Origin of the sequence: Reyranella aquatilis, from assembly GCF_020880995.1 — a bacterium.
Classification (GTDB): Bacteria; Pseudomonadota; Alphaproteobacteria; order Reyranellales; family Reyranellaceae; genus Reyranella; species Reyranella aquatilis.
In genome coordinates this window covers 108,090-164,887 of record NZ_JAJISD010000012.1, presented here as the reverse complement: position 1 = coordinate 164,887, position 56,798 = coordinate 108,090, and the positions used below count along the sequence as shown (strand labels likewise).

Sequence of the window (56,798 nt, the reverse complement as noted above, 5' to 3'; positions counted from 1 at the left end):
GAACTACTCGACGCGAATGTTGCCGGCCCGCGCGATGGCACCGAAGTCGGTGCGCTCCCGCGTGATGAAGGCCAGCGTCTCGGCCGGCGTGGTGATGCGCGGTGAGGCGCCCAGCTCTCGGATGCGCGTGGCAATGGCCTCTTCCTGCAGTGCCTGGTTGATGACCGTGTTCAGCTTCTGGATGACCTCGTCGGGCGTGCCCTTGGGCGCCATGAAGGCATACCAGGCCACCCATTCGCGCGGATCGAGGCCGAGTTCCATCATGGTCGGCACGTCGGGCAGCTTCTCCGAGCGTTCGCGCGAGGTGACGGCCAGGGCGCGCAGCTTGCCGCCGGCGATGTGGCCCGCACTGGCGCCGAGACTGTCCACGGTGATCGGCACCTCGCCGCTGATCACCGCCATCAGCGATTGCGGTGTGCTGCGGTAGGGCACGGCCGGCATGTCGAGCTTGTGGCGGATCTTGGTGTCCTCCGCGACCAGATGCGGGATGCTGCCGGACGCGGGCAGCCCGTAGCGCCACTGGCCGGGCTCGGCCTTCGCCTTGGCGATGAACTCCGGCATCGTCTTGAACGGCAGCGTCGGCGTCACCACCCAGACCAGCGGCGAGGTGACGGCCACCGAAATGGACGCGAGATCGTCCACCGGATCGAGCGGCATGTTGGGATAGATGCTGCTGCCGATCGAGATCGCGCCGACATGGGCGAACATGAAGGTATAGCCGTCGGGCGCACTGCGCTGGACTTCCTGCATGCCGATGATGCCGTTGGCGCCGGGCTTGTTATCGACGACCACGGGCTGGCCCAGCAGTTCGGCCAGCCGCGGCGCCAGGATGCGGGCATAGACCTCGTAGCCGCCGGCGGCGCTGGGCACGAGGAGCCGAAGCCGGCGATTCGGCCAGTCGCGCCCTTGCGCCCATACCGCGGGTGCCGCCAATCCCGGCGACGTTGCCAACAGACCGAGTGTGGCGCGACGTGTCAGGCGCATGTTCGTTTCCCCCGTCCCCCGGCGGATCACTGCACCCGACCACGAGACTCTTGATATCCGACGCAGGTCGTTCGCCTGCTTTGCGCCAGCCTATACGCTGCAAACGACTTCGCAATGCCAAGAACGACACGACCGCTCTGCGACGCAAGCTCGTGCTTGGCGTTCCAGTGGCCCGCCCGCTACTGTCGGCGCCATGACATCCAGCCCGATCACGATCTTCCGCGCCCGCCGCATCCTCACCATGAACCCCGCCCGTCCCGAGGCCACGCATGTGGCCGTGCGCGAGGGCCGCATCCTGGGCGTCGGCCCGCTGGAAGAACTCGCGGGCTGGGGCGCCTACACGCTGGACGACAGCTTCGCCGACAAGGTGCTGATGCCCGGTCTCGTCGAGGGCCACAGCCATGCCGCCGAGGGCACGTTCTGGCGCTACACCTATCTCGGCCGCTTCGACCGCATGGATCCGGAAGGCAAGGTATGGCCGGGCGCCGAGTCCATCGAAGACGTCGTGACGCGCCTGCAGCAGGTCGAGCGCAAGCTCGCCTCACCGACCGAAGTGCTGGCCGGCTGGGGCCTCGACCCCATCTACTACGGCGACCGTCGTGTCGTGCGCGCAGATTTCGACCGCGTATCGACGACACGCGCGATCGGCGTGATGCATGCGAGCGGCCACATCTTCAACGTGAACACGCGGGCGCTGGAACTGGCTGGCCTGATGCGGCCGGGCGTCAACCATCCCGGCATCCCGCTCGGGTCCGACGGCCTGCCGACCGGCGAGCTGAAAGGCCCCGAGGCGATGACGATCGTCGGCGCCCATGTCGGCTTCGATCGCGAGGCGCTGGCCAACGACGAGGACGGTCTGCGCCGCTTCGCCAAGCTCTGCGTGCGCCAGGGCGTGACCACCGCGACCGATCTCGCGAACCTGTTGCCCGACGATGCGGTCTCGATGATGGCACGGGTGACCGGCGAGGCCGGGTATCCGGTGCGCATCGTGTCATTCCGCCGCTTCCAGGCGCTGACTCCCGAGCAGGTCGTGGACATGGCCGTGAAGCTCAAGGCCCGCTCGACCGACCGGCTGCGGCTCGGTGCCATCAAGCTGTTCGTCGATGGCTCGATCCAGGGCTTCTCGGCCCGCCTGCGCTGGCCCGGCTACTACAACGGCGCGCCCAACGGCCTGTGGTACACGCCGCCCGAGGCGATCAGCGGCCTCTACAGGCTGGCGCTGCAGAAGGGCGTGCTGGTGCACAGCCACACCAACGGCGACCAGGCGACCGAGATGGCGCTGGATTGCCTGGAAGGCGCCCTGCTCGACCAGCCGGCGCGCGACCATCGCTTCACCCTGCAGCATTGCCAGCTCGCGGACGCGGCGCAGTTCCGGCGCATGGCCCGGCTCGGCATGTGCGCCAACCTGTTCCCCAACCATCATTTCTATTGGGGCGACCAGCATTACGAGACGACGGTCGGACCGGAGCGGGCGATGCGCATGAACGCCTGCGCCACCGCGCTGGCCAGCGGCGTGCCGCTCGCCATCCATTCGGATGCGCCGGTGACTCCGCTCGGGCCGCTCTTCACCGCCTGGTGCGCCGTCAACCGCCGCACCGCCAGCGGCCGCACGCTCGGCACCAGCGAGGCCATCTCGGTGGCCGACGCGTTGCGCACCATCACGCTGGGCGCCGCCTGGACGCTGAAGCTCGACGGCGAGGTCGGCTCGATCGAATGCGGCAAGCGCGCCGATTTCGCCGTGCTGGAGGACGATCCGCTGGAGATCGCGCCGGACAAGCTCAAGGACGTGCGCATCTGGGGCACGGTCCAGGGTGGCCGACTCTTCCCCGCCAACGGAGTGTGAGGGGGACGGCGTGAGCGAGACGCGACCGGGCGGGCGGCTGCCGGTCACGGTGATCGGCGGCTATCTCGGCACCGGCAAGACCACCCTGGTCAATCGGCTGCTGCGCGCCGCCGACGGACAGCGGCTCGCCGTCCTGGTCAACGATTTCGGCGCGACGCCGGTCGACCGCGACCTGATCGTGTCGTCGGACGGCGACACGCTGGAGATTTCCGGCGGCTGCATCTGCTGCAGCTACGGTTCGGACCTGATGGACACGCTGATGGCGCTGCCCGAGCAGCGGCCCGACATCGAGCGCGTCGTGCTGGAAACCAGCGGTGTCGCGCTGCCCGGCATGGTCGCCAGCGCCGTAACGCTTCTGCCGGCCTATCGCGTCGACGGGATCGTCGTGATGGTCGATGCCGAGACGGTACGGACGATGGCGGACGACGCCTATCTCGGCGACACGATCACGCGCCAGCTCGGCGCGGCCGATCTCGTCGTCGCCAATCGCTGCGATCTCGTGGACGAAGCCTCGCTCCGGCAGACTCTCGCCTGGCTTGCCACGCAAAGCCCGGCCGCGCGCATTCTCCCGGCAACGCGCGCCGACATCGCGCCCGACCTGCTGCTGGGTTTGCGCGATGCCGCCCTGCCCCGCCTGTCGGCAACGCTCACGACACCCGGAGCCCCCGACGCGGCATCGCTCTACGACTCGCTGGAGCTGGACGTGCCTGCCAATGTCGACATCACCGAACTTGGCCAGCGGCTGAGCGCACCCGGCACGGGCGTCCTGCGCGCAAAGGGCATCCTGAACCGGCTCGCGCTGCATGTCGTCGGCCAGCGCTTCGAGATCGACTCGGCGCCGGCCGGCGCGAGATCCGGTCGGCTGGTGGTGATCGGCCTCCGGGCACGGCTCGACCGCCGCGCCGTGGAGCAGGCGGTTCAGGCGAGCTTGTCGACGTCGTTGCGCAGCGGCTGACCGGCGCGGAAACGCGCAAGGTTCTCCAGGAAGATGCCGAAGATCGCCTCGTTCTGGCCCAGCGAATGGCTGGCGGTGTGCGGCGAGACCAGCACGTTGGGAAGATCCCACAGCGGCGACGCCGGATCGAGCGGCTCGCGCTCGAAAACGTCGAGATAGGCGCCGCCGAGCTTGCCGCTCTGCAAGGCGGCGATGACGTCCTTCTCCACCGCGACTTCGCCGCGCGCGACGTTCACGAAGTGCGCGCCGTCCGGCATCGCCGCGAAGGCCGCAGCATTGGCGATGCCGCGCGTCACCGGCGAGGCCGGACAGCAGAGGATCAGCCAGTCGGCCTGCGGCAGGACTTCGTGCAGGCCTTCGTAGGCAACGACTCTTTCGCACGGCTCGACCGGCTGGGCGGTGCGACGCACGCCGATCGAGCGCATGCCCAGCATCGCGAGCAGCCGGGCGATGTTCTGTCCGATCGGCCCCATGCCGACGATCACGGCACACTGGCCCGCGAGGTCGCGTGGCGAGCGCTCGCCCAGACGCGGCTCCCAGGCGTGGCGGCGCTGCGCATCCGCGAGCAGCGGGAAGCGGCGGTTGATCGCGATCACGGCGCCCAGGGTGCTGTGGGCCACGGTGACGGCGGTGGCGCCCGAGGCGGTCGTCACCTTGACGCCGCGCGCCCGCAACTCGCGATAGATCGGACGCTCCGCGCCGGCCGGGTGGATCTGCAGCCATTTGAGGTTGGGCGACTTGCGCACCACCGCGTCGAAGCCCTGCAGCTCGGGTGTCGGATGGGTGGGACTGGATCTTCCCGTGACCTCGCGGGTCATGAAGGCGATGTCGGCGGCGCTCGGGCCGTCGGCCGCCAGCGCCTCCTCGGCGGTCAGGAAAGACAGCGTGCCCGGGGGCACGGTAGCCGCGATGCGCTCGCCCCAGATACGCTGCGCGTGGGACGACAGCAGAAGCGTGATCATGACGACAGGATAACCCACGCTCGACCGCAACGACAGGCGTGGTACGGTCGGGCATGCTCAAGCTCTACTACTCGCCCGGCTCCAGCTCGATGGCAGCCCATATCGCCCTCCACGAGGTCGGCGCCCCGTTCGAGAAACACGCCGTCTCGGTGCCACGCAAGGAAACCCGCAACGCGGACTTCCTGTCCGTGAATCCTGTCGGCAAAGTCCCCGTGCTGATGATCGACGGCCGGCCGCTCACCGAGGTGGCGGGTATCCTCTATTATCTCGCCCGCACCTATCCGGCGGCGAACCTCCTGCCGGCCGGCGACATCGAAGCCGAGGCGCAGGTGATTTCCTGGATGTCCTATGTCGCGTCGACGATCCACCCGGCGATCCGGCAGGGCGTCGCGGAGGCGCGCGAACTCTACGCGGTCGCGGACAAGCGTCTGGCCGGCCGCACATGGATCCTGGGCGATCGCTACTCGATTGCCGACATCCATCTGTTCCGCGTCTACTGGCGTTTCCGCGACCAGCTCGAACGCCAGCCTGGCGATTTCCCGGCGCTCGAAGCGCACCGCGCCCGCATGCTGGAGCGGCCGGCGGTCAAGAAGACGATCGAGGTCGAGGCGAAGGGCTAACCTGCGTTCAGCGCCCGCCAGACCTTTTCCGGTGTGGCCGGCATGTCGATGTGCTTGCCGCCCAGCGCATCGACGATCGCGTTCATGATCGACGGCAGCGCACCGGCGCAGCCCGCCTCGCCGCAGCCCTTCACGCCCAGCGTGTTGGTCTTCGCCGGTACGGGATGGCTCTGGATGGTGAAGCTCGGCGCGTCCTGCGCGCGCGGCAGGGCGTAGTCGGTGTAACTGCCCGTCAGCAACTGGCCCTGCTCGTCATAGACCGTGCGCTCCATGATCGCCTGGCCCAGCCCCTGCACGACGCCGCCATGCGCCTGGCCCTCGACCAGCAGCGGATTGATGAGGGTGCCGAAGTCGTTGACCATGAAGTAGCGCACCAGCTCGATCGTGCCGGTATCGGGATCGATCTCGACCTCGCAGACATGGCAGCCGTTGGGGAACGACGAGGGCGGCGTGTCGGAGACATGCGCGACGTCGAGCGTCTGCGGCACGTCTGCGGGCAGCGCGAGACCGTCGTGCAGCTTCTTCGCCAGTTCGAGGATACCGATGCCGCGGTCGGTGCCGGCGATCCTGAAGCGCCCCTTGTCGAACTCCATGTCGACGACCGACGCCTCGAGCACGTGCGCGGCGATCTGCTTGCCCTGGTCGATCACCTTGCGGCTGGCTTCGAGGAAAGCCTCTGCACCGACGAGGCCGGAACGCGAACCGCCGGTGCCGCCGCCCGCCTTGAGCTGGTCGCTGTCGCCCTGCAGCAGCTTGAAGCGCTCGAACGGGATGCCCAGCAGGCCTGTCAGCACCTGCGCGAACGGCGACGCATGACCCTGGCCGTAGTCCAGCGTGCCGCTCAGCATGGTGACGGAGCCGTCGGGCTCGAAGCGGATGCCGCCATGTTCCTTGCCGGCGGGCGCCGTCACTTCGAGATAGCTGCCGACGCCGCGACCACGCAGCTTGCCGCGCTTGGCGCTCTCCCGCTTGCGGGCCTCGAAGCCGTCCCAGTCGGAGATCTGCAGGGTCTCGTCGAGGATGGCGCGGAATTCGCCGGAATCGTAGACGTTGTTGGCCGGCGACTTGTACGGCATCTGCTCCGGCGCGATGTGATTGCGCCGCCGCAGCTCGATGCCGTCGATGCCCATCTCGCGCGCCGCCGTATCGATCAGGCGCTCCATGAAATAGTTGCCTTCGGGACGGCCGGCGCCGCGATAGGCGGCGACCGGCGTGCAGTTGGTGAAGGCGATCTTCGAATTCACCTCCATCGCCGGCGTGCGGTAGACGTCGATCAGGTTCTTCACCGCATTGGTCGTCGCCGGCATCGGCGGATAGATGTAGGCGCCGGCATTGCCGTAGCCCGTAAGACGGACCGCGAGGAACTTGCCGTCCTTGTCGAGCGCCAGTTCGGCGACGCGCTTGTGGTCGCGGCCGTGATGATCCGACAGGAAGCTCTCGGAGCGCTCGTCCGTCCACTTCACGGGACGGCCGAGCTTCTTCGCCGCCAGCAGCAAAGGGCCGTATTCCGGATAGGGCGGCGCCTTCATGCCGAACGAACCGCCGACATTGCCTGTCAGCACCTGCAACCTGTCGGGCGTGACCTTCAGCACGTCCTTGGCGAGGCCGCCGCGCAGTCCGAACACGCCCTGGCAGCCGACGTTGAGGATCCAGCGATCCTTCGCGGCGTCGTAGGAACCGATGGCCGAGCGCGGTTCCATGGCGCTGACCACGATGCGCTGCGAATCGATGTCGAGCCTGGTGACATGCGCGGCCTCGGCGAAGGCCCTGGCGACGGACTCGGCATTGCCGAAATAGAAATCGAGCGCGAGGTTGCCCGGCGCTTCGGCATGAAGCTGCGGCGCGCCCTCGGCGAGCGCCGCCTCCGGGTCGGTCACGGCCGGCAGTTCCTCGATATCGAGCATCACGGCTTCAGCGGCGTCCTTCGCCTGCAGCGCCGTCTCCGCGACGACCATCGCCACGACCTCGCCGACGAAACGCACCTTGTCCTTCGCCAGCGACCAGCGCGGCGGCGTCTTCATCGGCGTGCCGTCCCGCTGGGGGATGTTGAGCGGGCACATCAACGGGCCGAACCCCGCCTCGTCAAGATCGGCGGCCGTCAGGATCGCGAGCACGCCCGGCATGGACTTGGCTTCGGACAGGTCGATGCCCTTCAGCAGCCCGTGCGCGTTGCGGCTGCGCACCATCACCGCATGCGCCTGGCCTGGAAGGTTGATGTCGTCGGTGTAGCGGCCCTCGCCGCGCAGGAGAGTCGGATCCTCCTTGCGCAGCACCGGCTGGCCCACGCCGAACTTCACGAAGGCAAGACTGTCATCGAACGTGTCCATACGCGGATCCTCGCAATTTCCAAGCCACCTCACCCCGGGAATCGCTCCCCGGGGTGAGGTCGTGTCCGTTCCGTCGTCTCTACTTGAGCGGCGAGTAGTTGGTCGGCAGCAGCAGAGTGGAGTGCATCTCCTGCAGCTTGGCCGGACCCTTGGCGAGATAGGCCTGCCACGCCGGATCCTTCATGGCCGCGGCACGGGCCTCGAAGCGCTCCTGCAGGTTCTTGTAGCGCCAGAGATGGATCCACTCGTTGGGCTGCGGGAACTCGCCGGTCCAGGCGCCCCAGATCGGTGAGTACTTCTCGCGCGCCGCCTGGACTTCCTTGAAGTCCTTGCCGTATTGCACCGCGCCGCCCAGGCCGCAGCGGTAGATGCGCAGCTCGTAGACGTTTCCGGTCGTGCCGTCGTCGGGTCTGATGTCGACCACGGCATTCATCAGCCGCAGGTCCTGGCGCACCACGCAGGTCTTCACGATCGGAATGTACTTCTCGGTCCAGTCCTTGTTCTTCTGCAGCTCGGCGCGCAGGCGCGTGCGCTCCTCGTAGCTGTCGTACTTCCACAGATGCCAGATCTGGTTCAGCGCGCCGAACTCCGACGTCCAGTAGCCGTGGTTGACGCCGTAGTTGTTGCCGCGCGCCGGGCGGCCGATCGTCTCGGCGGCCTTGAGGTATTCCGGCATCTTGCCCGGCGCCAGCGTGTAGGTGCGAAACTCGTAGACCATGGGATTGTCTCTTCCTCTCAGGGATGCGGGTTCTTCGGCGGATGCGCCCTGACCGCTTCCTCGTTGATGTCGGCACCCCAGCCGGGCCGGGTGGGCACGATCAGCTCGCCATTCTGGATCACCGGCGGGTGAGTCACCAGATCGTCCTTCCATGGCACGTCGTCGATATCGATTTCCATGATGCGGAAGTTCGGCATGGCGGCGCAGAGATGGGCGCTCATCAGGGTCGACATATGGCCGTAGAAGTTGTGCGGCGCGCAGTTGATCTCGTAGGCCTCGGCCATGGAGGCGATCTTCAGCGACTCGGCGAGCCCGTTCCACGGCACGTCGATGATCGACACATCGATCGAGCGGTTCTCGAAGTAGGGCCGGAACTGGCGGCGGCCGAACAGCGATTCGCAGGAGGCGATGGGCATCGAGGCGCGGTCGCGGATCAGGCGAAGCCCCTCGGGATCGTAGGAGTCGATCTCCAGCCAGAAGAGGTTGTAGGGCTCGCAGGCCCGCGCGACCTTGATGTATCCCTCGGTCTTGAAGTTGAAGTTGGTGTCGAGAAGGATGCCCATGTCAGGACCGGCGCCCTGGCGGAAGGCGGCCAGCCCGTCGGAGATCGCAGCCAGCACCGCGCCGTCGGCGTTCAGTTCCGGCCCGCCCGGGCTGCGGCCGAAGCCGGGCTGGTACATGTTCGGCGGATCGAGATCGAAGCGGAAGATGTTGGTCTTGAGCGCCTTGAAGCCGCGCTCCTTCACGTGGCGGCCCAGCTTCACAAGGTCGTCGAGCGAGCGCACCGGCTCGACGCCCATCACCTCGGCATTGCGGAACCGGTAGCTGCCGCAATGCGACCAGTAGAGCGGCAGGCGGTCGCGCACCGGCCCGCCGAACAGTTCGCAGACGGGGATGCCCAAGGCCTTCGCCTTGATGTCGATCAGCGCATTCTCGATGGCGGCCATCGCCTGCTGGTTCATGCCGCCCGGCGCCTGGCGGGTGATGGCGTAGATCGTCGACATGATGCGCTCGACGGGGCGCGGATCCTGGCCGATCAGTCCCTGCGCCATGCGCCGGATCACGGCGGTGAGGCCCGCGCTGCCATAGCCTTCGTTGTATTCCGACCAGCCGACCAGTCCGTCGTCGGTCGTGATCTTTAGGAAGGAGAAGTCGCGCCAACCGGCGTCGCAATGCAGATCCTCGATTTTCGCGATTTTCATGGTGTTTCCTCCCGCGGAGCCGGGAGCATAGACCAGCCGGCAGAGACAGCGGGATGAAACAATACTTCTTGTCAGAGCCAGTCTTCAGACGGTCCGAACGGTGCCGCCATCGATGACGAACTCGGCGCCGTGGATCGCGGCGGCTCGATCGGAGGCCAGGTAGGCGATGAGGTCGGCGACCTCATAGGGCTCGGCCGCGCGCCCGATCGGGATGCCGCCCAGACTGTCGAGGACGACTTGCCGCGCCTCCTCGATCGTGCCGCCATTGGCCGCCTGCAGGCGCCTCAACAGGTCGACGGACGACTCGGTCATGATCCAGCCGGGGGAAACGGTGTTGACCCGCACACCCTTCGGCCCGAGCTCGTTGGAGAGCGACTTGCTGTAGGTTCTGAGGGCGGCCTTGGCGCTGGCGTAGGCGGTCGTCGCCTCGGGAAGAGGCAGGACCGACTGGATCGAGGTGACGTGCACCACCGTACCGGTGCCCCGCTCGATCATTTGCGGGATGAGAAGCCGATCGAGGCGGACCGTCGCGAGTAGGTTCAGGTTGAGCTCGGCGAGCCAGTGATCGTCGGTCAGGGCAACAAAGCCGCCGCCCGGCGAGGACGACCCGCCGATCACATGGGCCAGGATGTCGACGCCACCCAGATGCTCCAGCGCGGCATTGGCCAGGAGTTCCCCTCCTTCCGGCGTCGTCAGGTCCGCTTGCACGAACTCGACGCCGTCGATGGGCTCGGCGTGTCCCCGGGCGGCGGTGATCACCCGGGCGCCACCGGCCAGGAAGCGGGCGACGGTGGCGCAGCCCAGCCCCTTGGTGCCGCCGCTGACGAGCACGCGCTTTCCCTCGAACTCTGTCGGATCGGCCTTGATGGTCATATCGCGATCTCCAGGGCCTTGATCGCGTCGTGTTCGAGCGTGAAGCGGTAGGTGAAGCGGATCGGGCTGCCCTTGAAGTCGCCATGGGCAGGGCCTTCGACCACGACCTGGCCGTTCTCGTGGTGTGCGGCATCCGGCGTGAAGATGGCCTTGACCGCAATCACCTCGTCTTCGAACAGGGTCCGAAGCTCGGCGTGGCCCTTGTTGCGCCTTCCGATGTCCAGGATGACCGCATCGGCGGCGAAAGGCTTCAGCATCCCATCCACATCGAGCCGCGCGTTGGCCTCGACATAGTCGGCTATGGGTTTGGGTAGTTCGATCGGCATCGCTCGGCTCCATGACGTGACGAGATTGATTTAGAGGCGGCGATAGATCACGATAATCGGGTCAAACTGCCATGTAGTGTTGCGAAAATCGGGACAATGGCGAATCACGGTCTGATCGAATTTGATGCCGTTCTCGGCATTGCCCGGCGCGGATCGTTCCGGGCGGCGGCGCAGGAACTTGGCCTGTCGACCACCGCCCTCAGCAACCTCATCGGCAAGCTCGAACGCCGACTCGGGGTCCGGCTGTTCAATCGCACCACGCGCAGTGTTTCCCTGACGGATGCCGGACGAAACTTCGTCGATCAGGTCGGTCCTGCCGTACGCACCCTGCACGATGCGATGAGCGCCGCCCGCTCGCAGCAGGAAACCCCCTCGGGGACCCTCCGGATCAATGCCTTCGCGACCGGGGCACGAGAGGTGCTCGGTCCACTCCTCCTGAAATTCCTGCAGCGCTATCCCCAGGTTCACATCGATCTCGTCACCGAGGGCCGGATCGTGGACATCGTCGCCGAAGGGTTCGATCTCGGCCTGAGGAGCGCCGACCTGGTGCCGAGCGACATGATTGCCATTCCCGTCGGTCCTCCCCGTCGCTTTGCCGTGGTCGCATCGCCCGACTATTTCAAAGACAATGGCAAGCCCCGCGTGCCTCCCGACCTGCTGCGCCACGCATGCCTCCGCATCCGACTGCCGAATGGCGCGCTGCATCGCTGGCAGTTCGAAAAGGATGGGCAATCCATCCAGATCGACGTTCAAGGACCCATCACGCTGGACGAGGCCAGCCTCTCGCGCATCGCGGTGCTCGACCATGTCGGCATCGGCTACTTCATGGAGTCCGACGTGCGCGAAGACATCGAGGCGGGGCGTCTCGTCCGGATCCTTGAGGACTGGACACCACTGCTGGCACCCCTCTGTCTCTACTATCCCGGCAGGCGCAACCACTCGGCCGCGTTCAAGGCATTGATCGACATGGCGCAGGGCCGTGCCAACTGACGCCGATTCGCAAAGCGCACGCGTTCTCGATCGCGGCCAACGCCCGCCCGATCACGGACAGGCCTGCGACGAGTGATGTGGATATCGCGTTGAACGGTGTCGACGGTGGTCTTGTCGATCTGACATAGGATGAGGCAGCCCCCACGAAGCCGAATGCAGCGGGCGCTGCAAATCGAAGCCATCGCGAGCAGCCAAGGAGTGGTTCATGTCTACGCCTTCCGTTCCGGACAACCGTGCACGTGCCCTCTGCGCCGCTCTCGCGGAAGAGACGCCCGGGATGTCTGCCGGCTCGTGGCGGATGCTCGATACCGTTGCGTCACGCATGAGACTCGGCTTCTTCGAAGTCGAGGCGATCGCGAAGGATTGCGCGCGGCGCGGATGGACTCAGCTCGCCGCCGATACGGTTCGGTTGAAGGATGAAGGCCTGGCGATCGTGCTGCAGGGCCGACGCGCCTAGAGAGCGCACGCCCGCCCGAAGAGTCCGGGGCCTCGAACCTGCACCAGGCTGACGCGGGCTCGCCTCCGATTTGTCACGGCAATTCACCGCCCGGCGGCGATTTGCCGATTGTTAAACGGGTGCGGGAAGGGCACGGGCTTGGCATGCGCTCCAACCAGCCGGTGAACATGGACATCGATCAGCTTCGGGGATGGGCGTCGATCATGGACAAGGCCATGATCGCGAGCCTGGTCGCCACCCTCCTGGCCGTGACGGCGCTGGGCATCACGACGTTCCTCTCGTTCCGCTACAGCGGTGCCATTCGCGCTCATGAGCAGGCGGCGATCGATCAGTACAAGGGCTTGGCGAGCCAGGCCGCACAGCGCGAGCGAGAAGCCTCGGCGGCGCGCGAACAGGCAGCCAACCTCGAACGGGCCATCGCCACCGAGCGGGATCGTACGGCAAAGCTCGAACGGGAAGTCTCCCTCGCGCGGGATCAGGCGACGGCGCTGGCTCAGGAAGCGGAAAAAGCGCGCGAGCGGGCCACGGCGCTCGAACAGGCCGCCCGCGAAGCGACGGAGAAAGCAGCCCGGGCACCGGCTGAAGGCAGCGCCGCCCCTGAGACTGCGCGACCTCCACTGTTCGATGCGGCAGAAATCCGGCGGCGCCTTGCCGACCTCGGGAAGTTGGTTAGGGACGCGACCACGCGTACGCCGGATCCGGCTCCCGAGAAAGCGGCAGAATCGACGCCACCGCCTGGAGCGGAACCGGCCGCACCGCAGTCGCCGTTCGTCACGAGCCTGCGGAAGTTTGCCGGGACACAGGCAGCGATCTTCCTGGTCGGTCAGATCTCGGACGCGCCCGCCGTCGGCGCGACGATTTCCGCCGATCTCGCCCAGGCCGGCTGGCTGCCGCAGACATGGACCTGGGGCGGCGTGGCCGGCATCTACGGCGTCGTCGTGCTGGTGCGCGACGGCAGCGACGCGACCGTGCACGAGGCCGCGGCGACCCTCGTGGCAGCGCTGGGCACAGCCGGCTTCAGCGCCACCAAGGGCGACTGGCCGGCGAACTGGGGCCGGTTCCGCGGCACGCTCAACGGACCGCAGACGCCCGGCCCGACCGAGGCCGCCATCCGCATCGTCATCGGCGAGAAGGCCCGCAAGACACCCTGATTCCGGCGATGGCAAACACACGGCTTTGAAGGCATTCTGTGCCTCAGGATCGGAGTTGTTGATGCCCCTCCTTGGCAAGGGAATGCTGATCACGCTGACCGAGGTGTCGGCGCGGGACGAGCGCGACTACAACGAGTGGTACAATCGCGAACATATCGACGAGCGCGTGAACCTGCCGGGGTTCCATCGCGCGCGCCGCTACGTCGCCGTCCGCGCCACGCCGAAGTACCTCGCGACCTACGAATGCGACACGGTCGACGACCTGGCCACGCCCGCCTACCTCGACAGGCTGGCCAACCAGACCCCGTGGAGCCAGTCGGTCATGGCGCGGTTCACGCATTTCACCCGCTTCACCCTGCGCATCCAGGCCGACCGGACGCACGGTGTCGGTGGCGTCCTGGCGACGGTGAGGTTCGTGCCCGACCCGCGCCGGCGCAAGGCGCTGGTGGAATGGCTGTCCGAACAGGCGCTGCCGAAACTGATCGCCCGGCCCGGCCTGCTGGGCGCCGCGGTCGGGGAGAACGACCTCGAAGTGGCCCATGCGCCCCTGCAGGACAAGAGCATGGACCATCCCAAGGCGGAAGAAGCCGAGTGGATCGCCCTGGTCGAAGGTACCGACGTGGCGGCCGTGGGTGCGGCCACGCGCACCCTCTTCACCCAGCGGCGACTCCGGCCGTTCGGCGTCGAGATCGCGCCGACGATCGGCACCTGGCGCTTCCTGTTCGGCAACCAGCGATGACGTTTCTTTGACCCATCGTTGATCGTTCCATCGACTAGGGTCCGTCCGTGTCCAATCAGCGTATCATCTCCTGGCTGAGGCTCGCGACGCTGGTCGCGCTCTGCCTGCCCGCGATCCACCTCGCCTGGCGCTGGTACACGGGCGATCTCGAGCCGCGCCCCGTGACCTTCGTCACCCATGCGACCGGGGACTGGGCGGTCGCGTTCCTGCTGGTCTCGCTGGCGCTGACGCCGGCGCGGGCGATCTTCGACTGGTCGCCGCTGATCCACATCAGGCGTCGCGTCGGGGTCGCGGCCGCGCTCTATGCCGTCGCGCACCTGCTGATCTATGTGCTCGACCAGAAATGGAACCTGGTCGTCGTCGCCACGGAGATCGTGAAGCGCTTCTACCTGACCATCGGCTTCGTGGCGCTGCTGGCGCTGGTGGCGCTCGCGGTCACCTCGACCAACGGCTGGCAGAAGCGGCTAAAACGTAACTGGAAACGCCTCCACTGGCTGGTCTATCCGGCGGTCGCGCTGGCGATCCTCCATTTCTTCATCCAGTCCAAGGTGAAGATCGGCGAGGCCGCCTTCGCCGCCGGACTTTTCGCGTGGCTGATGTTGTGGCGCATCCTGCCGCCCACCTTGCGCACACGCTTTATCGGCCTCTTGCTGCTCGCGGCCGGCGCGACGCTCACGACCGTCGTGTTCGAAGCAGCGTGGTACGGGCTGGTGAACAAGATCGACCCGATGCGCGTGCTGGCCGCCAATCTCGATCCGGACCTGGTGCCACGGCCCGCGCAGAAGGTGCTGGCGGTTTCGCTGCTGGCGGTCGTGCTCGTCGCGCTGCGGCGCGGCCTCGCGGCGGCGAGCCGGCTCTGGACGCAGCGCTATATCCGACCGACTATACCGACTTCCTGACCGGGAAGAGGATATGACCGCGGAAGAATGGACGGCCGTACGGCTGAGCCTCCTGATCGCCACGACTGCGACGCTGTTCAGCCTGCCGCTGGGCATCGCCATCGCCTGGCTGCTGGCGCGCGGGCGTTTCTGGGGCAAGAGCCTGCTCGACACGCTGGTTCACCTGCCGCTGATCCTGCCGCCGGTCGTGACCGGCTACCTGCTGCTCCTCTCGTTCGGCCGTCGCGGCCCGATCGGCGGCTTTCTCGCGGAGGAGTTCGGCATCGTCTTCTCCTTCCGCTGGACCGGTGCGGCACTCGCCTGCGCCATCATGGGTTTCCCGCTGATGGTCCGCGCCATCCGCCTCTCCATCGAGGCCGTGGACCAGCGGCTGGAGGCGGCGGCCGGCACGCTCGGCGCCAATCCGCTCTGGGTGTTCGCGACCGTCACCCTGCCTCTTTGCCTGCCGGGGATCATCGCTGGCGCAATCCTGGCCTTCGCCAAGTCGATGGGTGAATTCGGCGCCACCATCACCTTCGTGTCCAACATCCCCGGCGAGACCCAGACCCTGCCCTCGCTGATCTACACGCTGACGCAGGTCCCCGGGGGCGACGCCGCCGCGATGCGCCTCACGCTCGTGTCGATCGCCATATCCATGCTCGCGCTGCTCGGATCAGAACTCCTGGCCAAGCGCATCGCCACGCGGCGGCAGACGGCATGAGCCTCGACGTCGACGTCGACCACAGGCGCGGCAGCTTCCACCTCGAGGCGCGCTTCACCGCGGCGCCCGGGCTGACGGCATTGTTCGGCCGCTCGGGCTCGGGCAAGACCAGCCTGGTCAACATCGTCGGCGGCCTGATCCGGCCCGACCGGGGACGCATCGCCGTCGACGGGCAGGTCCTCGTCGATACCGAGCGCGGCCTCTTCGTCCCCGCGCATCGACGGCGCATTGGCTACGTCTTCCAGGACAGCCGGCTGTTTCCGCATCTCAGCGTACGCCGAAATCTTCTCTATGGGCGCTGGTTCGCGCGCGGCGGTGGCGGGGCAAAGGCCGATCTCGGCACCGTGGTCGACCTGCTGGGCATCGGTCATCTGCTCGAGCGCCATCCGGACTCCCTCTCGGGCGGCGAGAAGCAGCGCGTCGCCATCGGCCGCGCCCTGCTTGCGAAACCGAGGCTGCTCCTGATGGACGAGCCGCTCGCCTCGCTGGACGAAGCGCGGCGTGCCGAGATCCTTCCCTATATCGAGCGGCTGCGCGACGAGGCGGGCGTGCCGATCCTGTATGTCAGCCATTCGGTCGCCGAGGTGGCGCGGCTCGCCACGACCGTGGTTGTCCTGGCGGACGGCAAGGTGAGCGCAGTGGGGCCCGTCCAGGACATCCTGCCGCTCGCCGACGCGACCGACGGCGGCGCCGTGCTCGATGCGACGGTGAGCTGCCACGACGAGGCTTTCCAGCTCTCCATCCTGCAGAGCCTCGCGGGCGAACTGCAGGTCCCCCGCCTTCCCGTCCCGGTCGGCGCGCCGGTCCGCGCCTATATCCGGGCCCGCGACGTGATGCTCAGCCTGCAGCCGCCCACGGACATCAGCGCCCTCAACGTGCTGGCCGGCACGATTGCCGGGATCTCCCCGGCCGGAAGCGCGCAGGCCGATATCCGCCTCGACTGCAACGGCGCCACGCTGATGGCCCGCGTCACGGCCAAGTCGGTCGACCGGCTGGGGCTGGCCGCCGGCCGGCCGGTCTATGCCGTCGTCAAGAGCGTGTCATTCGAACGCGGTTAAGTGCGCTACAGTGCGGGCGGGCGCGTGACCCGCAATGAAGCCTCGAGGAAGCGAAATGAAATCGATGCCGCTGCCGCTGACGCCGCGATTCATCACTTGGACGCTGGCGACGTTCTTCGCCGTGCTGCTGGGCATGGCGTGGGCCATGGACCCCCGCTCCTGGTGGATCGGCGTCGGCTTCGCGATCGCCCTGTTCCTGACCCTCGTCGGCTTCTACGACTACTACCAGACCCGGCACGCAGTGCTGCGCAACTATCCGATCGCCGCCCACCTGCGCTTCATCTTCGAGGCGATCCGGCCCGAGATGCGCCAGTACTTCTTCGAAGGCGAAAAGGACGGCATGCCCTTCCCGCGCGACCGCCGCGCCATCGTCTACCAACGCGCAAAGTCGATGCTCGACGTCCGCCCCTTCGGCACCAACTACGACGTCTACGCCGAGGGCTACGAATGGATGACGCACTCGATCTCGCCGACGCCCGTCAGCAAGGAACCGTTCCGCATCACCATCGGCGGCCCCGAGTGCACGCAGCCCTACTCCGCCTCGATCTTCAACATCTCGGCCATGAGCTTCGGAGCGCTGAGCGCCAACGCCATCCGCGCCCTGAACGGCGGCGCCAAGCTCGGCGGCTTCGCGCACGACACCGGCGAGGGCGGCTACAGCCCCTATCACCGCGAGGGCGGCGGCGACATCATCTGGGAGATCGGTTCCGGCTATTTCGGCGCCCGCAACGCCGACGGCACCTTCTCGGCCGAGAAGTTCGCCGCGGGTGCCGCCAACCCGCAGGTCAAGATGGTCGAGCTGAAGCTCAGCCAGGGCGCCAAGCCCGGCCATGGCGGCGTGCTGCCGGCCCCCAAGGTCAGCGAGGAGATCGCGCTGACGCGCGGCGTGCCGGTCGGCGAGGATTGCATCTCGCCCTCGCATCACACCGCCTTCTCGACGCCGATCGAGATGATGAAGTTCATCGCCGAGATGCGCCGCCTGTCGGGCGGCAAGCCGGCCGGCTTCAAGCTCTGCGTCGGCCACGAATGGGAGTTCATGGCGATCTGCAAGGCGATGGTCGAGACCGGCATCTATCCCGACTTCATCGTCGTCGACGGCAAGGAGGGCGGCACCGGTGCGGCGCCGATGGAATTCCTCGACCATATCGGCAAGCCGATGCGGCAGGGCCTTCACATCGTGCACAACGCCATGGTCGGGATCGGCGCCCGGCACCGGGTCAAGATCGGCGTGGCCGGGAAGATCATCACGGCGTTCGACATCATCCGCGCGATGGCGCTGGGCGCGGACTGGTGCAACTCCGCGCGCGGCTTCATGTTCGCCGTGGGCTGCATCCAGTCGCAGTCCTGCCACACCGACCGCTGCCCCACGGGAGTCGCCACCCAGGATCCGACGCGCCAGCGCGCACTGGTCGTGCCCGACAAGATGGAGCGGGTGGCGAACTTCCACCGGGCCACGCTGCGCGAGCTGGCCGAGATGACGGCCGCCGCCGGCCTCGACCATCCGACCGACTTCAAGCCGACCCACATCTCCCGGCGCGTCTCGGCCAGCGAGGTCAAGACCTTCGCCGACCTGTTCCCGGCGCTCGCGGAGGGTGAGCTGATCTCGGGCACCAGCGACCCGCGCTGGCGCAAGGCCTGGGACATGGCGCACGCCAATTCGTTCCGCGCGACGGCCTGATCGGAGCAAATCTGTTGCGAATTCCCTTTGGTTGGCCCAGCAATTGGTCAACCAAGAGGAAACGACCATGACTGCTCCATTCGATTTCGCGCCCCTGCTGGCGCCCGGCACGCCCGCTCCCGCAGCCAAGTGGAACGGCTTCCCGAAGTACAATTTCATCGGCGGTCACAACGACGCCAAGAACGTGCCCGTCCAGGCGCTGATCGACGCCGCTACGGCGGTCCTGACGCGCGAGGGCGCGACGCTCGCGACCTATGGGCTGAACAGCGGCCCGCTGGGCTACAAGCCGCTGCGCGAATTCCTCGCGGCCAAGCTCAAGGATCATGCCGGCATCGAGTGTGCGTCGGACGAGATCCTGATCACCTCGGGCTCGATGCAGGGACTCGACCTGATCAACAGCCTGCTGGTGACCAAGGGCGATACCGTCATCATCGAGCAGGAGACCTACGGCGGCGCCCTCACCAAGCTGAACAAGATCGGCGCCAACGTGGTCGGCATCCCGCTCGACCAGGAAGGGCTGCGCCTCGACGTGCTGAAGCAGAAGCTCGAGGAGCTGAAGCAGAAGGGCATCAAGCCCAAGTACATCTACACGATCCCGACGGTGCAGAACCCGACCGGCGCCATCATGGGCGAGGCCCGCCGCGCCGAACTGCTGAAGATCGCCGCCGAGTACGGCGTCATGATCTTCGAGGACGAGTGCTACTCCGACCTGATCTGGAGCGGCAAGCGTCCGCCCTCGCTCTATGCCATGGCCAAGGGTGAAGGCGTCATCTTCATCGGCTCCTTCTCCAAGTCGATCGCGCCGGCGCTGCGGGTCGGCTACATCGTCGCCAAGTGGGAGATCCTCGGCCGCATCCTCGGCCTCAAGCAGGACGCGGGCTCCGGCGCGCTCGAGCAGATGGTGCTGGCCGAGTTCTGCACGCAGCACTTCGCGAGCCACGTCCCGAAGCTCAACAAAACCCTGTCGGCCAAGCTGCAGACCCTGCGGGAAGCGCTGGCCGAGCATTTCGGCACCGATGCCGAGTTCGGCGACCCCGAGGGCGGCATCTATCTCTGGATCAAGCTGCCCGACCAGGTCGACACGACGAAACTGGCGCAGGCAGCGCTGGCCGCCGGCGTGTCGCTCAATCCCGGCCAGGAATGGTCGACCAACAAGGAATACGCCCGCTCGCGCCTCAGGCTCTGCTTCGCCAATCCCGAGCCGGAGACGATTCGCAAGGGCGTCGAGGTGCTGGCCGACGTCTGCCGCCGCGAGTTCGGCGTCCCTCTGCGCTCGGCCAACGTCGAGAAGAAGTAGGTCGCCACCCGCGTTCTTTCTCCTCCCCCGTCATACGGGGGAGGCCGGGAGGGGGTAAGCAACCAGCGCGTTTGTCGCCGGAAGAGTTCAGGCCGCAGCCCCCCGCCCTTCGTGCACCTCCCCCGAGTGACGGGAGAGGCACGCTACGGCGCACCTACATCTCCTGTGGCACCATCACCATCCAGGAGACGCCGAACTTGTCGGCGACGCAGCCGAAGCGCGGCGAGAAGAACGTCTTGCCGATCGGCATCTGGATCTGGCCGTCCCTCGCCAGTGCCTCGAAGACCCGGTCGGCCTCCGCTTCGGTCGCGACATCGAGCGCAAGCGAAAAGCCCTGGAAGTTGGTCTTGCCATCGCTGCCCATGCCATCGGAGCACATGATCATCGCATCACCGATCCGCAGGCTGGCATGCATGACGGATTCGGGATTGATCTTCATGTGCTCCATCACGCCGGCGTCGGGATTCTCCCTGAAGCGCATCATCATCTCGATCGTGGCGCCAAGGCGTTCCTTGTAGAACGCCAGCGCCTCCTCGCAACGGCCGTTGAAAAACAGATACGGCTGGACCGCCATGTCATCCTCCCGGTTACTGGTTCCTCTCGAACTCGGTATCGATCTGGATCTGGATGGGATCCGTGAAGAGCGCCGGCAGCCCGTAGTCCTGCGGGCTGATCGTGGCCACCGCATGCACGCCGATCCGCGGTTTGCCCCCGAAGCCCTTGCCCGCACCGCCCAGCTCGACGTCGAAGGTGACCGGCCGGGTCTTGCCCATGAGCGTGAACTGCCCCTCGACCCGGCCGCGCGTCCTGTCGACCGGCTTGAACGACGTCGAGACGAAGGTGGCTTCGGGGAAGGTCTTGGACTTCAGGAAGTTCTCGCCGGCCAGTTCCTCGGCGAAGCCCTTCACGTTGGTCGTGATCGAGGCCGCCTCGACCGAGGCCGAGAGCTTCGACGTCTCGATTGCAGCGGGATCCCAGGTGAGCGAGCCCCTGGCCCGGTCGAAGCGGAACACGCTCTGCGAATAGCCGATATGGGAGACCCGGACGATCACGGCGGTATGCTGTTCGTCGAGCGTATAGGCGCCGGCGCTTGCCAGGGCGACGTCGCGCTCAGCAGCGAAGACTCCCGGCGGCAGGGCTGCCGGCGTCTGGGACTGCGCGGCCACCGGACCCAAAGCGAGAACAACGGCAAGCGCGCGGATGGTGCGGATCATGGGATCCTCCTCGACAAGTGTGTGTTCACTTCTCGACGACGGTCTTCAGCTTCGCGAGGCCTGCGGCAAAATCCCGGCCGATCATGTCGTCCATGTCCATGAAGGTGCCGATCAGCTTGGTCATGAAGGTGCTGGGACCGTACATCGCCCAGGTGACAATCGTCTGACCGCCCTTCGGTTCCACGATGAGTTCGGCGGTGTTGTGACCTTCGAAGGGCTTCAGGAAATCGAGCTTGATCACGACCCTGTTCGGCGGCTTCGAATCGACGATCTCCATGCGGCCCTTGCCGACCTGGTCGTTGCCGTCCCACTCGTAGACCGCGCCCTTGCCGCTCTCCGCCCCGCTGTAGGTGCGCTTCATCTGCGGGTCGCGCCCCTCGTACGGCGACCACTCGGTCCAGCGCTTCAACCCCTCGATATAGGGAAAGATCTTCTCCGCCGGCGCGTTCATCGCCATCGACCGCTCGACCCGGAACGAATCGGGCTTGGTCGCGGCGTAAATCAGGATCGCAGCAACCGCCAGGACGACCAGGGCACCGACGAGGGCCAGTATTCTGCGCATGCCAGCCTCGCATCGCTCAATTAATTAACCAATAGGTTAAAATTAGAGCGATGGAGAGACGGGCGTCAACCGCGCTTTCGTGCAGTCGGGCGCCGCTCAGGCGAGGGCGAAGCCCTCGTATCCGTTGGCCACCACTTTCTCGCAGGCCTGGATGTAGGCCGGCAGTCCGCCGATATAGGGCATGAACACGCGCGGCTTGCCGGGAATGTTGGCGCCCACGTACCAGGAGCTGCAGGTCGAGCGCAGCGTGATGTTCGACACGTCGCCGACATGGCCGACCCACGCTTCCTGCGCCTGCGGCTCGGCCTCGATCACCGTCTTGCCCTTGCGGCGCAAAGCCTCGAGGCAATCGGCGATGAAGTCGACATGCTGCTCGATCGAGGGGAGCATGTTGGTCAGCACCGAGGGGCTGCCGGGCCCGGTGATCATGAACAGGTTGGGGAAGCCCACGACAGTGAGGCCGAGATAGGTCTTTGGCCCCTCGTTCCATCGCTCCTTCAGGGAGACGCCGCCGCGACCGCGGAAGTCGACCTTCAGCAGCGCGCCGGTCATGGCGTCGAAGCCGGTCGCCAGCACGAGACAGTCGAACGTGTAGTCGCGGCCCTTGGCGCGCAGGCCATTGGCGGTGATGCGCTCGATCGGTTCGTCGCTGATGTCGACCAGCGTCACGTTCGGCCGGTTGAAGGTCGCCCAGTAGCCGGTATCGACGCAGAGGCGCTTGCAGCCGATGATGTTCTTCGGCACCAGTGCCGCCGCGGTCTCCGGATCCTTCACCACCTCGCCGATCTTGGCGCGCACGAAGTCGGCCGCGAACTTGTTCGAATCGTCGTTCAGCAGCAGATCCGAGAACGAGGCCATGAAGCCCAGCCCGCCATAGTCCCAGCGCTCCTGGAACTGGCGGTTGCGCTCCTCCTCCGGCGTTTCGACGGCCGAGGCGGGATTGATGGTGAAGTCGATGCCGGCCGGCTTGGTCTTGGCGCGCCGGCGCATCTCCGGATAGTTCGCCTTCACCTGCCGCACATAATCGGGATCGAGCGGCCTGTTGTGCGCCGGCACCGTGTAGTTGGCGGTGCGCTGGAAGACGGTGAGGTGCTTGGCCTGCTCGGCGATCACGGGGATGGACTGGATCGCCGACGAGCCGGTGCCGATCACGCCCACCGTCTTGCCGGTGAAGTCGACTCCCTCATGCGGCCAGTTGCCGGTGTGATAGGTCGGCCCCTTGAACTCCTCGAGGCCCGGGATCTTCGGCGTGTTGGGCGACGACAGGCAGCCCATGGCGGTGATGACGAACCGCGCGGTGACGCTTCCCGCCGTGCCGGAGGCGCCGGTCCGCTCGGTCTCGACCTTCCAGATGCTGGCGGCCTCGTCGAACGTTGCCCGGGCGACGCGCGTCTCGAAGCGCATGTCGCGGCGCAGGTCGAAGCGGTCGGCGACATGGTTTGCGTAGCGCAGCAGCTCGGGCTGGGTGGCGTAGCGCTCCGACCATTCCCATTCCTGCTCCAGCTCGGACGAGAACTGGTAGGAATACTGGACGCTCTCGACGTCACAGCGCGCACCGGGATAGCGGTTCCAGTACCAGGTGCCGCCGACGCCCTTGCCGGCCTCGAACACGCGCGCCGTAAAACCCTTCTGACGAAGGCGGTGCAGCATGTACATGCCGCCGAACCCAGCGCCGATGATCACCGCATCGAAATCGATCGACATGCGTCCTCCAGGATTGCGAAAGCCGGTGGAAAGTCCTTGGCAAAATTTGTGCGGGACAGGGCGTGACCTTGCAAGCCTCCCTGTGGCACCTCTTCTCGCGGAGAAGAATGGAATGGCCGAGAACGACTATCCGGCAAGCTGGTATGCCGCCACGCGAGACGAGAGCCGCGCTCGGACGCCCCTGACCGCACGGGAGGAGGCCGATGTCGCAGTCGTGGGGGGCGGCTTCGCGGGCCTGCACGCGGCGCGACTGCTGGCGCGACAGGGCAAGCACGTGGTGGTGCTGGAACGCCGGCGCATCGGCTGGGGCGCGTCGGGTCGCAACGGGGGTTTCGTCGGCGCGGGCTACGCTCAAAGATCCGGCGCGCTGATCGACCGGCTGGGCCTCGACCATGCGCGCAGGCTCTATGCCCAGTCGCAGCGCGGCGTGGCGATCGTGCGCGAAGCCATCGTCGAGCTCGGCCGTCCCGACATCCTGATGGGCAGCGGCAAGCTCAGCGTCTCGCGCACCGACCAGGGCGCAGGCTTCGCCGACCGAACGCGCACGCTGGCCGGGCAGCTCGGCGCCACGTTCGAGCCCTGGCCGGCGGTGCGCGTGCGCGAGGTCCTCGACACGAGGCGCTACCATCAGGCGATCCACGATCCGACGTCGTTCCACATCCATCCGCTGAACTTCGCGCTGGCACTGGCCGCCGACATCGAGCGGAACGGCGGGCGGATCTACGAGAGCACCGAGGCGCTGGAATCGACGCGCGACGGCACGGGCTGGCGACTGCGCACGCCGAACGGCAGTATAAGAGCGCAGCATGTCGTGCTGGCCGGCAATGCCGATCTCGGTGCGGTGCAGCCGCGAATCGCACGCGCGGTGCTTCCCGTTGCGACCTACGTGGCCGTCACCGAGAAACTCGGCACGCGCCTCGGCGAAGCGATCCGCTGGGCGGGCGCCATCTCCGACACGCGGCGCGCCGGCGACTACTACCGCGTCGTCGATGGCGACCGCCTTCTGTGGGGCGGACGAATCACAACCGACACCAACGAACCGCCGCGTCTTCGCGAGATGATGCGCGGCGACATCCTCTCGGTCTACCCGCAGCTCGGCGAGGTTCGCATCGCCTACGCCTGGCCCGGCATCATGGGCTATGCGCCGCACAAGATGCCCCAGGTCGGCGAGATCGAGCCGGGCCTCTGGGTCTGCTCGGCGTTCGGCGGGCACGGGCTCGCGCAGACGGCAGCCGGCGCGGACGCCGTGGCGTCAGGCATCCTGGGCGACCCGGCGCGCTGGCAGCTGTTCGTACCGTTCGGCACCGGCTGGGCCGGCGGGCCGGCCGGACGCGCGGCAACGCAGCTTGCCTACTGGGGTCTGCAGGTGCGTGACTGGTGGGACGAGAAGCGTCAGGCACAGAACGCGGAGACGTTGCGGACATGACGATCGAACGGATGGGAGAGTCACCGCGACGCCGCGAGGATGCGCGGTTCGTCACCGGCCAGGGTGCCTATCTCGACGATCTGAAATTCGACGACGTTGCGCAGGCCGTCGTGCTGCGCTCGCCGCACGCTCATGCAATCGTCAAGGCGATCGACACCCGGGCGGCCCGCGGCATGCCCGGCGTGCTGGCCGTGCTGACGGCCATCGAGGCCGAGGCCGATGGGCTGAAGCCGCTGCGGCCCTATGCCGAGGCCAACATCCAGACCGGCGAGCCCTTCGCCTTCGCAGCCCAGCCGCTGCTCGCCTCGGGCAAAGTGCGCTATGCCGGCGAGCCGGTGGCCCTGATCGTCGCCGAAACGATCGCTCAGGCGCTCGATGCCGCGGAGCGGGTCGTCGTCGACTATGAGCCGTTGCCGGCCGTCGTCTCGGCAAGGGAGGCCCGCGCGGAAGGCGCGCCGCAGCTCGCCGACGAGATTCCGAACAACACCTGCCTCGACTGGCACACCGGCGACACCGAAGGCGCCCACGCCGCCTTTGCGGCCGCGGCGCATGTCGTCTCGCTCGAGCTCGACAATCATCGCATCGTGATGAACCCGATGGAGCCGCGCGGCGGCGTCGGCACCTTCGACCCGGGGACCGGCCGCTACACGCTGCACGTCTCCAGCCAGAACATCCACATCAACCGCAACTTCGTGGCGCGCTCGCTCGGCGTCGAGCCGAAGGACGTGCGCTTCAGGGCGCACGATGTCGGCGGCGGATTCGGCGCCAAGAACTTCGCCTATGTCGAGCACGCGCTGGTCCTCTGGGCGGCGCGCAAGGTCGGCCGGCCGGTGAAGTGGATCGCGAGCCGGAGCGAGGTGTTCCTGTCGGACCACGCCGCGCGCGACATGCAGGCCGAGGCTTCGCTGGCGCTCGACGGCGAGGGCAGGTTCCTGGCGCTGCGCATCGCCAGCATCGCCAACCTCGGTGCCTACATGGCCGGCGCCGGCGGCGGCGTGCAGACCTTCCAGTACATCCATCTGCAGGGTTCGGTGTACCGCATCCCCTCGATCGCGCTGCATGTCGTGGCCGTCGTTACCAACACCGCGCCGATCGGCGTGACGCGGGGACCGGGCTTCGCCGAGGCAATCAACATCGTCGAGCGGCTGATCGATGCGGCCGCGCGCCAGACCGGTTTCGACCGCACCGCACTCAGGCGGCGCAACATGGTGCCGCCCGAGGCGATGCCCATGACCAACGCCTTCGGTTTCCAGGTCGACAGCGGCCACTTCGCCGAATCGCTCGACAAGGCCCTGCTCCGCGCCGACTGGACGGGCTTCGAGGCGCGCCGGCAGGAGAGCGAACGCGGCGGTCGCCTGCGCGGGCGGGGCGTCGCCTATCACATCAAGGCGACCGGCGGCCCGCCCGACGAGAATGTCGACGTGCGCTTCGAGGCCGACGGCACGATCTCGCTGATCACCGGCACGCAGCATATCGGCCAGGGTCACGAGACGACCTTCCCGCAGATCCTCAGCACCCGGCTGGGCATACCGAACGAACGCATCCGCCTGGTTCAGGGCGACACCGACGCGATCCCGTTCGGCGGCGGCCACGGCAGCTCTCGCGCCACCTATATGGGCGGCACCGCCATCTGGCGGGCCTCCGACGAGATCGTCGCCAAGGGCACGGTGCTGGCCGCCGAGGCGCTGGAAGCCGCGGAGGCCGACATCCGCTTCGAGGAAGGGCGCTTTGTGGTTTCCGGTACCGACCGCGCCATCGGCCTGATCGAGGTCGCCGCGCTCGGCCGCGAGAAAGGCAAGCCGCTTGACACGTTCCACGCCTGGAAGCGCGAGCACATGACCTTTCCCAACGGCGCGCACGTGGTCGAGGTCGAGATCGATCGCGACACCGGCCGCGTCGATCTCGCGCGCTACACCGCCGTCGACGACTACGGCGTGCTGGTCAATCCGATGATCGCCACCGGCCAGGCGCACGGCGCCATGGCGCAGGGCGCGGGCCAGGCGCTGCTGGAGCATGCGACCTACGACGGCACGTCGGGCCAGATGGTGGCCGGCTCCTTCATGGACTATGCACTGCCGCGCGCCGACGACCTGCCGTCCTTCGACCTCGGCTTCAATCCCACCCGCTGCACGACCAATCCGCTGGGCGTGAAAGGCTGCGGCGAGGCCGGGGCGATCGCGGCCTTCCCGGCCATCGCCAACGCCATCCTTGACGCGCTGGCGCCGCTCGGCGTGAAAGGCTTCGATGGCCCGGCAACGCCCGCCCGGATCTGGCAGGCCCTCCAGGAGGCACGATGAGACGCGAAGCACCGGCGGCGGCCCGCAACCGGCAACCGATCCTGGAAGTCCTTCAGCCGCGCCTCCCGACCGAGGGACTCGTGCTCGAGATCGCCAGCGGCACCGGCGAGCACGTGGTGCACTATGCCGCGGCCCGGCCCGGCCTCGTCTTCCAGCCCAGCGACCCCGATGCCGATGCCCGCGCCAGCATCGACGACTGGGTGCGGACCCTCGGCCTCGCCAACGTGCGGCAGGCTCTGGAGATCGACGTCACCCGGCCGGTCTGGCCGGTCGAACGGGCCGACGCGGTCCTGTGCTGCAACATGATCCACATCGCGCCTTGGGATGCCGCGATCGGACTGGTCGAGGGCGCGGCGCGGCTGTTGCCGACCGGAGGCCTGCTCTTCACCTACGGTCCCTATCGCCGGGAGGGCCGCCATACTGCACCCAGCAACGAAGCTTTCGATGCCGATCTCCGGCGGCGCAATCCCGCATGGGGTGTGCGGGACCTGGAAGCGGTCGTCGACCTCGCCGGCAAGGCGGGCTTTTCGCCTCCCGAGATCGTCGAAATGCCCGCCAACAATCTGTCGCTGCTCTTCAAGCGGCTGTGACCCCGCTGGGCGGTGGCAATCGCGCATGGGATGCGCTAACGCTGGGCCGGCCTCGCGGGGAGCATCGTCGGAAACATGTCGAATCGTAACGATGAAGCCGTAGTTTTTGCAGTCACGAGACCGCTTCGGGCACTGGCGCCTGTCATGGCCGCCGTCGCGCTGGCCGCGCTGCTCGCCGGCTGCAAGCCCGAGAACAAGTTCCAGCCCCCGCCGCCCGCCGAAGTCAGCGTCGCCGTTCCGGTCAAGCAGGAGGTGGCGCCGTTCGAGGTGCTGACCGGCAACACCGTCGCCTTCGCGACCGTCGATCTCGTCGCCCGCGTCGAGGGCTTCCTGACCTCGCAGAACTACGTCGACGGTTCGGAGGCGAAGAAGGGCCAGCAACTCTTCGGCATCGAGCAGACGATGTACAAGGCCAAGGTCAAGGAGGCCGAGGCCCAGCTCGACGGCAACAAGGCCCTGCTGGTCCAGGCCGAAGCCGAGTTCACGCGCCAGGAAACCCTGCTCCGCCAGAACGTCTCCGCCCAGGCCACCTACGACACCGCCAAGGCCAAGCGCGACAATGCGCGGGCCAATGTCGAGAATGCCGAGGGCAATCTCACGGTCGCCCAGACCAATCTCAGCTACACCACGGTAAACGCCCCGTTCGACGGCATCGTCAGCAAGCACTTGGTCTCGGTCGGCGAGCTGGTCGGCGCCACGAACGCCACCAAACTGGCGACGATCGTCCAGCTCGACCCGATGTACGTCACGTTCAACATGAGTGAGCAGGACGTGCTGGAGATCCGCCGCAACCTGAAGGATCGCCGGCTCGACGTCGAGGAACTGAGCAAGATTCCCCTCGAGATCGGCCTGATGAACGAGGAAGGTTTCCCTCACAAGGGCTTCCTGAACTACGTCTCGCCCGAGCTCGATGCCACGACCGGCACGATCCTCGTGCGCGGACTGTTCAGCAATCCGACCCGTGCCCTGATCCCCGGCTTCTTCGTGCGCGTGAAGGTGCCGAAGGGCCTCGGGCCGACGCCCTCGCTGCTGGTCCCCAACCGGGCGATCTCCGAGGACCAGGCCGGCAAGTACCTGCTGACGGTCGGCAAGGACAATGTCGTCACCCAGACCCGCATCACGACGGGCCAGCTCCTTGCGAACGGGCTGCGTGTCATCTCGACGGGACTGAAGGAAGACGACCAGGTGGTGCTCAACCTCAACGGCGCCGCGATCCCCGGCGCCAAGGTGGTTCCCAAACTGACGACCATCCCCGTCACGACCGACGGCACTCCCGCCGCACCCAAGTGAACGGCCGGGAAACGCCGCCATGATCTCCGCGTTCTTCATCAACCGGCCGGTCCTGGCCAACGTCCTCGCCATCATCATCGTGCTGATCGGCGGCGTCGCCCTGGTGACCCTGCCGGTCGCCCAATATCCCAACGTCGTGCCGCCCACGGTCCAGGTCACCACGACCTACCCGGGTGCCAGCGCCGCGGTCGTCGTCAACGATGTCGCCCTGCCCGTCGAGCTGCAGGTCAACGGCGTCGAGAAGATGATCTACATGCAGTCCTACAGCACGGACGCAGGAACCTACACGCTCACGGTGACGTTCGAGATCGGCACCGATCTCGATTTCGCGCAGGTGCTGGTACAGAACAAGGTCAGCGCCGCGCTCGCCTCCCTGCCCATGCCCGTGCAGGCGCAAGGCCTCATCGTCGAGAAGAAGTCGACCTCGATCCTGCAGATCGTGTCGCTGACCTCGCCAGACCAGCGCTACGACAGCCTCTATCTCAGCAACTATGCGACCATCAACCTGGTCAACGAGCTGTCGCGCCTGCCGGGCGTCGGCAACGTCAACGTGCTGGGCGTCGGCCAGTATTCGATGCGCGTCTGGCTCGATCCGCAGAAGCTCTACACGTTCGGCCTCACGCCGGCGGACGTCAGCCGGGTCATCCAGCAGCAGAGCCAGGACGTGACGGCGGGCCAGGTCGGCCAGCCGCCGGCCCCCAAGGGGCTCGATTTCCAGTACACGATCGACGTCGTCGGCCGCCTCAGCACGCCCGAGGAGTTCGGCAACATCATCGTCAAGGCCGACCAGGGCAACGGCGGCAAGATCGTGCGGGTGCGCGACATCGGCCGGGTCGAGCTGGGCGCGCAGACCTATTCCCAGACCTCGCACATCAACGGCAAGCCCAACTCCGGGATCGCGATCTACCAGCTGCCCGACGCCAATGCACTCGACGTGGCCAAGCGGGTAAACGCCAAGATGGCGGAGCTCTCCAAGTCCTTCCCGCCCGGCCTCGCCTACGACGTGCCGTTCGACACCACCCGCTTCGTGAACGCCTCGATCCACGAGGTCTTCATGACCCTGATCGAGGCCGGCATCCTGGTCCTGATCGTGATCGTGATCTTCCTGCAGGACTGGCGCGCGATGCTGGTCCCGGCGACCACGATCCCCGTGACGATCATCGGCGCCTTCGCCGCCATGGCGGCGATGGGATTCACCATCAACACGACGACGATGTTCGGAATCGTGCTGGCGATCGGCATCGTGGTCGACGACGCGATCGTCATCGTCGAGGGCGTCGCCCATCACATCGAACGCGGGATGACCCCGCACGATGCGTCGATCAAGGCGATGGACGAGCTGTTCGGCCCCGTGATCGGCATCACGCTGGTGCTGATGTCGGTGTTCCTGCCGGCCGCCTTCCTGCCCGGCCTGACCGGCCAGATGTTCGCCCAGTTCGCTCTGGTGATTGCGGCCACGGCGCTGATCAGCGCCATCAACGCCGCGACGCTGAAGCCGACCCAGTGCGCCATGTGGCTGCGGCCCGCGACGCCGCCCGAGAAGCGCAACGTCTTCTTCCGCAGCTTCAACAGGGTCTACGGCAAGCTCGAGGACGCCTATGCGGGCCTGGTCGGCGCCATGGTGCGCCACGCCGGCATCATGGTGGTGATCGCGCTGATCGCAGCCGGCATCGGCGGCTGGGGCGTCGCCCGCCTGCCGACCGCGTTCATCCCCAACGAGGACCAGGGCTACGTGTTGATCGGCGTGCAGCTTCCGGACGGCGCCTCGCTGGAGCGGACGTCCGCCACGCTTCGTCAGGTGTCCGAGATCGCCATGGCGGCGCCGGGCGTCGAGAACGTGGTGGCGCTGGGCGGCATGTCGGTTCTCGACACCAATTCGGCGCTGGCCAACGCCGCCGTCTCCTACGTCATCCTGAAGGACTGGGACGTCCGCCTGAAGGCCAAGGACCAGGACCTGCGTTCGATCGTGCTGGGCCTGATGGAGAAGCTCAAGGTCCTGCAGGACGGCAGGGCCTTCGTCATCGTGCCGCCCGCCATCCAGGGCATCGGCAACGCCGGCGGCTTCCAGATGCAGATCGAGCAGAAGGACGGCAGCTTCGACTACGCCAAGCTGCAGGCCGTCACGGACACGATGATCCAGAACGCCAGCACGCAGTCGGCGCTCACCAACCTGGTCACCTCGTTCCGCGCCGGCGCGCCGCACGTACGCGTCGAGATCGATCGCGTGAAGGCCGAGTCGCTGCGCGTGCCGGTCGGGGACGTCTTCTCGACCCTGTCGAGCTACATGGGCTCGTCCTACGTCAACCGCTTCAACAAGTTCGGCCTGAGCCTGCAGGTCTACATCCAGGCCGATTCGCAGTACCGCACGCGGCCGGAGGACATCCTGAGGCTTCAGGTGAAGAACCTCGACGGCCAGATGGTGCCGCTCGGCGCCATCGCCGAACTGAAGCCGGCGCTCGGTCCGCCGCTGATCAGCCTCTACAATCTCTATCCGTCGGCCGCGATCGTCGGTTCGCCAGCTGCGGGCTTCAGCTCGGGCGAAGGCATCCAGCTGATGGACCAGATCGCCAAGGCGATCCTGCCGCCCGGTACCGGCTACGAGTGGACCGCCATGGCCTATCAGGAGAACATCGTCGGCAACCAGCTGATGTATGTGTTCGCGCTGGCCATCCTGCTGGTCTATCTCTGCCTCGCCGGCCAGTACGAGAGCTGGATCGCGCCGCTCGGCGTCATCCTCGCCGTCCCGCTGGCCCTGAGCGGCCCGGCGATCGCGCTCACCTCGGTCGGCCTCGCCAACAACATCTACACCCAGATCGGCCTGATGCTGCTGATCGCGCTGGGCGCCAAGAACGCCATCCTGATCGTCGAAGTGGCGCGCGACCGCCGGGCCGAAGGCATGGAAATCGCCGAGGCCGCGATCGACGCGGCGCGCACCCGCCTCCGTCCTATTCTCATGACCTCGTTCGCCTTCATCCTCGGCGTCGTGCCGCTGGTGACGGCGACCGGCGCCGGGGCCAACTCACGCATCTCGCTCGGCATGTGCGTGATGAGCGGCATGATCGCCTCGACCTGCCTGGCGGTGCTGTTCGTGCCGTCGTTCTTCACCGTGCTGCAGCGCTTCGAGGAGCGGCGCAAGGCGAAGAAGAACAAGGCGAAGCCGACCGCGCCGCCGCCCGAGGGCCTGCCCGCCGCCGGAGATTGATCCGGCGACGGGCGGCCGAGGCTCAGCCTCGCAGGCTCACTTCCGCGACCTTGTCCTTGTAGTCGGACTTCGGATCGACTCCGAGCAGCATCTTGATGCCGGCCAGCACGCTCGACGCATCGAGCCAGATCTCGGCGCGTTCGGCATCGAGCCGCAGCAGGGCGAGCTTGGGATCGCTCTTGCCGCCCTCGAACCAGGCCGCGACGTAGCGGTTCCACAGCCGGTCGATCGTGGCGGGATTGTTATCCAGCGTGAGACCGCCGTGCACGGTGGCGAAGAGATCGTGGCCCTTCGAGGTGAAGGTGGCGATCGCGCGATTGCCTTTGCCGGCCCCGAGCTTCTCGACGATCGCGTTGTCGCGGCTGGTGAAGAACCAGATCGGCCCGCGCTCGCCGTCGAGCTGCGCGGTCATTGGCCGGGCATGTCCGTCCTCGACGCCGTCGAGGCCCAGCATCATCGTCATGTCCGACTTCAGGGCGGACCAGAACTTCTCTTCGATTTCCTTCGGCGTCGGCATCGCTGCGCTCCTTTCACGTTCGGGGATACCGCGCGCCAACGCACGGGAGAGAGCGCCGTTGCAACCGGGCGATCGGGCTATGCCGAAGCGATCAGGCCCGCCAGCACCTTCACGATCTCCTCCGTACGGAACGGCTTGTCGAAGGAGGGGCGGTCACCGTGCCGAAGCGGCATCAGGGCGGTCGACCTGCCGCTGGCGAACACGTAGGGCACCCGAAGCGCCTGCAGCGTGTCGGCGACGGGAAACACCAGCTCGTCCTTGTGCAGGCGAATGTCGAGGATGGCCCCGTCGATCGCGTGATCGGCGATCAGCTTGAAGGCAGCCTGGACGCTGTTGGCCGGACCGACGGGAAGGGCGCCGGCCGAAAGCAGACTCGCCCTGAGGTCCAGCCCGATGGCCGGATCGTTTTCGACGATAAGGATCGTGCGGCCGTCGAGAAGCGCCAAGAACCGTACTCCAGTCAGCGCAGCAGGAACGTAACAGCGACTGCAAAGTTGCGACCCCGGTTCTCCGCGCTCCAGACAATTTGCGCGCCACCGCGAGTTCACGGGTATAAGGACTCCGCAGAGCCCCGCCGCGGAAGAGGGCACAAGGTCCTGTCGGCGCCGATGGAGAGCAGACAATCCGCATCCTGTTGATCGAGGACGATGCCGATCTCTCAAGTCGACTGCACAAGGGTCTGACGAAGGCCGGGTTTGCCGTCGATTCGGCAGCCGACGGCGAGGCCGGATGGCAGATGGGCGAGACGCAGGACTTCGACGCGGCGGTGCTCGATATCGGCCTGCCAAGCCTGACAGGCATCGAGGTGCTGAAGCGCTGGCGCGCCGCGGGCCGGAATTTCCCGGTACTCCTGCTGACGGCCCGCAGCGGCTGGGCGGAGCGCGTCTCCGGCCTGAACGCCGGCGCCGACGACTATCTCGAGAAGCCCTTCCACATCGAGGAGGTCGTTGCCCGGCTGCGTGCGCTCGCCCGGCGGTCGGCCGGAGCTGCGAATCCGGTGCTCCATCACCGGGACATCGACCTCGACACCATCACCGGCCGCGTGACATGCGCGGGCCGCCCGATCGATCTCACCGCACAGGAACTCAAGATCCTGAGCTATCTCATGCACCGGCCGACGCGTATCGTTTCCCAGGGCGAACTGGTCGACCATGTGTATTCGTTCGACGCTCCCCGCCAGTCCAACACCGTGGAGGTCTACGTCGCCCGGCTGCGCCGGAAGCTGGGACACGGTTCGATCCGAACGGTCAGGGGACTGGGCTATCGCCTCGGAGACGAAGGCGATGCTGCGGAATAGCTTTCGCGCCCGCCTGATCGTCGGTGCCGTCCTGTGGATCTCGATCGGCCTGCTGATGAGCGGCTTTGTCCTGTCGCGCCTGTTCGACGAGCTGGTGGTCCGCCAGTTCGACCACGACCTCACGGACCACGCCGAAGAGCTGCGCAGCCTTCTGGAACGCCGCTCCGACGGCACCCTCGCCATCCCGCGATCGCTCAGCGACCCCCGCTTCGCCGTACCGGGTTCCGGACTGTACTGGCAGATCGAGGGAGCCGGAGGCCAGGTGCTGCGCTCACCCTCCCTCGAACGTGAATCCCTGCCGTTCGACGCCGCCGAACTGGACCACCCGCGCAGAGTGATCACCAATCTGGGACCGCTTCGCCTCTACCAGCAGCTCGTGCCCGCGGGCGAAGGCGATCCTCCCCTGCGACTGTCCATCGGCGTGGCGCAACGCACGATCGATGCGGAACTCTCGCACTTCGACCTGGCCCTGGCGGCCTCTCTCGCCGTGATCGCGATCGGCCTGAGCGGGGCGGCCGCGCTCCAGGTGACGCTGGGCCTCAGGCCTCTCGGCCGGCTGCGGCGGGCCCTGACCGAGGTCAGGGGCGGGCGGGTCGAACGCCTGCCCGACGACCTGCCCCACGAGGTCGCTCCCCTGGTTCAGGACCTCAACGCGATGATCGGCAGCAACAGCGAGATGCTGCGCCGTGCGAGGACTCAGGCGGGGACCCTGGCCCACTCCCTGAAGACCTCGCTCGCCGTCCTCCTCGACGAGGCCCAGCAACTGAAGGCGACCGGGCAGTCGGACTCCGCGGCGATCGTCGAGGCCCAATGCCTGAAGATGCAGCGCCAGATCGACTACGAGATGGCCCGCGCGCGCGCCGCCGCCCGCGGCACGTTGGGCCTGGCCTGCGCCGTGAAAGAGACCATGGCCGGCATCGTCTCCGCGCTCGCTCAGCTCAATCGGCGGCGCGGCATTGAAATCCAGCTCGATGCGCCGGAGGACCTTACGGTTGCCTGCGATCCACAGGACTTCAGCGAGATCATCGGCAACCTGGCCGACAATGCCGCCAAGTGGGCGCGCTCGACGGTCCGGCTGTCCGCCGGACTGTCCGGCGGACTGGTCATCCTGTCCATCGAGGATGACGGCCCGGGCATTCCCGAGAAGGACCGCGAGACCGTCTTCACGCTCGGAGCGCGGCTGGACGAATCTACAGCCGGCTTCGGCCTGGGGCTCGCGGTGACACGCGAGCTCGTGACGCACTACGGCGGTCGGGTCTGGATCGAGACCTCTCCCCTCGGCGGCACCAGAGCCCGTGTCGAACTGCCCGCGGTGCCCGGGTGACCGGCTAGACGATGTGGAAGTCGGCCGGATTGAGTCCGACCACACCGGTCAGGGTGGCGACCGCCACGGCATCCACCCCGCTGCCACCGGTCGCGTCCCAGTAGAGCGTGCCGAGCCCCGGGCCGGCATCGTCGAAGATGAAATAACCGGCAGCGCCACCCATCGCGGCGGCGGAGCTCTGAGCGTTCACCACCGTCGCCGCATCGCCCGCCAGCAGCCCTCCCCCGAAGCCGGCGGCCGAGAACTCGAGCAGGTCGGTTCCGACCAGGAAATCCGCGATCCTGTCGCCTTTGTCGGCCAGGGTGGCAAAGACGAACGTGTCGCTCCCGGCGCCGCCGGTGAGTGCATCCGCGCCGGCGCCACCGATCAGCCGATCGTCACCCGCACCGCCGCTGATCACGTCCCTCCCTGCGCCACCGATCAGCATGTTGGCGGCATCGTTGCCGACCAGCGTGTTGCTCAGGGCGTTGCCGGTGCCGTCGATGGCGTCGGCGCCGGTCAGCGTGAGTTTCTCGACGAACTTCACGCCGTTGCCCGCTCCGAGGTCGAAGCTCACCGAGCTATAGACCCGATCGACTCCCCCGGCATCTGTCGCGGATAGCGGGTCGATCGTCGTCGTCTCGAATACCTGATCCCCGGCATCGTCGACGTAATAGGTGTCGCCGCCCGCACCGCCCTGCAGCACGTCGGCACCCGACCCTCCGTCGAGCCTGTCCGCACCGGTCCCGCCCACAAGCGTATCGATGCCGACTGCACCGAACAGCGAGACACCGAGGTCGTTGGCGTGAAGCGTCAGGCCGGCACTCCCGCTGACCCGCAACGTCTCGACCGACTGGCCATCGGCGAGGCTGTAGTCCACCGTGCTCCAGACCGTGTCGCTGCCCTGTCCGTCCGCCTCCACGACCTGGTCCGCGGCATTGTCCACGTAGTAGGTGTCGTTGCCGGCACCCCCGATCATGGTGTCTGCGCCGGCCCTGCCGTCCAGCAGGTTCTTTCCAGCATTGCCGACCAGAACGTTGTCGAGATCGTTGCCGTAGCCCGCAAGGCCGGCCACTCCCGTCAGGCTCAGCTTCTCGACGAAGCGCAGTCCCGCAGAGCCGTTCAGATCGTAAGAGATGCTGCTGTAGACCTGGTCGACGCCGCCTGCGTCGGCGGCATCGGGCGCGTTGCTGACCGTCTCGTACACCTTGTCGCCGGTCGAGTTCACGAAATACGTGTCGTCGCCGGCGCCGCCGAAGAGCGTGTCGCTGCTGGCGCCGCCATCGAGCGTGTCGTTGCCCAACGCGCCGTACAGCGCGTCTTTGCCGGCTCCACCCGACAGGAGGTTGTCGGCGTCGTTGGCCTTCAGGGTGTCGTTGCCGATGCCGCCCGTGGCGTCCTCGATGTGGGTCGTGGTGACCGCCGTCATTCCGGTGGTGATCGCCGAAACGATGTTGCTGCTGTTGCTGGTGAGCGACACGACCGCGCCGCGGCCCAGGGCGCCGACGAGACCCTGGTAGACCGACTCGTAGCCGTTCGCGATGGCGAAGATCGGGATGATGTTGGCCGCCTCGATCGCCGCACGGACCTGCGGCACCAGGGGATAGTCCTCGAGCGCACCGTTGCCGGGCGTCTGGTTGTCGCCGTTGTTGGGCGTGGTGATGCCGCCCGCCGCCCCATCGCCGCCCTGATGATAGGGCGCATCGGTGAACAGGACCACGAAGCGGGCGGAATCCACCCTGAAGCCCGTTTCGGACGCGTGCAGTGCCACCTGCATCAGGCACTCGATCTGGGACTCGGGCTCGTCGGCACCGTAGCGGATCGCGAGAGCGTTGTACGTCGAACTGAGCGCGACAGCATTTGCCGTCAGCCCCAGTTCGAGATTGTAGACCCACTCGCCGGTTGCGCCGAACGGCGACACAGGCTTGTCGACGAAAGACGTCACGCCGAAGCGGCTGTCCACCTGCACGGCCTGCAGTGCCGAGACGATCTGCGGCACCACCCCGCGCACCGTGGCGATGTCGTCGCCGAACGAGCCGGAAAGATCCTGCAGGAACTGCACGTCGAGCGGCGCAGCGCTCGAACCGCCCCCCTTGAAGTGGCAGATCTCTCCCTGGACGACGCTATCGCTCGCGCCGCTCAGGTCGATGTAGCTGTTGCCCGTCGCGTCGCTGGCGTCGAGCTTGTCATGGCCCAGGAAGTCCTCGATCTCGACCGCTCCGCCGGCCACCTTGTAGACGTCATTTCCCGCACCGCCCGACAGCGTGTCGCGACCCGCCCTTGAGATCAGAATGTCGTCGCCGTCGCCGCCAAGTTCGAGATCGTCGCCACCGGCGCCATCGAGCTCGTCGTTGCCGCTTCCACCCGACAGGCGATTGCCGCTGTCGTTACCGATCGCGACGTGCGCCGAGCCGGTCAGGCGGATGTTCTCCACGTTTGCCGGTACACCACTCAGGTTCACGCTGCTGACGACCGTGTCGATCCCGCCGCCTGCGTCTTCGACGACGATGTCGCCCGTGTCGTCCAGGTAGTAGGTGTCGTCCCCGGCGCCGCCCCGCAATGTCTGGACGCCCGCGCCGCCGATCAGCACGTTGGCCAGGGCGTTGCCGGTGCCCACGGAACCATCGCCCGAGATCTCGAGGTTCTCGACGTTATCGGCCAGCGTGACGCTGAAGGTCGCGACCTCCGTGTCGGTGCCACCGCCGAGCCCTTCCGTCACGACGTCGGCGGCGGTGCGCATGATGTAGCGGTCGTCACCGCCGCCGCCGATCAGGACGTCGCCACCGCCGCCGCCGTCCAGCGTGTCGTTGCCCGTCCCGCCGGTGAGAGTGTTGCTGGCGGCGTTGCCGGTGCCGGTATGCGCGCCGCCGGTCAGGACGAGGTTCTCGATCTCGCCGGGAGACAGCGTGTAGTCGAACGACGCGACGACCGTGTCCGAGCCGCCACCGGCTGCCTCGACGATGGAATCGAGCAGGTTGTCGACATGGTAAGTGTCGTTGCCGGAACCGCCGATCATCGTGTCAGCGCCCGTCCCGCCGTTCAGGACGTCGTCGCCGGCCGTACCCGTCAGCACGTTGTTCAGGGCGTTGCCGGTCGCCCCTCTCGCCAGGCCCGTGAGGGTCAGGTTCTCGACTTCGCTGTCGAGCGTGAAGTCGACCGAGGCGATGACCGTATCGACGCCCCCGCCGACCGATTCGACGACTGCGTCACCGGCATTGTCGACGATGTATGTGTCGTCTCCGAGGTCTCCCGCCATCGTGTCGGCGCCGCCCGCGCCATCGAGCGTGTCGTCGCCCACGGTGCCGAAGAGTTCGTTATCCTGCGTATTGCCCGTGCCGTGGCGCGCATCGCCCTGCAGGACGAGAGCCTCGACGTCGGCCGTGAGCGTATGGTCGACGCTCGCAAAGACCGAATCGTACCCTTCGCCCGGCAGTTCGCTGACGACGTCACCGGCGGCGTCGACCACGTAGGTGTCGTTGCCCAAGCCGCCAGCCATCTGATCGGCGCCGCCGGCGCCATCGATGACATCGTCGCCGTCGCTTCCCGTGATCTGGTTGTCGAGTTCGTTGCCGGTGCCGGCGCCCGCCTGCGTCAGGACCAGATTCTCGACCTCCACGCCCAGCGTGTAGTCACCGGCCGCCAGGACGGTATCGGTGCCGCCGCCGAGCAGCTCGGCGACCGTGTCGAGCGGCGTGTCGACGACGTATGTGTCGTCGCCCTCCCCGCCGGTCATGAGATCGGTGCCAGCGCCACCGTCGAGCCAGTCGTTGCCCGCGTTTCCGGACAGCGTGTCGTCTCCACCGTCACCCTCGATCGTATCGTCCCCTCCGCCCCCGCTGATGGTGTCGTTTCCATCAAGGCCGAGGATGGTGTCCGGGCCTTCGCCGACGACGTAGTGCCCGCCATAGCCGACATCGATCGTGTCGTCGCCATTGGTGCCGTAGATGTTGGAGTCAGGCTGCCAGTTCGAATCCGAGAACAGCAGATAGGCGCTTTCGCTGCTGCCGGGAGCACCGATCATCAAGTCGGCCGTACCGTCGCCGTCGACGTCGGACGTGATGGCAACGGTCGCGCCCGTCAGGCTGCCTGCATCGCCGACCACCTTGGCCCCGCCGATTCCCTGGGCCACGAGGGCCAGGTCCACGGTGCCGGCACCCCCACCCCAGACGACATAGGCCGCGCCGCCTTGGGAGCCTCCTTCGCCGTTGTCCGGCGTGCCGATGACGAAGTCGCTGATTCCGTCGCGGTTCAGATCGGCTCCACCGGCGACCGAAAGCCGGGCGAGATCGCCACCTGATTCGGCCAGGACCCTGAAGCCACCGACCCCGTTGGCGACGTCGGCGAGGTCGACCTCTGCCGTCCCGCTCTTGCCGAACACGACGTAGGCGCTGTCGGAACCGGGCGCACCGACCAGAATGTCGGCCTTGCCGTCCCCATTGACGTCACCGAGCCCTGTGAGGACGGACCCGGCATGGTCGCCCGCCATGCCCTTGATGCGAAATCCGCCGCTGCCCGCGGCAACGCTTCCCAGCAGGACGGGCGTCGTCGTGTTCTTGCCGAACACGACGTAAGCCGCTCCCGAATCGACGCCGCCCGCATCGCTGCCGGCCGCCCCGATGAGGATCTCGGCCTTCCCGTCGCCATTGAGGTCGCCCACCGTACCGACGGTCCGGCCGGCCCCATCGCCGGCCGCTTCGCCAACGATCTTGTAGCCACCCGTTCCCGACGCGACGTTGGTCAGGCGGACGATCGTGTCCGTCGCCTTTCCCCACACCACGTAGGCCGCGCCGGCGTTGGCGCCGCCGGCGTCGTTGCCCGGCGAGCCGACCACGAACTCGGCCCTTCCGTCGCCGTTCAGGTCGGTGACCGAGGTGAGTGCAGTTCCGGCCGCGTCGCCGGCAGCCTCACCCTTCATGACGAATCCGTTTCCGCCGGCGGTGAACGGATCGCCGAGGTCGACCCCGCCGGGTGCCGCCATACCCCAGACCACGAAGGCCGCGCCGGCATCCACCGCCGCCCCGTTCTCCATGCCAGGCGCGCCGACGAGGATTTCGCCCAGTGCGTCACCGTTGAGGTCGCTGATGGAACCGACGGCCGCTCCGGCGCGGTCGCCCGCGTTCACCCCGTCGATGATGATGGTTGTGGTGGAGTCGGCGATCATGGCCGTCGTGCCTGGAGTGGCGGCTCCGAGATGCACGAAGATGCGACCGGCATAGACCGCCTTGTCGTTGTCGCCCGGCGCACCGAAGATGAAGTCGGGCAGACCGTCGCCGTCGAGGTCGCCGATGGTTCCGAGCCAGGTCGTGCCCGGCGACGTCGAGACCGTAATGCCGAAATCGCCCGTGGCATCGGGCAGGAAGCGCAGAGCCTGCCCTTGGGACAGGGCGGTGCCCAGAAAGACCTTGGTTTGCGGAACGGGCATCGGAGTCTCCTGTTAGAGCCGCCTGCCGGTACCCGCCGAACCTGAACCTCACCTGAAAATGCCCCCGGGCTCACGGACACGTTGTCGCAAGCCCGCCTCACCAGCCGTCGCGCTGCACTCGTATCGAACATGGCGGGGCCGCCATGAATGCGATGACCGCTACCGGCTCAGGGGAAGGCAACCCTCGACCTCGACGCCCGTTTCGCCCTGGCAATTCCGCAGACACCGCGAAACGCGAGGAGACGTCAAATGGGCCGCTCGATCCTGCTCTGGCTGATAGGGGTTCCCATTCCCATCATCATCCTGCTGGCGCTGTTCTGGCGCTAGCCGACCGTCCCGCCGTCTTCTCGAAACGTCCGGGGCAGCGACGATTTCCCCGAAACGGATCGAGAGAGAGCAGCGCGAGATCGTCGCTCAGGTCGAAGTCAGGCGCTGTGCGCTTCCGGCTGCTCCTGCTTGAGCAGGGATTCGCGCACGGCTTTTAGGATTGCATCCGACCGCTTTGGGTCGGTCACGACGCGGGAGAGGGCCAACGCTCCAACCATCGCGCAGACGGCCGCGATCGCACGGTTCTCTTCCTCGTCAGCGAGCGCCCGAGCGACCATCTCGAAAAAACTCTCCACATGAGGCGACATCGCGGCCCGCGCCGTCATGTCCGCGCGGCCGACGTCGGAAACGAGGGCCGCTATCGCACAGCCGTTCTGTGGTGCGTCCCGGTGCGCGCGACTTAGATAGCCACGGACGATGGCCGCGAAGTCCGGCTTCCCTTGCGCGCCGGACCGGCCGTGGGCTTTCGCCGCGCCCTCCTTCAACGCCCGCCGGAGGGCTTCGACCAGGAGATCGGCACGGGACTCGAAGTGCCCGTAGAAGCCGCCATTGGTAAGGTTCGCCTTGCGCATCAACGTCGACACGCTGACCGATTCCAGCCCCGCCTCACGGATCTGCGCCGCGGCCTCGGTCAAGATGCGTTCGCGCGTCCGTGCCTTTGCCGCCTGGCTGTGACCCATATCATCGTCCGGTTTGTCGCTTGAATTTCTGCATTATGTTCATCATCCTCCTGGATGTCGACCATAATCCAGATAAACCACAGTGGAAATCGGGGAGAGAAGCCTATGTCCGAAGCGGCTGCGACGGGGTGCGTTCGGTACGAGCGCCATGACCACATTCTCAGGATCGTCATAGACAATCCCGCCAAGAAGAACGCTTTCAGCCCCGAGATGATGCTGGAACTGTCGGAGGCAATGACGCTCCTCGACACCGACCCGGATCTCTGGGTGGGTGTGTTGTGCGCCAACGGCAAGGATTTCACGGCCGGCCTCGACATGCCCAAGTTCTTCGGACCGGCAGCCACTGCCCGGCCGCGGCCGCCGGAAAACATCGACCCGTTCGGGATGGCAAACACGTGCCGCAAGCCGATCGTGACGGCCGTCCAGGGGATCTGCTTCACCGTCGGCATCGAGATGATGCTGGCAGGCGACATCGTCGTAGCCGCCGAGGACTGTCGCTTCTGCCAGATGGAGGCCCGGCGCGGCATCGCCCCGCTGGGCGGCGCCCACTTCCGGTTCATCAGCCGGAGCGGCTGGGGCAACGCCATGTACCATCTGTTGCTGTGCGACGAGTTCTCCGCGGCCGAGGCCTACCGCGTCGGCCTCGTCCAGGAAGTCGTGCCGGTCGGCCGCCAGGTCGAGCGCGCGATGGAACTCGCGACGATCATCGCCCGCAACGCACCGCTCGGCATTCAGGTCACCAAGGAAGCGGGCCGGAAATTCATCGAGGCCGGCGAGCGGGCCGCGATCGACTACGTCCCCAGGATTCGCGAGCGCGTGTTCGGAACCGAAGATGCAGCCGAGGGTATCCGATCCTTCGTCGAAAGGCGGGCCGCGGTGTTCAAGGGCCGCTGACGGCAGGCGGGTTTCGGCTCGTCCGATGCGCGCCCGGTCAATAGTCAACACGCGCGCTTCTTGCGTCCTGGCAGCGTCGTCGTGACAATGCGTCGATGATGGCACTGTTGCCAGCCGAGAGTGTCGGCCGCGGAGGGGGCGCCACAGACCCGGCGGCTTTCCTGGTCGCATTCGCGTCTTGCCGGAGGGGAAACGTCGGATGAAGTCTGCTTTGTGCAGGAAGCTCGGAATCGAGTTTCCCCTGTTCGCTTTCAGCCATTGCCGCGACGTCGTGGCGGCGGTGTCGAACGCCGGCGGCTTCGGCGTGCTGGGCGCCGTCGCCCACACCGCGGAGAGCCTGGAAATCGATCTCAAATGGATCGACGAGCACGTCAACGGCAAGCCCTACGGCATCGACCTGCTGATCCCCAACAAGATGGAGGACAAGGAGGGTGGGCTGACGGCGGCCGACCTCGAGGCGCGCGTCCCCCCCGAGCATCGCCGGCATGTCGCCAGCCTGCTCGCCCAACATGGCATCGATACCGCCGATCTTTGGTCTGCCGGCCAAGGCGGCCACGACTATACCGACAACATGCGCGAAGGCGGCGCGGCTCGCCTTCTCGACGTCGCCTTCAGCCATCCCATCAGGCTGTTCGTGAACGCGCTGGGCGTGCCGCCGCCGTCGATCATGAAGCGCGCACGCGACAAGGACATCCTGGTGGGCGCCCTCACCGGCGCCAAGGAACATGCGGTCAAGCACGCCAAGGCCGGGGTCGACATTCTCGTGGTCGCCGGCACCGAGGCCGGCGGGCACTGCGGCGAGGTCTCGACCATGGTGCTGGTACCCGAGGTGCTGCAGGCCATTGAGGACTACAAGGACATCCACGTGCTGGCGGCCGGCGGAATCGCGACCGGGCGGCAGATGGCGGCGTGCATGGCCATGGGCGCAGACGGCGCCTGGACCGCCTCGGTCTGGCTGACGACGGCGGAGGCCGAGACGACCCCGACGGTGAAGAAGAAGATGCTGGCGGCGACCTCGCGCGACACCGTGCGGTCGCGCAGCCGGACCGGCAAGCCGACACGGCAGCTGAAGTCGGCCTGGACCGATGGCTGGCATGGCGAGAGCGCTCCCGATCCGCTGCCGATGCCGCTGCAAGGCCTCATCAGCCGACCGGCACTGGCCAAAATCGACAAGCTTGCCGCCAGCGGTCATGAGGGAGCCCAGCGGCTTGCCACCTACTATGTCGGCCAGGCGGTCGGTCTCATGAACACCGAACAGTCGGCGCGTTCGGTCGTCTACGATTTCATGAAGGATTATGCCGACGCCGCGCAGCGCCTGGCGGGCACACTCGAAACCTAGGCTCGGAACCCGACACACGACCGCCCCGTAAGCTGCGAGCCCGCAGTGCCGGCGCGAGCTTGCGCTACACCCTCGTGCCTGCCGAATACGGCATCCAGCCGTATTCATGGTGAGGTCTGCCGGGAATTGGCCGTGCGACGACCTAGCCTTATCGCTGCATGGGCCGATAGCCTCGAAATCCTCTGACAGAAACCAATGCGCAAAGACGCAGGGACGAGTCTCCCCGCCGCCGACGGTATACGAGAGGTCATGCAGGAGACCATCAGGCTGTTGTCGAGCTTCTGAAATGAGGGCGCATCGAACTCCATGAACATCAGCGTGGCCATGTTGTGCGGCCCGCGACGGCCGACCGTTGTCCGTGCCAGGCACAAGCGGACAATTTTTCGCTGGATCGATGAACTCAGGGGCTCAAGCGAAATTGGCACCCGTTCTGTGCTTGATTCTGACAGTCAGCCAAAAACCAGACGGATTAGACGGCTGATGATATTGTTCCACGCCTCAGGATTCGTCGGTTGCTCGACTATCTCGTCCACAATCTTACCCAACGTGAAGGCTTGGATCAGGACTGCGGCCGCCCGCGCATCGAACTCGCGGTTCATTAGACCTCTATTTTGACCCATCTGGAAGATGTCAGCGAGAGCGTCTGTCAGCCGCTCCTGCTCGTGCGCGAGCTTGGCGGCGAAGCGCGGGTTCATGGTGGCGAGACTGATCATCTGGATGCGTGTCGCCCGAAGTCCCGTCCTCTCCCGGACGTGCGCTGAACGGGCGACTGCCTCGAGCCCTTGCATTAGTTCTTCCTGAGACTTGGCAGTGGACACGATATCCGCGAGGGATTTGACGCTCTCGTTCACGCCGACAGCAAATCGAACGATCATCGCGGCTTCGATCACATCGGTGAGATCTTCGAAGTGGTGGTAGAGGGACCCCTTCGAGACGCCCGACGTGTCTAGAATGAGGTCCGCCGTGATGTCCGCCGGCGAAGTTACCTCCAGCAACTGGAGCGTCGTCTCAATGAGCTTCTGCCGTGTAGGGTGGACCTTTTGGGGGGCTGCCTTTGCCTGTCGCCCAACCGGTCCACTGCGCACCATCTGTCTCTTCCTTGTCGAGTTTGCATCTAAAGAGCACGTATATTTGTGGTTTGACTATGCATCTAGGAAAGTGAGACTAGACCATCAGTCTAACCGATAAGTTTTATCGCCACATTGAGTTCGGCGCCTGGAACTGGTCGATCAGCGTCGCTTCCACGAACGAGACACTCCATGTGCCGTGCCTGCTTCAGTACGATCGCCCTTCATGACGACCTCTTCGAGGGCGGTGCCAACAGTGTGTTTGGCAACTTGGCCGGTGCTCCGAAGCCGACCCGGCGTACGCTCATGGCGCTGTCGGTGGGGGCAGCCGGTGCTGCCGCGACGATCATTGCGCCGCGCGGCGCCCGGGCCGCCAACGGCGCCGAGGTCATTTTCCGCGGCGGCAAGGTCCTGCCGATGCCTGGCGCTGCCCCTGCGCAGGCGCTGGCAATCGGCGGCGGCAAGATCCTGGCGGTCGGCAGCGAGGATGAGGTGGCGGGCCTGAAGTCGACGGCCACGAAGATTGTCGACCTCGGCGGTCGGGTGCTCATGCCGGGCTTCGTCGATCCGCACAACCACTCGGTCATGTCGGCGGTCGTCCTCGAACTGCTGACCGACGTCGGCTACACGACCTATCCGACGCGCGCCAAGCTGATCGAGGCGCTGCGCGCCATGGCCGCGCGCACGCCGGCCGGCGAGTGGGTCGCGGCGTCGAACTTCGACAACCTGCTGCAGGGCGGCGGGCTGACGCGCGCCGAGCTGGATGCGGTCTCGACCGACCGGCCGATCTTCGTCTGGTACACCAACGGTCACGATGCCTGCGTCAACAGCCTCGCGCTTAAGCTGGCCGGTATCGCGGAGGACGTGGGCGAACTGCCCGGAGGCGGTCACTTCGGACGCGCGCCCGACGGCAAGCTCGACGGCCAGGTCTTCGAGGAAGCGGCCATGTTCAAGTTCCTGCCGCTGATGCTGCCCAAGATCACGATGGCGGTCGCGGGCAAGGCGCTGGAGAGCTACCTTCGCAAGGCGGCGTCGGCCGGCAACACCACGCTGCACGAGCCAGGCACGCTGAAGTCGGAGTGGGTCGCGGCCTTCGCCAAGGCGTCGCCAGGCTTCGCCTGCCGCACCAGCGCCAGCCTGATGTATGAGGACATGAAGGGCTACGAGCCGTTCCGGGCGCTCGGCATCGGCCCCCGGGCGACGGTCCTGCCCGACAGCCTATTCTCGCTGTACGGCGTGAAGATCGTGGGCGACGGCTCCAACCAGACCAGGACCGGCGCGCAGACCGTCGCGTACCTGGGCGGCAGCGCCAAAGGACAGCCCAACTTCGACGCGGCGGCCATGAAGAAGATGGTTGCCGACGTGAAGGCGTTTGGCTCGACCGTTCAGATACACTGCAACGGCGACCATACGCTCGACCTTGCGCTCGACGCGATCGAGGCGGCCTATGGCAGCTCGACAGCGCAGGGCATCAACCGGATCGAGCACTCGACCATCATGCGTCCGGACCAAGTCGCCCGCATGAAGGCGTTGAACGTCCAGCCGAGCTTCCTGATGAACCACGTGCGCTTCTACGGCGCAGCCTACCGCGACCAGATTTTCGGGCCCGAGCGCACCTTGCTGACCGACAACGCCGGAAGTTGCGTGCGTGCCGGGATTCCGTTCACCCTCCACACCGACTCACCGTGCTCGCCGGTCGGGTCGCTCGCCTTGGTCGAGACAGCCGTTACGCGCAAGTGCGTCGTCGACAACTCCGTCATCGCGCCTGACCAGGCGATCACCCTCGACCAGGCGTTGCGCGCGGTAACGATCGACGCCGCCCGCCAGATCGGGCAGGGCGATCGCATCGGCTCGCTGGAGAAAGGCAAGGAAGCCGACCTCGTGCTGCTTGAGTCCGACCCCTACGCCGCGGCCCCCGACAAGCTGGCCGCCATCAAGGTCAGCGAGACCTGGGTGGCCGGTCAGAAGAAGTACGGAGGCTAACCCGTCGGCCGCCGTTTCGAGGTCGACTTGGGGCCGCGACGGTTGGGCGATCACGAGCCTGTTGTGCCACGACCGGGCAGGCCGACATCATTTCAACGGCGGGATGGCGTCCCCGAGAGGATTCGAACCTCCGACCTCCGGTTTAGGAAACCGCTGCTCTATCCGGCTGAGCTACGGGGACGTGGCGCCCTTCTAGCTCAATCCAAGCATCCGGGGGAACCCCGATCCGCCGCCGGGGGCGGTTTGTTGCCAGCCGGATGAGCCCGTACTACCGTCGCCGCGACGTGTGAAATCAGGGAAAGCGGCATGATTCGGTGCGTGCGGATTTGGACGGGTGAAGACCAGAACTCGCACGTCGAGGAAGGCTGGATCGACCTCAAGCCCGGCGCGCACGGCGACCTGCTGAGCGGCAAGATCGACGTCACCAGCGCGTCGCTGCAGGAGACCCAGCCGGGCGGCAACTATGCCTGGCACACCGCGCCGGTCCGCCAGCTGGTCATCACCCTGAGCGGCACGCTCGACTTCAAGACCCGCGGCGAACAGCATTTCACCCTGGCGCCCGGGGACATCCTGCTGGCCGAGGACACGACCGGCGGCGGGCACACCTGGAGACTGGTCGACGACCAGCCCTGGCGGCGTCTCTACGTCGTGCTGGGCAAGGATGCCCCCGTGCCGTTCAAGCGCGCCACCCCCAAAGACCGCCGATAGGAGAGTTCGATGGCAGACAATCATTCCGGCGACTTCGACGTCGTCCTGGTCGGCGCCGGCATCATGAGCATGACGCTGGCCACGTTCCTCAAGGAGCTGCAGCCGCATCTCAAGATCAAGATCATCGAGCGGCTCGAGGGCGAGGCGCAGGAGAGCTCCGGCCCGTGGAACAACGCCGGCACCGGCCATGCCGCCAACTGCGAGCTGAACTACACGCCGCAGCGTCCCGACGGCAGCGTCGACATCTCGCGGGCGCTTGAGGTCAACGTCGAGTTCGATATGTCGCGCCAGTTCTGGTCCTACCTGATCCGCAAGGGCGCGATCCAGCGGGCGGACTCGTTCATCCATCCCGTGCCGCACATGAGCTTCGTGATCGGCGCCGACCGCCAGGCCTTCCTGAAGAAGCGCCACGCGGCGATGAGTGCGCATCACTGCTATCGCGGCATGGAGTATTCCGAGGATCACAAGCAGATCGCCGAGTGGGCGCCGCTGATCATGGAGGGTCGCGACCCCGGCCAGCCCGTCGCCGCCACGCGCATGGTCACGGGCGCGGACGTGAACTACGGCGCGCTCACGACCAACCTGCTCAACTACCTGCGGCGCCAGGACGGTTTCTCGATCGAATTCTCGCAGCAGGTCACCGATCTCCATCGCCGCACCGACGGCGGCTGGACGATCGGAGTCAAGGACGAGAAGACCCATGCCAAGCGCTCGCTGGGCGCGAAGTATGTGTTCCTGGGCGCGGGCGGCGCCGCGCTGACGCTGCTGCAGAAGTCCGGCATCCCCGAGGCCGACGGCTTCGCCGGCTTTCCGGTCAGCGGCATCTGGCTGCGCTCGGGCAAGCAGGAGATCGCCACCCGCCACATGGCCAAGGTCTACGGCATGGCGGCGACCGGCTCGCCGCCGATGTCCGTGCCCCATCTCGATACGCGCTATGTCGACGGCAAGCGCTGGCTCCTGTTCGGACCCTTCGCCGGCTTCTCGACCAAGTTCCTGAAGCACGGCTCGATGTTCGACCTGCCGCTGTCGCTGCGGCCGGACAATCTCCTGCAGCTGCTCGCCGTGGCGCGGGACAATCTTCCGCTCGAGGAATACCTGATCGGCCAGGTGCTGCAGACCAAGGCCCATCGTTTCGATGCGCTGCGCGACTTCTATCCCGCCGTCGACGAGAAGGACTGGGAGTTCGACGTCGCGGGCCAGCGCGTCCAGATCATCCGCAAGGACGTGGCGCGCACCGGCAAGCTGGAGTTCGGCACCGAGATCGTCCATTCGGCCGATTCCTCGATCGTGGCCCTGCTCGGCGCCTCGCCCGGCGCGTCCACCGCCGTGTGGATCATGGTCCACATGCTGGAGAACTGCTTCCACGAGCAGCTCACCGGCCACTGGGTGCCCAAGCTCAAGGAGATGATTCCCTCCTATGGCCAGGACCTGAAGACCGACGCTTCGCTGGTCGAGCGCGTGCGCAAGGATACGGCTGAAGTGCTGGGCCTGCACACGGTCTGATGACCGACCCGCGGGCCCCGCTCACCGAATCCCTGGAAGTCCTGCTGCGCTTCGGCGCGCTGATGCTGCGCGCCGGCGACACGGCCTTCCGGGTGCGCGATGCCATGCATCGCCTGGCCCAGGCACTCGGCATCGAGCGGCTCGAGGTCGAGCTGTCGACCGTCGGCCTGACCGCGACGGGGTGGACCGGCGGCGAGGCCACGACCCTGACGCGCGAGACCGGTCCGCCGGGTGTCGATGCCTCGAAGATCGCCGCCCTCGAAGAGCTCTCGCTCGGCGCCGCGGCCGGCCTCGACACCGCGACTCTCGGCGCCGAACTCGACCGCATCGAAAAGGCAGCGCCGCTGCACGGATTGCTCCCGGTCGCCCTGTCGATGGCGGTGGCCTCGACGGCCTTTTCCTATCTCAACGGCGGCGACCTGCTGGCGACCGGCGCGGCGGCGGTGAGCGGCGGCATCGGCCAGGCGGCCCGCACCCTGCTCTCGCGCCAGGGCTTCAACCAGTTCGCGATGACCGCGCTGTGCGCCGTGCTGGCGTCCGGCCTCTACTGCCTGATCGTGATCGGCTTCGGTGTGCGCACCTTTGCCTTCGCCCACGCCATCGGATTCATCTCGTCGGTTCTGTTCCTCGTGCCGGGCTTCCCGCTGGTCGCCGCCCTGCTCGACCTGACGCAGCACCAGACCAAGGCTGGCGTGACGCGCCTGTTCTACGGCGTGCTGCTGACGCTGAGCGCGGCCTGCGGCATGTCGGTGGTGGCGATGCTGGCCGGCCTCGCGCCGGCACCGGCCGCACCGCCGCCCGGTGCGATCGAGCCGCTCACCGTGCTGGGCCGGGCGCTCGCCTGCCTGGCCGGCGGCTATGGCTACGGCATCCTGTTCAACAACCCGCATCGCACGGTTCTGGCGGTGGCGCTGCTGTCGATGGTGGGCAACGAGGTGCGGCTCGGACTGCACGATCTCGGTCTTGCCCTGCCACAGGCGACATTCTTCGGCGCGCTGGCGGTCGGACTGGGCGCCTCGCTGGTGCGCGGCCGCCTGCACGCGCCGCGCATCGCGCTGACGGTGCCCAGCATCATCATGATGACGCCCGGCCTGTTCGCCTTTCAGACGATCGTGTTCCTGAACCAGGGCAAATCCCTGGCGGCGGTCGAGGCGGCCGCGACCTGCGGCTTCGCGGTCGGTGGCATGGCGATGGGTCTCGTCGCCTCCCGCTTTCTCACCGAACGGCAGTGGCGCTACGAGCGCTAGGTTTTCCGAGCAAACTGGAATCGCACCACCCACCTCATGCTGAGGAGGCCCGAAGGGCCGTCTCGAAGCATGGGAACGAGCACCGCGTTTGTTGCCCATCCTTCGAGACGCGCCGCTTCTCGGCGCTCCTGAGGATGAGGTGGGTCGTTGATCTGTCTACGTCGGAAGGACTCTAGCCCCTCTGTCGGATGAGGCCGACCGGATCTGAGCGACAGACCGGTCGCCTACTCCGTCGCGACGTAGGGGTGGACCATCTTCGATGGATCGACGACCTTGTCGAACTCGGCCTCGGTCACGAAGCCGAGCTTGAGCGCGGCTTCCTTCAAGGTGAGGTCGTTGTCGTCCGCATAGTGGGCGATCTTCGAGGCCTTGTCGTAGCCGATCACCGGGGCGAGCGCCGTCACCAGCATCAGCGAGCGGTCCACGTATTCCTTGATCTTCTTGAGATTGGGCTTGGTACCCTCGACCAGGAACTTGCGGAAGTTGGCGCAGCCGTCGGTCATCAGCGTGATCGAGTGCGTGATGTTGTAGATGATCAGTGGCTTGTAGACGTTCATCTCGAGATAGCCGCTGGCGCCGCCGAAGCCGACCGCCACGTCGTTGGCCATCACCTGGACGGCGATCATGGTCAGCGCCTCGGCCTGGGTCGGGTTGACCTTGCCCGGCATGATCGACGAGCCCGGCTCGTTCTCCGGGATGTGCAGCTCGGCGAAACCGGCGCGCGGGCCGCATGACATCAGCCGGATGTCGTTGGCGATCTTGTAGAGCGAGACGGCGAGCGTGCGGAACGCGCCCGACAACTGGACCAGCGCGTCGTGCGCGCCCTGCACGGTGAACTTGTTGGGCGCGGTCACGAACGGCAGGCCGGTCAGCTTCGCGATCTCCGCCGCCGCCGCCACGTCGAAGCCCGGGGCCGCGTTGATGCCGGTGCCCACCGCCGTACCGCCCAGCGCCAGGCGATAGACGCCCTTCAGCGCATCTTCGACACGCTCGATGTTGTCGGCCAGCATGCCGGCATAGCCCGACCATTCCTGGCCGAGCGTGATCGGCGTTGCATCCTGCATGTGGGTACGGCCGATCTTGACGATGTCGGCCCATTCCTTTGCCTTGGCGTCGATCGCGTCGTGCAGCGCCTTCAGCGACGGCAGCAGGCGCTCCTTCGTGTTGACGGCGGCGGCGATGTACATGACCGACGGGAAGCTGTCGTTCGACGACTGCGACATGTTCACGTGGTCGTTGGGATGCACCGGCTTCTTCGAGCCGAGCGGCGTTCCCGCGAGCTGGCAGCAGCGGTTCGAGATCACCTCGTTCACGTTCATGTTGAACTGGGTGCCGCTGCCGGTCATCCAGACGTGCAGCGGGAACATGTCGTGATGCTGGCCGGCCAGGATCTCGTCGCAGGTCTCGAGGATCAGCCTGTGCGCGGTATCGTCCAACCGCTTGCCCGCATGGTTGGCGTTGGCGCAGGCCTTCTTCAGTGTCGCATAGGCGGTGATCATCTCGCGCGGCATCAGGTCCTTGCCGATGCTGAAATGCTCCAGCGACCGCTGCGTCTGGGCACCCCAGAGCTTGTCGGCCGGAACGCTCACCTCGCCGAGGCTGTCTGTTTCCTTGCGAACGTCTGCCACGGGGCACCTCATCTGATCTGGAGCCGCAACACTAACCCAAACCGCCCGGCTTCGTCAGTCGTCGGATCGCCGGGCTTTCCGCAGCGATTTGACGGCGCCGTGACGCTTCTTGTCGTCGACGCGACGGCGCTTGGCGGCCCGGCTCACCTTCGTCTTCACGCGCGGCGCCGGCTTGTAGGTCGCCTCGCGAATCAACTCGACCAAGCGGGCGAGCGCCTCCTCGCGATTGCGCAACTGGCTGCGCTGCCCCTGGGCCACGAGGACCAGCACGCCGTCGCGCGTCAGGCGCCGGCCGGCCAGCCGCTCCAGCCGTTGACGAACGTCGTCGGGCAGCGACGGCGAGCGTCGAACGTCGAAACGCAGCTGTACCGCCGTGGATGTCGTGTTCACGTGCTGCCCGCCGGGACCCGCCGCCCGCACGAAGCTTTCCTGGATTTCCTCCGGGTCGATCGCCAACGAGCCGGTGATCCGGATCGGCGCCGTCCCGGTAGCGGTCATTCCTTGCCGCCGGCCCGGCGCAGCATCGCCTCGATCGATCCGCGATTGGCCTGCTTGGCGTAGCCCAGCGCCGTGCGCCCGGTGAAGTCGCGCGAATTGGGATCGGCCTTCTTCTCCAGCAGCAGCCGCACGATCTCGGCGTAACCGCGCGACGAGGCGATCATCAGCGCCGTCTGGCCCTGCCGGTTCTGCACCCGCGTGCTGGCGTTGCGCCGCAGCAGGATCTCGACGATCTCCACATCGCCCTTCTCGGTGGCGCGCATCAGCGCGGTGTAGCCCTCCGGATCGACGGCATCGGGCATGGCGCCGCCCTTCAGCAGCGTCTCGACGACCGGGATGTGTCCCGCGCGGACCGCGACCGTCAGCAGAGGCGAGCCGTTGTTCGCGGTCTGGTTCGGGCTCTCGTGCTTCAGCAGCGCCTGCCGCACCTTCTCCGCATCTCCGTCGAGCACGGCCCGCACGATCTGCTTCTGGCCGAACAGGTCGGAAGGCGCCGGCTGCGCAACGGCCGCGCCGGCCGACAGCGTCATCGCGAGAGAAAGAAACGTGCGTCGGATCATGCCTTGCTCCCTCGGGTTTCCTGGTAGCGGATCTCTATGCGATCCCAGATCTGCGCCTCGAGCGAGACACCGTCGAAGCGGTTGATCTGCTGCAGGCCGGTCGGCGACGTGACGTTGATCTCGGTGAGATAGTCGCCGATCACGTCGATGCCAACGAAGATCAGGCCCCGCTTCGCCAGTTCCGGTCCGATGATCTCGCACAGCTCGACGTCGCGCTTGGTGAGCGAGGCCTTCACCGCCTTGCCGCCGACATGCATGTTGGAGCGCGCCTCGCCGGCCGCGGGCACGCGGTCGATGGCGCCGACCGCCTTGCCGTCGATCAGGATGATGCGCTTGTCGCCCTTGCGCACCTCGGGGAGGTAGCGCTGGGCGATCACCGGCTCGCGGCTGCGCTGCGAGAACATCTCGAGCAGCGAGGCGAAATTCTCGTCGTCGGGCCGCACCCGGAAGACGCCGGCGCCACCGTTCCCGAACAGCGGCTTCAGAATGATGTCCTGGTGCTCGTCACGGAACTCGCGCAGCGCGCGTGCGTCGGCGGTGATCAGCGTCGGCGGCATCACGTTGTCGAAGTGCGTGACGAACAGCTTCTCCGGCGCGTTGCGCACGCTCGCGGGATCGTTGACCACGAGGGTCTTGGGATGGATGTGCTCGAGCAGGTGCGTGGTCGTGATGTACGACATGTCGAACGGCGGATCCTGGCGCAGCAGGATGACGTCGATCGTGGACAGGTCGAGCATCTCGGGGGAGCCCAGCGTGAAGTGATTGCCCTTCTCGCGCCGCAGCTTCATCGGCTGGGCGCGCGCCATCACCTTGCGATCGCGGAAGACCAGGTCGGCCGGCGTGTAGTGCCACACCGCGTAGCCGCGCTTCTCGGCCTCCAGGCCCAGCACGAAGGTCGAATCGCCGTCGATGTCGATGGTCGAGACATGGTCCATCTGGATGGCGACGCTGAGCTTCATGGGCTGATCCTGACTATCCGGGCTCGGGACGATGGGCGACGGGTTTCAGTTAAGGCCGCGACGCAGTTCCTGCAACAGCGCCGAGGCGCGCTGCCGCAGCCCCGGATCGCCGTCCAGTTCGAGGATTCGCTGGAAGGCGGCGATGGCGGCGCGCCTCTTGTCGAGGCGGGCATTGATCTGGCCGGCTTCGAACAGCAGTTCCTCCCGGTCCGGTGCGATCGCCAGCATGCGGTCGAGCGAACGCGCCGCCGCCGCCCAGTCCTCGCGCCGGGCGAGGCGAAGGCGGACGTTGTTTTCCAGGCGCAGCAGCACGTCGCGGTCGGAAACGGCGTCGAAATAGGCCGGCATGAGCTCCGCATCGCCACCCAGGACCTGCCGCAGCAACCGGCGCAGGTCGGCGGCGTCGCGCACCGCGCCCTCGTGGAAGGGATCGACGACGTGCCGCGCGCTGTCGATGCCGATGCGGATCAGGAAGTGGCCCGGGAAGGCCAGTCCCTCCGCCGTCCATCCCTGGGCGCGGGCAACGTGCATGTAGAGGATCGAAAGCGCCACCGGCAGGCCCTTGCGCCGCTCGATGACGCGCACGAGGTCGGCGTTCTGAAGGTCGTCGTAGGTTTCGCTGTCGCCGCGATAGGCGTAGGAACGCGCAATCACCTCGGCAAGCGCCTCGGGCGTGGCGCCGCGCCGGTGGACGAGATCGGCGAGATCGGTCGCCATCGACGTCACCTGCTGGCGGAAGGGCGCAAGATCGATGCTTTCCCCGCGGCCAAGCACGCTCAGCAGAAATCCCGCTTCGAGCAGGTCGATCCGCTCGCCGTCGCCGGCGCACAGACCCCTCAGACGTTCGAAATCATTCGTCACGCATCACTCCGGCGCTTGCCAGACGTCGGGCAGGTGACGCGGCCAGACACCGCCGACCAGCACCGCATCGAAGCGCACCGAGCACGCGGCATAGCGCGGATGGTGGGCGATGAACAGGCTGGCGGCCCGGGCAACGCGCCCGAACTGGCGCGTTCCCAGCGCATCCGCCGCCTTGGCGAAGTCGCGACGCGCCTTCACCTCGACGAACGCCAGCACGTTGCCGCGACGCGCCACGATGTCGATCTCGCCCAGGCGGGTCTTGTAGCGGCGCATCAGGATCGAATAGCCGCCGAGCCGCAGCCGCCACACCGCGCGCCACTCGGCGGTATGGCCCATGCGATAGGCCTTCTGGCGTGTCTGCAGGGTCATGGGGCGCCGCGCTTCATCTCGAGGGCGCGGGCATAGACGTCGCGCCGCTTCAATCCGAAACGTGCGGCGATTTCCGCCGCCGCATCCTTGACCGACGCGCCGGCCATCGCCTCGCGCAGCGCCTCGTCGACTTCGCCCGCGCTGCGCTCGGTTTCGGCCGAAGGCGCCCCGATCACGATCACGATCTCGCCCTTCACGTCCGGATGCGCGGCATAATGCGCGGCGAGCTTGGACAGAGGCGCGCGGCGGACCTCCTCGAACAACTTGGTGAGCTCGCGTGCGACGGCCGCAGGCCTGTCGCCCAGCAGTTCGAAGAGATCGGCCAGCGCCTCGGGCAGCCGGTGGGGCGCCTCGAAGAAGACGAGGGTCGCCGGAATGGCCGTCACCTCCCCGATGGCGCGGCGCCGTTCGGTCGCCTTGGCGGGCAGGAAGCCCGCGAAGAAGAAGCGGTCGGTCGGCAGGCCCGACAGGGCGAGCGCCATCGGCACGGCCGACGCGCCGGGCGCGGAGGTCACCGGATGACCGGCGTCGACGGCGGCGCGGACCAGACGGTATCCCGGATCGGAGATCAGGGGCATGCCGGCATCGGAGACCAGGGCGACGGCCTTGCCCGCGGCAAGCGTCCGCACGACCCGGGGTTCGGCCTTCTCCTGAGTGGCATCGCTGTAGGCGATGGTCGGGGCGGCGATGCCATAGTGGGTGGCGAGTTTGGCGAACACCCTCGTGTCCTCGCAGGCGATCAGGTCGGCCGCTTGCAGCACGTCGAGTGCGCGCAGCGTGATGTCGCGCATGTTGCCGATCGGTGTGGCAACAATATGCAGCCCCGGGGCGAGCGGCGGTTTACGCGGGGGCTGCTCGTCGGTAGCTTGGGGCCGTTCGTCCAAGTCCATCTGCTTCCGATCGCCGGAGTTTCGCGCCGATGCGTAGGTCATTCCTCGTGCTCGCCACCGCCGCCCTCTTCCTGGGTGCCTGCAGCGAGCCGCCCAAGACTAGCACGCCTGCCGCGCGACCGGTGACCGTTGCCGCACAAGCCGGTTCGCCGCTCACCGCCTCGGGCAAGGCGCGCATCGCCCTGCTGCTGCCGCTCAGCGGCCGGGCTGCGCCGATCGGACAGGCGATGCAGCAGGCTGCCGAAATGGCGCTGTTCGACAACGGGTCGAAGGAACTGGCCCTCTCCGCCTATGACAGCGGCGACAGCGCCGAGACCGCCGTCGAAGCCTACCGCAAGGCCCGACTCGACGGCGCCGCTCTCGTCCTCGGACCGCTCTACGGTACGTCGGCCTCGGCCCTGGTGCCGCTGGTCAACCAGGGCGGCATGAACGTGGTGGCCTTCTCGAACGACGAGCAGGTCGCCCAGCGCGGCGTCTGGATCATGGGCATCGCGGCGCCGCCGCAGGTCCGTCGCGTGGTCGACCACGCCTTCGAGGCAGGCATCCGCCGCTTCGCGACCTTCGCGCCGCAGACGGCCTATGGCGAGCAGATGGCCCGCACCCTCGAAACCTACGTGAACACGCGCGGCGGCACCGTCGTCGGACGCGAGTTCTTCGACCCCAGCGGCAGCGACATCCCCGC

At 67.0% G+C, this 56,798-nt stretch carries 49 protein-coding genes and 1 tRNA gene (1 of these 50 only partly in view); 26 read left to right on the top strand and 24 right to left on the bottom strand.

The features are described 5' to 3' along the window. Window positions 1-3: 3 nt before the first annotated feature. Window positions 4-984, bottom strand: a complete 981-nt coding sequence (locus tag LJ725_RS24040) for a Bug family tripartite tricarboxylate transporter substrate binding protein (protein WP_230553483.1) — start codon at window positions 982-984, stop codon at window positions 4-6. Between the two features lie 193 nt (window positions 985-1,177). On the opposite strand from LJ725_RS24040, the gene LJ725_RS24035 reads away from it, so the two are divergent. After that, window positions 1,178-2,827: an amidohydrolase gene (locus LJ725_RS24035; protein WP_230553482.1), complete on the top strand. Its 1,650-nt coding sequence runs from the start codon at window positions 1,178-1,180 to the stop codon at window positions 2,825-2,827. A 10-nt stretch (window positions 2,828-2,837) separates the two neighbouring features. Further along, the gene (locus tag LJ725_RS24030; protein ID WP_230553481.1) at window positions 2,838-3,782 is read left to right on the top strand and encodes a CobW family GTP-binding protein; all 945 of its coding nucleotides are present in this window, start codon (window positions 2,838-2,840) and stop codon (window positions 3,780-3,782) included. Here the strand turns inward: LJ725_RS24030 and LJ725_RS24025 are convergent. Continuing rightward, complete coding sequence (locus tag LJ725_RS24025) at window positions 3,746-4,744, bottom strand: D-2-hydroxyacid dehydrogenase (RefSeq protein ID WP_230553480.1); 999 nt, start codon at window positions 4,742-4,744, stop codon at window positions 3,746-3,748. The two genes, LJ725_RS24030 and LJ725_RS24025, sit on opposite strands and share 37 nt — an antisense overlap. Window positions 4,745-4,797: 53 nt before the next feature. Between LJ725_RS24025 and LJ725_RS24020 the strand changes: the two genes are divergently transcribed. Further along, window positions 4,798-5,364 carry a glutathione S-transferase family protein gene (locus tag LJ725_RS24020; RefSeq protein WP_230553479.1) on the top strand — a complete coding sequence of 189 codons (567 nt, stop codon included), beginning with the start codon at window positions 4,798-4,800 and terminating at the stop codon, window positions 5,362-5,364. On the opposite strand, the gene LJ725_RS24015 is transcribed toward LJ725_RS24020, so the two are convergent. The 5 genes from LJ725_RS24015 to LJ725_RS23995 form a co-directional block, all read right to left on the bottom strand. After that, on the bottom strand, window positions 5,361-7,691 hold the full coding sequence (locus LJ725_RS24015; RefSeq protein WP_230553478.1) for a xanthine dehydrogenase family protein molybdopterin-binding subunit: 2,331 nt from the start codon (window positions 7,689-7,691) through the stop codon (window positions 5,361-5,363). The genes LJ725_RS24020 and LJ725_RS24015 overlap by 4 nt on opposite strands. A 79-nt stretch (window positions 7,692-7,770) precedes the next feature. After that, window positions 7,771-8,409, bottom strand: a complete 639-nt coding sequence (locus tag LJ725_RS24010) for an NIPSNAP family protein (RefSeq protein ID WP_230553477.1) — start codon at window positions 8,407-8,409, stop codon at window positions 7,771-7,773. A 17-nt stretch (window positions 8,410-8,426) separates the two neighbouring features. Then, on the bottom strand, window positions 8,427-9,611 hold the full coding sequence (locus LJ725_RS24005; RefSeq protein ID WP_230553476.1) for a mandelate racemase/muconate lactonizing enzyme family protein: 1,185 nt from the start codon (window positions 9,609-9,611) through the stop codon (window positions 8,427-8,429). An 84-nt stretch (window positions 9,612-9,695) separates the two neighbouring features. Then, window positions 9,696-10,484: an SDR family oxidoreductase gene (locus tag LJ725_RS24000; protein ID WP_230553475.1), complete on the bottom strand. Its 789-nt coding sequence runs from the start codon at window positions 10,482-10,484 to the stop codon at window positions 9,696-9,698. Then, the gene (locus LJ725_RS23995; protein WP_230553474.1) at window positions 10,481-10,810 is read right to left on the bottom strand and encodes a nuclear transport factor 2 family protein; all 330 of its coding nucleotides are present in this window, start codon (window positions 10,808-10,810) and stop codon (window positions 10,481-10,483) included. The genes LJ725_RS24000 and LJ725_RS23995 overlap by 4 nt, the downstream gene beginning before the upstream one ends. Before the next feature lie 96 nt (window positions 10,811-10,906). Here LJ725_RS23995 and LJ725_RS23990 point away from each other — a divergent pair, with 96 nt between their 5' ends. From LJ725_RS23990 to LJ725_RS23950, 9 genes are all read left to right on the top strand, one after another. After that, the gene (locus LJ725_RS23990; protein WP_230553473.1) at window positions 10,907-11,800 is read left to right on the top strand and encodes a LysR family transcriptional regulator; all 894 of its coding nucleotides are present in this window, start codon (window positions 10,907-10,909) and stop codon (window positions 11,798-11,800) included. Window positions 11,801-12,005: 205 nt separating this feature from the next. After that, a complete protein-coding gene (locus LJ725_RS23985; protein WP_230553472.1) occupies window positions 12,006-12,257 on the top strand; it encodes a hypothetical protein in 252 nt (83 codons plus the stop codon). 143 nt (window positions 12,258-12,400) lie between these two features. Continuing rightward, window positions 12,401-13,408 carry a hypothetical protein gene (locus LJ725_RS23980; protein WP_230553471.1) on the top strand — a complete coding sequence of 336 codons (1,008 nt, stop codon included), beginning with the start codon at window positions 12,401-12,403 and terminating at the stop codon, window positions 13,406-13,408. 61 nt (window positions 13,409-13,469) lie between these two features. Continuing rightward, window positions 13,470-14,147: a DUF4286 family protein gene (locus LJ725_RS23975; RefSeq protein WP_230553470.1), complete on the top strand. Its 678-nt coding sequence runs from the start codon at window positions 13,470-13,472 to the stop codon at window positions 14,145-14,147. Window positions 14,148-14,194: 47 nt separating this feature from the next. After that, window positions 14,195-15,046 (top strand): protein-methionine-sulfoxide reductase heme-binding subunit MsrQ, encoded by an 852-nt coding sequence (locus LJ725_RS23970; RefSeq protein WP_230553469.1) that lies wholly within the window; start codon window positions 14,195-14,197, stop codon window positions 15,044-15,046. Between the two features lie 13 nt (window positions 15,047-15,059). Beyond that, a complete protein-coding gene (gene modB, locus LJ725_RS23965; RefSeq protein WP_230553468.1) occupies window positions 15,060-15,746 on the top strand; it encodes a molybdate ABC transporter permease subunit in 687 nt (228 codons plus the stop codon). Next, window positions 15,743-16,804 carry a molybdenum ABC transporter ATP-binding protein gene (modC, locus tag LJ725_RS23960; protein ID WP_230553467.1) on the top strand — a complete coding sequence of 354 codons (1,062 nt, stop codon included), beginning with the start codon at window positions 15,743-15,745 and terminating at the stop codon, window positions 16,802-16,804. The genes modB and modC overlap by 4 nt, the downstream gene beginning before the upstream one ends. 55 nt (window positions 16,805-16,859) lie before the next feature. Further along, the gene (locus tag LJ725_RS23955) at window positions 16,860-18,482 is read left to right on the top strand and encodes an FMN-binding glutamate synthase family protein (protein WP_230553466.1); all 1,623 of its coding nucleotides are present in this window, start codon (window positions 16,860-16,862) and stop codon (window positions 18,480-18,482) included. Between the two features lie 67 nt (window positions 18,483-18,549). Continuing rightward, complete coding sequence (locus tag LJ725_RS23950) at window positions 18,550-19,779, top strand: aminotransferase-like domain-containing protein (protein ID WP_230553465.1); 1,230 nt, start codon at window positions 18,550-18,552, stop codon at window positions 19,777-19,779. A gap of 154 nt (window positions 19,780-19,933) precedes the next feature. Here LJ725_RS23950 and LJ725_RS23945 read toward each other — a convergent pair whose 3' ends face one another. From LJ725_RS23945 to LJ725_RS23930, 4 genes are all read right to left on the bottom strand, one after another. Continuing rightward, on the bottom strand, window positions 19,934-20,353 hold the full coding sequence (locus tag LJ725_RS23945) for a VOC family protein (protein ID WP_230553464.1): 420 nt from the start codon (window positions 20,351-20,353) through the stop codon (window positions 19,934-19,936). Window positions 20,354-20,366: 13 nt separating this feature from the next. Next, window positions 20,367-20,993: a YceI family protein gene (locus tag LJ725_RS23940; RefSeq protein WP_230553463.1), complete on the bottom strand. Its 627-nt coding sequence runs from the start codon at window positions 20,991-20,993 to the stop codon at window positions 20,367-20,369. Window positions 20,994-21,018: 25 nt separating this feature from the next. After that, window positions 21,019-21,555 (bottom strand): SRPBCC family protein, encoded by a 537-nt coding sequence (locus LJ725_RS23935; RefSeq protein ID WP_230553462.1) that lies wholly within the window; start codon window positions 21,553-21,555, stop codon window positions 21,019-21,021. 96 nt (window positions 21,556-21,651) lie between these two features. Further along, window positions 21,652-23,259 (bottom strand): flavin-containing monooxygenase, encoded by a 1,608-nt coding sequence (locus LJ725_RS23930; RefSeq protein WP_230553461.1) that lies wholly within the window; start codon window positions 23,257-23,259, stop codon window positions 21,652-21,654. Between the two features lie 112 nt (window positions 23,260-23,371). Between LJ725_RS23930 and LJ725_RS23925 the strand changes: the two genes are divergently transcribed. The 5 genes from LJ725_RS23925 (at window position 23,372) to LJ725_RS23905 (ending at window position 32,064) form a co-directional block, all read left to right on the top strand. Next, a complete protein-coding gene (locus LJ725_RS23925) occupies window positions 23,372-24,685 on the top strand; it encodes an NAD(P)/FAD-dependent oxidoreductase (RefSeq protein WP_230553460.1) in 1,314 nt (437 codons plus the stop codon). After that, the gene (locus tag LJ725_RS23920; protein WP_230553459.1) at window positions 24,682-26,982 is read left to right on the top strand and encodes a xanthine dehydrogenase family protein molybdopterin-binding subunit; all 2,301 of its coding nucleotides are present in this window, start codon (window positions 24,682-24,684) and stop codon (window positions 26,980-26,982) included. The genes LJ725_RS23925 and LJ725_RS23920 overlap by 4 nt, the downstream gene beginning before the upstream one ends. Beyond that, complete coding sequence (locus LJ725_RS23915) at window positions 26,979-27,572, top strand: DUF938 domain-containing protein (RefSeq protein ID WP_230553458.1); 594 nt, start codon at window positions 26,979-26,981, stop codon at window positions 27,570-27,572. Before LJ725_RS23920 ends, LJ725_RS23915 begins: the two co-directional genes overlap by 4 nt. Window positions 27,573-27,716: 144 nt before the next feature. Beyond that, entirely contained in the window at window positions 27,717-28,862 is a 1,146-nt protein-coding gene (locus LJ725_RS23910) for an efflux RND transporter periplasmic adaptor subunit (protein WP_230553457.1), read from the top strand. A 19-nt stretch (window positions 28,863-28,881) separates the two neighbouring features. Continuing rightward, window positions 28,882-32,064: an efflux RND transporter permease subunit gene (locus tag LJ725_RS23905; RefSeq protein WP_230553456.1), complete on the top strand. Its 3,183-nt coding sequence runs from the start codon at window positions 28,882-28,884 to the stop codon at window positions 32,062-32,064. Between the two features lie 22 nt (window positions 32,065-32,086). Here the strand turns inward: LJ725_RS23905 and LJ725_RS23900 are convergent, their stop codons facing one another. Then, the gene (locus LJ725_RS23900; RefSeq protein WP_230553455.1) at window positions 32,087-32,581 is read right to left on the bottom strand and encodes a pyridoxamine 5'-phosphate oxidase family protein; all 495 of its coding nucleotides are present in this window, start codon (window positions 32,579-32,581) and stop codon (window positions 32,087-32,089) included. 77 nt (window positions 32,582-32,658) lie between these two features. Then, window positions 32,659-33,027, bottom strand: a complete 369-nt coding sequence (locus LJ725_RS23895; RefSeq protein WP_230553454.1) for a response regulator — start codon at window positions 33,025-33,027, stop codon at window positions 32,659-32,661. A 188-nt stretch (window positions 33,028-33,215) separates the two neighbouring features. Between LJ725_RS23895 and LJ725_RS23890 the strand changes: the two genes are divergently transcribed. Together LJ725_RS23890 and LJ725_RS23885 are read left to right on the top strand one after the other, a co-directional pair. After that, a complete protein-coding gene (locus LJ725_RS23890; protein WP_268990842.1) occupies window positions 33,216-33,878 on the top strand; it encodes a response regulator transcription factor in 663 nt (220 codons plus the stop codon). Then, entirely contained in the window at window positions 33,865-35,202 is a 1,338-nt protein-coding gene (locus LJ725_RS23885) for an ATP-binding protein (RefSeq protein ID WP_230553453.1), read from the top strand. The genes LJ725_RS23890 and LJ725_RS23885 overlap by 14 nt, the downstream gene beginning before the upstream one ends. A gap of 4 nt (window positions 35,203-35,206) precedes the next feature. Here the strand turns inward: LJ725_RS23885 and LJ725_RS23880 are convergent, their stop codons facing one another. Beyond that, complete coding sequence (locus tag LJ725_RS23880; RefSeq protein WP_230553452.1) at window positions 35,207-40,603, bottom strand: FG-GAP-like repeat-containing protein; 5,397 nt, start codon at window positions 40,601-40,603, stop codon at window positions 35,207-35,209. Window positions 40,604-41,028: 425 nt separating this feature from the next. Further along, the gene (locus tag LJ725_RS23875; protein WP_230553451.1) at window positions 41,029-41,610 is read right to left on the bottom strand and encodes a TetR/AcrR family transcriptional regulator; all 582 of its coding nucleotides are present in this window, start codon (window positions 41,608-41,610) and stop codon (window positions 41,029-41,031) included. A 105-nt stretch (window positions 41,611-41,715) separates the two neighbouring features. Here LJ725_RS23875 and LJ725_RS23870 point away from each other — a divergent pair, with 105 nt between their 5' ends. Together LJ725_RS23870 and LJ725_RS23865 are read left to right on the top strand one after the other, a co-directional pair. After that, on the top strand, window positions 41,716-42,504 hold the full coding sequence (locus LJ725_RS23870; protein ID WP_230553450.1) for a crotonase/enoyl-CoA hydratase family protein: 789 nt from the start codon (window positions 41,716-41,718) through the stop codon (window positions 42,502-42,504). A 199-nt stretch (window positions 42,505-42,703) separates the two neighbouring features. After that, the gene (locus LJ725_RS23865) at window positions 42,704-43,843 is read left to right on the top strand and encodes a nitronate monooxygenase (protein WP_230553449.1); all 1,140 of its coding nucleotides are present in this window, start codon (window positions 42,704-42,706) and stop codon (window positions 43,841-43,843) included. A 449-nt stretch (window positions 43,844-44,292) separates the two neighbouring features. On the opposite strand, the gene LJ725_RS23860 is transcribed toward LJ725_RS23865, so the two are convergent. Beyond that, window positions 44,293-44,931 carry a TetR/AcrR family transcriptional regulator gene (locus LJ725_RS23860; protein WP_230553448.1) on the bottom strand — a complete coding sequence of 213 codons (639 nt, stop codon included), beginning with the start codon at window positions 44,929-44,931 and terminating at the stop codon, window positions 44,293-44,295. Window positions 44,932-45,102: 171 nt separating this feature from the next. Here LJ725_RS23860 and LJ725_RS23855 point away from each other — a divergent pair, with 171 nt between their 5' ends. After that, window positions 45,103-46,893 carry an amidohydrolase gene (locus LJ725_RS23855; RefSeq protein ID WP_230553447.1) on the top strand — a complete coding sequence of 597 codons (1,791 nt, stop codon included), beginning with the start codon at window positions 45,103-45,105 and terminating at the stop codon, window positions 46,891-46,893. Between the two features lie 104 nt (window positions 46,894-46,997). On the opposite strand, the gene LJ725_RS23850 is transcribed toward LJ725_RS23855, so the two are convergent. Continuing rightward, window positions 46,998-47,074, bottom strand: a tRNA-Arg gene (locus LJ725_RS23850). A gap of 137 nt (window positions 47,075-47,211) precedes the next feature. Here LJ725_RS23850 and LJ725_RS23845 point away from each other — a divergent pair. Genes LJ725_RS23845 through LJ725_RS23835 form a run of 3 tightly spaced genes read left to right on the top strand, consistent with a single transcriptional unit; the run spans window position 47,212 to window position 50,351 of the window. Next, window positions 47,212-47,601: a cupin domain-containing protein gene (locus tag LJ725_RS23845; protein ID WP_329958390.1), complete on the top strand. Its 390-nt coding sequence runs from the start codon at window positions 47,212-47,214 to the stop codon at window positions 47,599-47,601. A gap of 9 nt (window positions 47,602-47,610) precedes the next feature. Then, window positions 47,611-49,104, top strand: a complete 1,494-nt coding sequence (gene mqo, locus LJ725_RS23840; protein WP_230553445.1) for a malate dehydrogenase (quinone) — start codon at window positions 47,611-47,613, stop codon at window positions 49,102-49,104. Next, window positions 49,104-50,351: a threonine/serine exporter family protein gene (locus LJ725_RS23835; protein ID WP_230553444.1), complete on the top strand. Its 1,248-nt coding sequence runs from the start codon at window positions 49,104-49,106 to the stop codon at window positions 50,349-50,351. Before mqo ends, LJ725_RS23835 begins: the two co-directional genes overlap by 1 nt. A 224-nt stretch (window positions 50,352-50,575) precedes the next feature. Here LJ725_RS23835 and fumC read toward each other — a convergent pair whose 3' ends face one another. From fumC to rsmI, 7 genes are read right to left on the bottom strand one after another with little or no spacing between them, the layout of a single operon-like run. After that, entirely contained in the window at window positions 50,576-51,979 is a 1,404-nt protein-coding gene (fumC, locus tag LJ725_RS23830) for a class II fumarate hydratase (protein WP_230553443.1), read from the bottom strand. A 54-nt stretch (window positions 51,980-52,033) separates the two neighbouring features. Next, on the bottom strand, window positions 52,034-52,477 hold the full coding sequence (arfB, locus tag LJ725_RS23825; protein WP_230553442.1) for an alternative ribosome rescue aminoacyl-tRNA hydrolase ArfB: 444 nt from the start codon (window positions 52,475-52,477) through the stop codon (window positions 52,034-52,036). Beyond that, complete coding sequence (locus LJ725_RS23820; RefSeq protein ID WP_230553441.1) at window positions 52,474-53,037, bottom strand: ankyrin repeat domain-containing protein; 564 nt, start codon at window positions 53,035-53,037, stop codon at window positions 52,474-52,476. Before LJ725_RS23820 ends, arfB begins: the two co-directional genes overlap by 4 nt. Further along, a complete protein-coding gene (gshB, locus tag LJ725_RS23815; RefSeq protein WP_230553440.1) occupies window positions 53,034-53,996 on the bottom strand; it encodes a glutathione synthase in 963 nt (320 codons plus the stop codon). The genes LJ725_RS23820 and gshB overlap by 4 nt, the downstream gene beginning before the upstream one ends. Before the next feature lie 45 nt (window positions 53,997-54,041). Beyond that, entirely contained in the window at window positions 54,042-54,857 is an 816-nt protein-coding gene (locus tag LJ725_RS23810; RefSeq protein WP_230553439.1) for a SirB1 family protein, read from the bottom strand. 3 nt (window positions 54,858-54,860) lie between these two features. Next, window positions 54,861-55,226 (bottom strand): YraN family protein, encoded by a 366-nt coding sequence (locus LJ725_RS23805; RefSeq protein ID WP_230553438.1) that lies wholly within the window; start codon window positions 55,224-55,226, stop codon window positions 54,861-54,863. Then, on the bottom strand, window positions 55,223-56,116 hold the full coding sequence (gene rsmI, locus LJ725_RS23800) for a 16S rRNA (cytidine(1402)-2'-O)-methyltransferase (RefSeq protein ID WP_408015771.1): 894 nt from the start codon (window positions 56,114-56,116) through the stop codon (window positions 55,223-55,225). Before rsmI ends, LJ725_RS23805 begins: the two co-directional genes overlap by 4 nt. A 29-nt stretch (window positions 56,117-56,145) precedes the next feature. Between rsmI and LJ725_RS23795 the strand changes: the two genes are divergently transcribed. Continuing rightward, window positions 56,146-56,798, top strand: the 5' portion of a protein-coding gene (locus tag LJ725_RS23795) for a penicillin-binding protein activator (protein WP_230553436.1). 523 nt of this gene lie beyond the right edge of the window; the window shows 653 of its 1,176 coding nt (coding positions 1-653); it begins with the start codon at window positions 56,146-56,148; its stop codon lies beyond the right edge, outside the window.

Excerpts from the sequence above, each read along its gene's own strand:
- LJ725_RS24040 (WP_230553483.1), bottom strand. The coding sequence starts at position 984 with ATGCGCCTGACACGTCGCGCCACACTCGGTCTGTTGGCAACGTCGCCG.
- LJ725_RS24035 (WP_230553482.1), top strand. The coding sequence starts at position 1,178 with ATGACATCCAGCCCGATCACGATCTTCCGCGCCCGCCGCATCCTCACC.
- LJ725_RS24025 (WP_230553480.1), bottom strand. The coding sequence starts at position 4,744 with ATGATCACGCTTCTGCTGTCGTCCCACGCGCAGCGTATCTGGGGCGAG.
- LJ725_RS24020 (WP_230553479.1), top strand. The coding sequence starts at position 4,798 with ATGCTCAAGCTCTACTACTCGCCCGGCTCCAGCTCGATGGCAGCCCAT.
- LJ725_RS24015 (WP_230553478.1), bottom strand. The coding sequence starts at position 7,691 with ATGGACACGTTCGATGACAGTCTTGCCTTCGTGAAGTTCGGCGTGGGC.
- LJ725_RS24010 (WP_230553477.1), bottom strand. The coding sequence starts at position 8,409 with ATGGTCTACGAGTTTCGCACCTACACGCTGGCGCCGGGCAAGATGCCG.
- LJ725_RS24005 (WP_230553476.1), bottom strand. The coding sequence starts at position 9,611 with ATGAAAATCGCGAAAATCGAGGATCTGCATTGCGACGCCGGTTGGCGC.
- LJ725_RS24000 (WP_230553475.1), bottom strand. The coding sequence starts at position 10,484 with ATGACCATCAAGGCCGATCCGACAGAGTTCGAGGGAAAGCGCGTGCTC.
- LJ725_RS23995 (WP_230553474.1), bottom strand. The coding sequence starts at position 10,810 with ATGCCGATCGAACTACCCAAACCCATAGCCGACTATGTCGAGGCCAAC.
- LJ725_RS23990 (WP_230553473.1), top strand. The coding sequence starts at position 10,907 with ATGGCGAATCACGGTCTGATCGAATTTGATGCCGTTCTCGGCATTGCC.
- LJ725_RS23985 (WP_230553472.1), top strand. The coding sequence starts at position 12,006 with ATGTCTACGCCTTCCGTTCCGGACAACCGTGCACGTGCCCTCTGCGCC.
- LJ725_RS23980 (WP_230553471.1), top strand. The coding sequence starts at position 12,401 with ATGCGCTCCAACCAGCCGGTGAACATGGACATCGATCAGCTTCGGGGA.
- LJ725_RS23975 (WP_230553470.1), top strand. The coding sequence starts at position 13,470 with ATGCCCCTCCTTGGCAAGGGAATGCTGATCACGCTGACCGAGGTGTCG.
- modB (WP_230553468.1), top strand. The coding sequence starts at position 15,060 with ATGACCGCGGAAGAATGGACGGCCGTACGGCTGAGCCTCCTGATCGCC.
- modC (WP_230553467.1), top strand. The coding sequence starts at position 15,743 with ATGAGCCTCGACGTCGACGTCGACCACAGGCGCGGCAGCTTCCACCTC.
- LJ725_RS23955 (WP_230553466.1), top strand. The coding sequence starts at position 16,860 with ATGAAATCGATGCCGCTGCCGCTGACGCCGCGATTCATCACTTGGACG.
- LJ725_RS23950 (WP_230553465.1), top strand. The coding sequence starts at position 18,550 with ATGACTGCTCCATTCGATTTCGCGCCCCTGCTGGCGCCCGGCACGCCC.
- LJ725_RS23945 (WP_230553464.1), bottom strand. The coding sequence starts at position 20,353 with ATGGCGGTCCAGCCGTATCTGTTTTTCAACGGCCGTTGCGAGGAGGCG.
- LJ725_RS23940 (WP_230553463.1), bottom strand. The coding sequence starts at position 20,993 with ATGATCCGCACCATCCGCGCGCTTGCCGTTGTTCTCGCTTTGGGTCCG.
- LJ725_RS23935 (WP_230553462.1), bottom strand. The coding sequence starts at position 21,555 with ATGCGCAGAATACTGGCCCTCGTCGGTGCCCTGGTCGTCCTGGCGGTT.
- LJ725_RS23930 (WP_230553461.1), bottom strand. The coding sequence starts at position 23,259 with ATGTCGATCGATTTCGATGCGGTGATCATCGGCGCTGGGTTCGGCGGC.
- LJ725_RS23925 (WP_230553460.1), top strand. The coding sequence starts at position 23,372 with ATGGCCGAGAACGACTATCCGGCAAGCTGGTATGCCGCCACGCGAGAC.
- LJ725_RS23920 (WP_230553459.1), top strand. The coding sequence starts at position 24,682 with ATGACGATCGAACGGATGGGAGAGTCACCGCGACGCCGCGAGGATGCG.
- LJ725_RS23915 (WP_230553458.1), top strand. The coding sequence starts at position 26,979 with ATGAGACGCGAAGCACCGGCGGCGGCCCGCAACCGGCAACCGATCCTG.
- LJ725_RS23910 (WP_230553457.1), top strand. The coding sequence starts at position 27,717 with ATGGCCGCCGTCGCGCTGGCCGCGCTGCTCGCCGGCTGCAAGCCCGAG.
- LJ725_RS23905 (WP_230553456.1), top strand. The coding sequence starts at position 28,882 with ATGATCTCCGCGTTCTTCATCAACCGGCCGGTCCTGGCCAACGTCCTC.
- LJ725_RS23900 (WP_230553455.1), bottom strand. The coding sequence starts at position 32,581 with ATGCCGACGCCGAAGGAAATCGAAGAGAAGTTCTGGTCCGCCCTGAAG.
- LJ725_RS23885 (WP_230553453.1), top strand. The coding sequence starts at position 33,865 with ATGCTGCGGAATAGCTTTCGCGCCCGCCTGATCGTCGGTGCCGTCCTG.
- LJ725_RS23880 (WP_230553452.1), bottom strand. The coding sequence starts at position 40,603 with ATGCCCGTTCCGCAAACCAAGGTCTTTCTGGGCACCGCCCTGTCCCAA.
- LJ725_RS23875 (WP_230553451.1), bottom strand. The coding sequence starts at position 41,610 with ATGGGTCACAGCCAGGCGGCAAAGGCACGGACGCGCGAACGCATCTTG.
- LJ725_RS23870 (WP_230553450.1), top strand. The coding sequence starts at position 41,716 with ATGTCCGAAGCGGCTGCGACGGGGTGCGTTCGGTACGAGCGCCATGAC.
- LJ725_RS23865 (WP_230553449.1), top strand. The coding sequence starts at position 42,704 with ATGAAGTCTGCTTTGTGCAGGAAGCTCGGAATCGAGTTTCCCCTGTTC.
- LJ725_RS23860 (WP_230553448.1), bottom strand. The coding sequence starts at position 44,931 with ATGGTGCGCAGTGGACCGGTTGGGCGACAGGCAAAGGCAGCCCCCCAA.
- LJ725_RS23855 (WP_230553447.1), top strand. The coding sequence starts at position 45,103 with ATGTGCCGTGCCTGCTTCAGTACGATCGCCCTTCATGACGACCTCTTC.
- mqo (WP_230553445.1), top strand. The coding sequence starts at position 47,611 with ATGGCAGACAATCATTCCGGCGACTTCGACGTCGTCCTGGTCGGCGCC.
- LJ725_RS23835 (WP_230553444.1), top strand. The coding sequence starts at position 49,104 with ATGACCGACCCGCGGGCCCCGCTCACCGAATCCCTGGAAGTCCTGCTG.
- arfB (WP_230553442.1), bottom strand. The coding sequence starts at position 52,477 with ATGACCGCTACCGGGACGGCGCCGATCCGGATCACCGGCTCGTTGGCG.
- LJ725_RS23820 (WP_230553441.1), bottom strand. The coding sequence starts at position 53,037 with ATGATCCGACGCACGTTTCTTTCTCTCGCGATGACGCTGTCGGCCGGC.
- gshB (WP_230553440.1), bottom strand. The coding sequence starts at position 53,996 with ATGAAGCTCAGCGTCGCCATCCAGATGGACCATGTCTCGACCATCGAC.
- LJ725_RS23805 (WP_230553438.1), bottom strand. The coding sequence starts at position 55,226 with ATGACCCTGCAGACACGCCAGAAGGCCTATCGCATGGGCCATACCGCC.
- rsmI (WP_408015771.1), bottom strand. The coding sequence starts at position 56,116 with ATGGACTTGGACGAACGGCCCCAAGCTACCGACGAGCAGCCCCCGCGT.